Source organism: Streptomyces sp. Q6 (assembly GCF_036967205.1).
Taxonomy (GTDB): domain Bacteria; phylum Actinomycetota; class Actinomycetes; order Streptomycetales; family Streptomycetaceae; genus Streptomyces; species Streptomyces citrinus.
In genome coordinates this window covers 4,089,285-4,146,297 of sequence record NZ_CP146022.1, presented here as the reverse complement: position 1 = coordinate 4,146,297, position 57,013 = coordinate 4,089,285, and the positions used below count along the sequence as shown (strand labels likewise).

The 57,013-nt window shown below is 72.3% G+C and carries 47 protein-coding genes, 8 tRNA genes, 1 other RNA gene and 1 pseudogene (2 of these 57 only partly in view); 28 read left to right on the top strand and 29 right to left on the bottom strand.

Annotated elements, in window-relative coordinates; translation table 11 throughout:
- Positions 1-388 carry the 3' end of a helicase HerA-like domain-containing protein gene (locus tag V2W30_RS19375; RefSeq protein ID WP_338698207.1) on the top strand. 1,388 nt of this gene lie to the left of the window's left edge, so only the last 388 of its 1,776 coding nucleotides appear in the window; its start codon lies beyond the left edge, outside the window; its stop codon occupies positions 386-388.
- Between the two features lie 116 nt (positions 389-504).
- On the opposite strand, the gene V2W30_RS19370 is transcribed toward V2W30_RS19375, so the two are convergent.
- The 3 genes from V2W30_RS19370 to V2W30_RS19360 form a co-directional block, all read right to left on the bottom strand.
- Positions 505-642 carry a hypothetical protein gene (locus tag V2W30_RS19370; protein WP_338698206.1) on the bottom strand — a complete coding sequence of 46 codons (138 nt, stop codon included), beginning with the start codon at positions 640-642 and terminating at the stop codon, positions 505-507.
- A gap of 51 nt (positions 643-693) precedes the next feature.
- Positions 694-1,029, bottom strand: coding sequence for a hypothetical protein (locus V2W30_RS19365; RefSeq protein WP_338698205.1), 336 nt, complete (start codon positions 1,027-1,029; stop codon positions 694-696).
- A 155-nt stretch (positions 1,030-1,184) separates the two neighbouring features.
- Positions 1,185-1,802 (bottom strand): HhH-GPD-type base excision DNA repair protein, encoded by a 618-nt coding sequence (locus V2W30_RS19360; RefSeq protein WP_338698204.1) that lies wholly within the window; start codon positions 1,800-1,802, stop codon positions 1,185-1,187.
- A 105-nt stretch (positions 1,803-1,907) separates the two neighbouring features.
- On the opposite strand from V2W30_RS19360, the gene V2W30_RS19355 reads away from it, so the two are divergent.
- The gene (locus V2W30_RS19355; RefSeq protein ID WP_338698203.1) at positions 1,908-4,556 is read left to right on the top strand and encodes a GNAT family N-acetyltransferase; all 2,649 of its coding nucleotides are present in this window, start codon (positions 1,908-1,910) and stop codon (positions 4,554-4,556) included.
- Between the two features lie 6 nt (positions 4,557-4,562).
- Here the strand turns inward: V2W30_RS19355 and V2W30_RS19350 are convergent, their stop codons facing one another.
- Entirely contained in the window at positions 4,563-5,324 is a 762-nt protein-coding gene (locus tag V2W30_RS19350) for a sulfite exporter TauE/SafE family protein (protein ID WP_338698202.1), read from the bottom strand.
- A 163-nt stretch (positions 5,325-5,487) separates the two neighbouring features.
- Here V2W30_RS19350 and V2W30_RS19345 point away from each other — a divergent pair, with 163 nt between their 5' ends.
- On the top strand, positions 5,488-6,417 hold the full coding sequence (locus tag V2W30_RS19345) for a LysR family transcriptional regulator (RefSeq protein ID WP_338698201.1): 930 nt from the start codon (positions 5,488-5,490) through the stop codon (positions 6,415-6,417).
- A gap of 72 nt (positions 6,418-6,489) precedes the next feature.
- Here V2W30_RS19345 and V2W30_RS19340 read toward each other — a convergent pair whose 3' ends face one another.
- Complete coding sequence (locus V2W30_RS19340; protein WP_338703692.1) at positions 6,490-8,568, bottom strand: TerD family protein; 2,079 nt, start codon at positions 8,566-8,568, stop codon at positions 6,490-6,492.
- Positions 8,569-8,751: 183 nt separating this feature from the next.
- On the opposite strand from V2W30_RS19340, the gene V2W30_RS19335 reads away from it, so the two are divergent.
- Positions 8,752-10,641, top strand: a complete 1,890-nt coding sequence (locus tag V2W30_RS19335; protein WP_425244564.1) for a propionyl-CoA synthetase — start codon at positions 8,752-8,754, stop codon at positions 10,639-10,641.
- Between the two features lie 55 nt (positions 10,642-10,696).
- Here the strand turns inward: V2W30_RS19335 and V2W30_RS19330 are convergent.
- Positions 10,697-13,890 (bottom strand): annotated as a pseudogene (locus V2W30_RS19330) (BTAD domain-containing putative transcriptional regulator).
- A 464-nt stretch (positions 13,891-14,354) separates the two neighbouring features.
- Between V2W30_RS19330 and V2W30_RS19325 the strand changes: the two are divergent.
- From V2W30_RS19325 to V2W30_RS19315, 3 genes are read left to right on the top strand one after another with little or no spacing between them, the layout of a single operon-like run.
- On the top strand, positions 14,355-14,624 hold the full coding sequence (locus tag V2W30_RS19325) for a hypothetical protein (protein ID WP_338698199.1): 270 nt from the start codon (positions 14,355-14,357) through the stop codon (positions 14,622-14,624).
- Positions 14,617-15,825, top strand: a complete 1,209-nt coding sequence (locus tag V2W30_RS19320; protein WP_338698197.1) for an MFS transporter — start codon at positions 14,617-14,619, stop codon at positions 15,823-15,825. Before V2W30_RS19325 ends, V2W30_RS19320 begins: the two co-directional genes overlap by 8 nt.
- Positions 15,826-15,885: 60 nt before the next feature.
- Complete coding sequence (locus tag V2W30_RS19315) at positions 15,886-16,959, top strand: alkene reductase (RefSeq protein WP_338698195.1); 1,074 nt, start codon at positions 15,886-15,888, stop codon at positions 16,957-16,959.
- Between the two features lie 219 nt (positions 16,960-17,178).
- On the opposite strand, the gene V2W30_RS19310 is transcribed toward V2W30_RS19315, so the two are convergent.
- Both V2W30_RS19310 and V2W30_RS19305 read right to left on the bottom strand, forming a co-directional pair.
- Entirely contained in the window at positions 17,179-17,400 is a 222-nt protein-coding gene (locus V2W30_RS19310; RefSeq protein ID WP_338698193.1) for a hypothetical protein, read from the bottom strand.
- A 157-nt stretch (positions 17,401-17,557) separates the two neighbouring features.
- Positions 17,558-17,645 (bottom strand) — tRNA-Ser (locus V2W30_RS19305).
- Between the two features lie 72 nt (positions 17,646-17,717).
- Between V2W30_RS19305 and ffs the strand changes: the two genes are divergently transcribed.
- The 7 genes from ffs (at position 17,718) to V2W30_RS19270 (ending at position 26,271) form a co-directional block, all read left to right on the top strand.
- An RNA gene (ffs, locus tag V2W30_RS19300) (signal recognition particle sRNA small type) lies at positions 17,718-17,816 on the top strand.
- Between the two features lie 56 nt (positions 17,817-17,872).
- Complete coding sequence (locus V2W30_RS19295) at positions 17,873-19,618, top strand: DNA polymerase III subunit gamma and tau (protein ID WP_338698191.1); 1,746 nt, start codon at positions 17,873-17,875, stop codon at positions 19,616-19,618.
- Complete coding sequence (locus V2W30_RS19290; RefSeq protein WP_338698190.1) at positions 19,615-20,052, top strand: DNA polymerase III subunit gamma/tau; 438 nt, start codon at positions 19,615-19,617, stop codon at positions 20,050-20,052. The genes V2W30_RS19295 and V2W30_RS19290 overlap by 4 nt, the downstream gene beginning before the upstream one ends.
- Positions 20,053-20,165: 113 nt before the next feature.
- Positions 20,166-21,425, top strand: coding sequence for a phosphoribosylamine--glycine ligase (gene purD, locus V2W30_RS19285; protein ID WP_338698189.1), 1,260 nt, complete (start codon positions 20,166-20,168; stop codon positions 21,423-21,425).
- A gap of 342 nt (positions 21,426-21,767) precedes the next feature.
- Positions 21,768-23,558 carry a hypothetical protein gene (locus V2W30_RS19280; protein WP_338698187.1) on the top strand — a complete coding sequence of 597 codons (1,791 nt, stop codon included), beginning with the start codon at positions 21,768-21,770 and terminating at the stop codon, positions 23,556-23,558.
- A gap of 265 nt (positions 23,559-23,823) precedes the next feature.
- On the top strand, positions 23,824-25,269 hold the full coding sequence (locus V2W30_RS19275) for a N,N-dimethylformamidase beta subunit family domain-containing protein (protein WP_338703690.1): 1,446 nt from the start codon (positions 23,824-23,826) through the stop codon (positions 25,267-25,269).
- Between the two features lie 90 nt (positions 25,270-25,359).
- The gene (locus V2W30_RS19270; protein WP_338698185.1) at positions 25,360-26,271 is read left to right on the top strand and encodes a phosphoribosylaminoimidazolesuccinocarboxamide synthase; all 912 of its coding nucleotides are present in this window, start codon (positions 25,360-25,362) and stop codon (positions 26,269-26,271) included.
- A gap of 43 nt (positions 26,272-26,314) precedes the next feature.
- Here V2W30_RS19270 and V2W30_RS19265 read toward each other — a convergent pair.
- From V2W30_RS19265 to V2W30_RS19230, 8 genes are all read right to left on the bottom strand, one after another.
- A tRNA-Gly gene (locus tag V2W30_RS19265) sits at positions 26,315-26,390 on the bottom strand.
- 42 nt (positions 26,391-26,432) lie between these two features.
- On the bottom strand, positions 26,433-27,041 hold the full coding sequence (locus V2W30_RS19260) for a response regulator transcription factor (protein ID WP_338698183.1): 609 nt from the start codon (positions 27,039-27,041) through the stop codon (positions 26,433-26,435).
- A 94-nt stretch (positions 27,042-27,135) separates the two neighbouring features.
- Positions 27,136-28,290, bottom strand: a complete 1,155-nt coding sequence (locus tag V2W30_RS19255) for a sensor histidine kinase (RefSeq protein ID WP_338698182.1) — start codon at positions 28,288-28,290, stop codon at positions 27,136-27,138.
- 10 nt (positions 28,291-28,300) lie between these two features.
- Positions 28,301-29,068: an ABC transporter permease gene (locus V2W30_RS19250; RefSeq protein ID WP_338703688.1), complete on the bottom strand. Its 768-nt coding sequence runs from the start codon at positions 29,066-29,068 to the stop codon at positions 28,301-28,303.
- 17 nt (positions 29,069-29,085) lie between these two features.
- A complete protein-coding gene (locus V2W30_RS19245) occupies positions 29,086-30,066 on the bottom strand; it encodes an ABC transporter ATP-binding protein (RefSeq protein ID WP_338698180.1) in 981 nt (326 codons plus the stop codon).
- A gap of 128 nt (positions 30,067-30,194) precedes the next feature.
- Positions 30,195-30,270: transfer RNA gene (locus tag V2W30_RS19240), tRNA-Gly, on the bottom strand.
- A gap of 79 nt (positions 30,271-30,349) precedes the next feature.
- Positions 30,350-30,421 (bottom strand) — tRNA-Gly (locus V2W30_RS19235).
- 124 nt (positions 30,422-30,545) lie between these two features.
- A complete protein-coding gene (locus tag V2W30_RS19230; protein WP_338698178.1) occupies positions 30,546-30,866 on the bottom strand; it encodes an Lsr2 family protein in 321 nt (106 codons plus the stop codon).
- 340 nt (positions 30,867-31,206) lie between these two features.
- On the opposite strand from V2W30_RS19230, the gene purS reads away from it, so the two are divergent.
- From purS to purL, 3 genes are read left to right on the top strand one after another with little or no spacing between them, the layout of a single operon-like run.
- Entirely contained in the window at positions 31,207-31,473 is a 267-nt protein-coding gene (purS, locus tag V2W30_RS19225; RefSeq protein WP_338698176.1) for a phosphoribosylformylglycinamidine synthase subunit PurS, read from the top strand.
- Positions 31,470-32,153, top strand: a complete 684-nt coding sequence (purQ, locus tag V2W30_RS19220; protein WP_338698174.1) for a phosphoribosylformylglycinamidine synthase subunit PurQ — start codon at positions 31,470-31,472, stop codon at positions 32,151-32,153. The genes purS and purQ overlap by 4 nt, the downstream gene beginning before the upstream one ends.
- On the top strand, positions 32,150-34,411 hold the full coding sequence (gene purL, locus V2W30_RS19215; RefSeq protein WP_338698172.1) for a phosphoribosylformylglycinamidine synthase subunit PurL: 2,262 nt from the start codon (positions 32,150-32,152) through the stop codon (positions 34,409-34,411). Before purQ ends, purL begins: the two co-directional genes overlap by 4 nt.
- 11 nt (positions 34,412-34,422) lie before the next feature.
- On the opposite strand, the gene V2W30_RS19210 is transcribed toward purL, so the two are convergent.
- Complete coding sequence (locus V2W30_RS19210; protein ID WP_338698170.1) at positions 34,423-35,889, bottom strand: MFS transporter; 1,467 nt, start codon at positions 35,887-35,889, stop codon at positions 34,423-34,425.
- A 125-nt stretch (positions 35,890-36,014) separates the two neighbouring features.
- Between V2W30_RS19210 and V2W30_RS19205 the strand changes: the two genes are divergently transcribed.
- The 3 genes from V2W30_RS19205 (at position 36,015) to V2W30_RS19195 (ending at position 38,359) form a co-directional block, all read left to right on the top strand.
- Positions 36,015-36,662 (top strand): TetR/AcrR family transcriptional regulator, encoded by a 648-nt coding sequence (locus V2W30_RS19205; RefSeq protein WP_338698168.1) that lies wholly within the window; start codon positions 36,015-36,017, stop codon positions 36,660-36,662.
- Positions 36,663-36,672: 10 nt separating this feature from the next.
- Positions 36,673-37,479: a maleylpyruvate isomerase family mycothiol-dependent enzyme gene (locus V2W30_RS19200; RefSeq protein ID WP_338698166.1), complete on the top strand. Its 807-nt coding sequence runs from the start codon at positions 36,673-36,675 to the stop codon at positions 37,477-37,479.
- Between the two features lie 61 nt (positions 37,480-37,540).
- The gene (locus V2W30_RS19195; protein WP_338698165.1) at positions 37,541-38,359 is read left to right on the top strand and encodes an META domain-containing protein; all 819 of its coding nucleotides are present in this window, start codon (positions 37,541-37,543) and stop codon (positions 38,357-38,359) included.
- A gap of 22 nt (positions 38,360-38,381) precedes the next feature.
- On the opposite strand, the gene V2W30_RS19190 is transcribed toward V2W30_RS19195, so the two are convergent.
- Positions 38,382-39,797 carry a sulfatase family protein gene (locus tag V2W30_RS19190; RefSeq protein WP_338698163.1) on the bottom strand — a complete coding sequence of 472 codons (1,416 nt, stop codon included), beginning with the start codon at positions 39,795-39,797 and terminating at the stop codon, positions 38,382-38,384.
- Positions 39,798-40,007: 210 nt separating this feature from the next.
- Positions 40,008-40,100, bottom strand: a complete 93-nt coding sequence (locus V2W30_RS19185) for a putative leader peptide (protein WP_338698161.1) — start codon at positions 40,098-40,100, stop codon at positions 40,008-40,010.
- A 433-nt stretch (positions 40,101-40,533) separates the two neighbouring features.
- Between V2W30_RS19185 and purF the strand changes: the two genes are divergently transcribed.
- Together purF and purM are read left to right on the top strand one after the other, a co-directional pair.
- Complete coding sequence (gene purF, locus V2W30_RS19180; protein WP_338698160.1) at positions 40,534-42,060, top strand: amidophosphoribosyltransferase; 1,527 nt, start codon at positions 40,534-40,536, stop codon at positions 42,058-42,060.
- A 35-nt stretch (positions 42,061-42,095) separates the two neighbouring features.
- Positions 42,096-43,166, top strand: a complete 1,071-nt coding sequence (gene purM / locus V2W30_RS19175; protein WP_338698158.1) for a phosphoribosylformylglycinamidine cyclo-ligase — start codon at positions 42,096-42,098, stop codon at positions 43,164-43,166.
- Between the two features lie 117 nt (positions 43,167-43,283).
- Here purM and V2W30_RS19170 read toward each other — a convergent pair whose 3' ends face one another.
- Positions 43,284-43,550 (bottom strand): DUF3073 domain-containing protein, encoded by a 267-nt coding sequence (locus V2W30_RS19170; RefSeq protein WP_338698157.1) that lies wholly within the window; start codon positions 43,548-43,550, stop codon positions 43,284-43,286.
- Positions 43,551-43,813: 263 nt separating this feature from the next.
- Positions 43,814-44,917, bottom strand: coding sequence for a Leu/Phe/Val dehydrogenase (locus tag V2W30_RS19165; RefSeq protein WP_338698155.1), 1,104 nt, complete (start codon positions 44,915-44,917; stop codon positions 43,814-43,816).
- Between the two features lie 195 nt (positions 44,918-45,112).
- On the opposite strand from V2W30_RS19165, the gene V2W30_RS19160 reads away from it, so the two are divergent.
- Positions 45,113-45,955 (top strand): hypothetical protein, encoded by an 843-nt coding sequence (locus tag V2W30_RS19160; RefSeq protein ID WP_338698153.1) that lies wholly within the window; start codon positions 45,113-45,115, stop codon positions 45,953-45,955.
- A 507-nt stretch (positions 45,956-46,462) separates the two neighbouring features.
- Entirely contained in the window at positions 46,463-46,669 is a 207-nt protein-coding gene (gene bldC / locus V2W30_RS19155) for a developmental transcriptional regulator BldC (protein ID WP_003949541.1), read from the top strand.
- Positions 46,670-47,115: 446 nt separating this feature from the next.
- Here bldC and V2W30_RS19150 read toward each other — a convergent pair whose 3' ends face one another.
- The 3 genes from V2W30_RS19150 to hrpA all read right to left on the bottom strand — a co-directional run bounded on the left by V2W30_RS19150 (position 47,116) and on the right by hrpA (position 51,740).
- On the bottom strand, positions 47,116-47,328 hold the full coding sequence (locus tag V2W30_RS19150) for a DUF6274 family protein (RefSeq protein WP_338698151.1): 213 nt from the start codon (positions 47,326-47,328) through the stop codon (positions 47,116-47,118).
- Positions 47,329-47,567: 239 nt separating this feature from the next.
- Positions 47,568-47,642, bottom strand: a tRNA-Asp gene (locus V2W30_RS19145).
- A 93-nt stretch (positions 47,643-47,735) separates the two neighbouring features.
- Positions 47,736-51,740, bottom strand: a complete 4,005-nt coding sequence (gene hrpA / locus V2W30_RS19140) for an ATP-dependent RNA helicase HrpA (RefSeq protein ID WP_338698149.1) — start codon at positions 51,738-51,740, stop codon at positions 47,736-47,738.
- Between the two features lie 127 nt (positions 51,741-51,867).
- On the opposite strand from hrpA, the gene V2W30_RS19135 reads away from it, so the two are divergent.
- Positions 51,868-52,962: an ABC transporter permease gene (locus V2W30_RS19135; protein ID WP_338698147.1), complete on the top strand. Its 1,095-nt coding sequence runs from the start codon at positions 51,868-51,870 to the stop codon at positions 52,960-52,962.
- 6 nt (positions 52,963-52,968) lie between these two features.
- Here the strand turns inward: V2W30_RS19135 and V2W30_RS19130 are convergent, their stop codons facing one another.
- From V2W30_RS19130 to V2W30_RS19110, 5 genes are all read right to left on the bottom strand, one after another.
- Entirely contained in the window at positions 52,969-53,310 is a 342-nt protein-coding gene (locus V2W30_RS19130) for a hypothetical protein (protein WP_338698145.1), read from the bottom strand.
- Positions 53,311-53,424: 114 nt separating this feature from the next.
- Positions 53,425-53,498 (bottom strand) — tRNA-Phe (locus V2W30_RS19125).
- 23 nt (positions 53,499-53,521) lie between these two features.
- Positions 53,522-53,596 (bottom strand) — tRNA-Asp (locus V2W30_RS19120).
- Positions 53,597-53,634: 38 nt separating this feature from the next.
- A tRNA-Glu gene (locus tag V2W30_RS19115) sits at positions 53,635-53,707 on the bottom strand.
- Positions 53,708-53,787: 80 nt separating this feature from the next.
- Positions 53,788-55,377, bottom strand: coding sequence for a metallophosphoesterase (locus tag V2W30_RS19110; RefSeq protein ID WP_338698143.1), 1,590 nt, complete (start codon positions 55,375-55,377; stop codon positions 53,788-53,790).
- Between the two features lie 58 nt (positions 55,378-55,435).
- Here V2W30_RS19110 and V2W30_RS19105 point away from each other — a divergent pair, with 58 nt between their 5' ends.
- The 3 genes from V2W30_RS19105 to V2W30_RS19095 form a co-directional block, all read left to right on the top strand.
- On the top strand, positions 55,436-55,786 hold the full coding sequence (locus V2W30_RS19105) for a metallopeptidase family protein (protein WP_338698140.1): 351 nt from the start codon (positions 55,436-55,438) through the stop codon (positions 55,784-55,786).
- 98 nt (positions 55,787-55,884) lie between these two features.
- On the top strand, positions 55,885-56,409 hold the full coding sequence (locus tag V2W30_RS19100) for a hypothetical protein (RefSeq protein WP_338698138.1): 525 nt from the start codon (positions 55,885-55,887) through the stop codon (positions 56,407-56,409).
- Positions 56,410-56,659: 250 nt separating this feature from the next.
- On the top strand, positions 56,660-57,013 hold the start of the coding sequence (locus tag V2W30_RS19095; RefSeq protein WP_338698137.1) for a DEAD/DEAH box helicase. Its footprint extends 1,893 nt past the window's final position; the window shows 354 of its 2,247 coding nt (coding positions 1-354); the start codon lies at positions 56,660-56,662; its stop codon lies beyond the right edge, outside the window.

The following is a 57,013-nucleotide window of genomic DNA, read 5'->3' as shown; positions in this document are numbered from 1 at the left end:
GAGCGAGAAGGGCGCGCCGACGCCCGTGGCGGCGACGCGGCTGCGGGCGCCGGAGTCGCTGATGGGGCCGGTGGAGGCGGGGGCACTGGACGCGGCGGTGAAGGGATCGCTCCTGTACTCGCGGTACGCGGACGCCGTGGACCGGGAGTCGGCGTACGAGAAGCTCACGGCCCAGGAGGCGCAGACCGAGGCTCGCAAGCAGGCCGAGGCGGAGGCCATCGCCGCGGAGAAGGCGCGGAAGGCGGCGGGGCGGGGGCGTCCGGCGCAGGACGCGTCGGTCGTGGACCAGGTGGTGGGGAGCGGGATCTTCAAGTCCCTGGCGCGGTCCGTGGGGACGCAGCTGGGGCGGGAGATCTCCCGGTCGATCTTCGGTACGCGGCGCCGCTGAGCGGCGCAGGCCCCTGCGGCGACGGAGCAGCGGGGCCCGGGTCCGAGCCCCGCGGCCCGAGCGCGATCGGGCCCGAGCCGGCCGGCACCCCGCACGGGCTGCCGGCCGGCCGCACATCAGCGCGCGTCCTTCTCCGGCGGAGCCGTCGGCGTGCGGTCGTCGCGGAGCGGCCGCGGGCGCTGCTGGGTGCGGGCGTCGCGGGCCGCCTCCGCGCGCAGGAGGGCGCGGAGCAGGGCGTACGGGTCCTTGGGCATGGGGAGCGTCCTTTCGGTGCTTGAGGGGTGGTCCGGTCGGTGCCGGGGGCCTCAGCAGCGCAGGACGACGGTGCGCAGGACGCGGTGGGAGGGGCGGACGAGGTGGTCGGTGGTGGCCGGGACGAGCGGGGCCGGGGTCGGACCCGGCGCGACGCGCGGGGTCGTGGGCAGCCGGGTGGGGTGGCCGGTGGGCAGTCGCAGGGCGGCCTCGGCGGTGTCCTGGTGGAGCTCGCCGGGTTCGCAGGAGGCCGTGGCCGGCGGCGGGGCGCTCGCGTCGGCCGGGGCCGCGGCGAGCGGGGCCAGGAGCAGCACGGCGACCGTCAGGAGCGCACGCGCCCACGCCAGGGCGCGGCGGCCCGGGGCGGCGGTGGACGTGACGGCGCTCATGCACGTCATGTGTCCCCCGGCCGGGCCCCTGACGTGCTCCGCGCCGCCAGATCCGCCCTCTTGGGCTACGCGGACGGCGCTGCGCTGACGCGGGGGCCCGGGGCCGCGGCCACCGGAGGGCCCAGGACGCCCTCTCGTGACGCCCTCTCGTGACGCTAGGAGGTCGTGCCGGCGGCCTTCGCCGCCTTCGCCGCGGCCTTCATCTCCTGCTTGTGCGCGCGGACCTTCGCGAGGGACTCCGGGCCGGTGATGTCCGCGACCGAGCGGAACGCCTTCGCCTCGCCGTACGCGCCCGCCGCCTCGCGCCAGCCCTGGGGGCGCACCCCGAGCTGCTTGCCGAGCAGGGCGAGGAAGATCTGGGCCTTCTGCTTGCCGAAGCCGGGCAGGTCGTTGAGGCGCCGCAGGAGTTCGTCGCCGGTGCCGACGCCGTCCCACACGGCGGCCGCGTCGCCGTCGTAGTGCTCGACCAGGTACTGGCACAGCTGCTGGACGCGCTTGGCCATCGAGCCGGGGTAGCGGTGCACGGCCGGCTTCGCGGAGAGCAGCGCGGCGAAGGTCTCGGGGTCCTGGGCGGCGATCTCGTGGGCGTCGAGGTCGTCGGCGTCCAGGCGCGTGGCGATCGTGCGCGGCCCCGCGAACGCCCACTCCATGGGCACCTGCTGGTCGAGCAGCATCCCGACGAGTGCGGCGAGCGGACTGCGGCCGAGGAGCTCGTCGGCGGCGGGGTCCTGGGCGAGGTGGAGGGTGCGGTGGGGAGTCTTCGCGCTGCTCATACGTCGATGATCGCGCCGCCGCCCGGAGGGCGCTACCGCCCGGAGGACGCGATGCGGCTTAGGTTAGGCTCCCCTAAGAAATTGTGGATGTGAGGTGGGGGAACCGTGACCGTCGGTGGTGCACCGGACTTCGAGCTGTTCCGTGACGCGTGGGGGATCCCGCACCTGCGCGCGGGGGACGCGGCGGCGCTCGCGTACGCCCAGGGGCACGTGACCGCCCTCGACCGGGCCTGGCAGCTGGAGGTGGAGCGGCACCGGATGCTCGGCACCAGTGCCGCGTTCCTCGGCGACGAGGCGGCCGGCTGGGACCGGTTCGCCCGGCAGGCACGGCTCGCCGACACCGCGCGCCGGTGCTACGCGGCGCTGGACGAGCCCACGCGGGCCTGGGTGGCCGCCTACGTCGACGGAGTCAACGGCGGGCTCGCCCACGGCGCCGCCCGCGCACCGGAGTTCGGGCGGACCGGCCTCGCGCCCGGCCGGTGGGAGGCGTGGACGCCGCTCGGGGTGTGGCTGTCGACGCACGTGCTGTTCGCCGGGTTCCCGGGGAAGCTGTGGCGCGACGAGGTCGTGCGGCGGCTCGGGCCCGACGCCGTGGAGCTGTTCGCCACCGACGGGCCCGGCACCTCGGGCAGCAACGGCTGGCTGGTCGACGGGGCGCGCGGCGCCGGCGGCGCCGCGCTGATCGCCGGGGACCCGCACCGGTTCATCGAGGACCCGGGCGTGTACCAGCAACTGCGCCTGTCCTGCCCGGAGTTCGACGTCGCCGGACTCGCCGTGCCGGGAGTGCCCGGCATCGGTCACTTCGGGCACGCGGGCGGGGTCGCCTGGGCCATCACCAACGCCATGGCCGACTACCAGGACCTGTACCGGGAGCGGCTGCGGCGTACCGGCGACGGCGGCGTCGAGGCGTTCGGACCCGGCGGGTGGTACGCCGCGCAGGTGCATGACGACGACGGCGTCGAGGTCGTCGAGACCGAGCGGGGCGTCGTCGTCATCGGCGGCCCCGACGACGAGGAGGCCGTCAGCCTGCGGCAGCCCGCCCGTGTCTACGAGAACCTGGGGTTCGCGGCGATGCGCGCGCTCCTGCACGCCAGGACCGTCGCCGACGTCGACCGCGCCTTCGACGGCTGGGCCGAGCCGGTCAACGTGGTCCTCGCCGCCGACACCGAGGGCGGCCTGCTGCACCGGGTCGCCGGCACCGTCCCCGTGCGCGACCCCGAGAACAGAGTGCGGGTGGTCCCCGCGTGGGAGGAGCGGTACGCGTGGCGGGGGCGGTACGAGCCGCTGCCGCGCGCCGACGTCGCGGGCGGGGTCGCCGTCATGGCCAACGAACGCTCACTGGCGGCGCCGCTGGGCGCCGAGTTCGCGCCCCCGCACCGGGCCCGGCGCATCGCCGCGCTGCTCGGCGAGCGCGCGACCTGGGACGCCGACACCATGGCGGACATCCACACGGACACCGAACTCGCCTCCGCAACGCCCTTGTTGGAGCTGGTCGAGCGGCTCGACGGGCTGTCCGCCGAGGCGGCCGAGCTGCGCGCGTCGCTCCTCCACTGGGACCGGCGGATGGCCGCGGGCAGCGTGCGCGCCGCCACGTACGCGCGGGTCAGGTCCGCCGTCGTGCGGCGCCTCGCCGCCCACCCCGCGCTGGCGCCGCTGACCGGGCTCATGCCCGCGTACCCGGAGATCTTCCGGCCCTGGCTCGCGCTGGTGCCGAGGGTCGCGTACGGCCTGGAGAATCTCCTGATGGCCCATCACATCCCGTACGCGGACCGCCTGTCGGCCGTGCGGGAAGCGGTCGAGGAGACCGCGGAGGCCACGGCCGGCGAGCCCGGGACGACCTGGGGCGAGCTGCACCGGCTCGCGCCCTGGCAGGCGCTGCACGATCCGGACGCCGACTGGCCCGCGCTCGACGGCGACCACGACTGCGTGCTGTCCACGTCGAGCGTGCCCGGCCTCAGCGACCGGGCCGCGCGCGGCCCCGCCGCCCGCTACGTCTGGGACCTGGCGCGCCGGGAGAACAGCCGCTGGATCGTGCCGTTCGGCGCGTCCGGGGTGCCGGGGTCCGCGCACCACCGCGACCAGCTGCCGCTGTGGCTGCGCGGCGAACTCGTCCCGCTCGTCACCGACTTCGCCCACCTGACCGAGGAGACCCCCATGACCGACGCCACGCCCGCACCCGATCTGACCGACGTGTACGAGAAGCGGGTCGACGGCTTCGGCACCTTCCGTCTCACGCCCGTCGACCCGGCCGGCGCCGACATCGACGTCCTGTACGCGTGGGTGCGCGAGGAGCGGGCCGCGTTCTGGGGCATGACGGAGATCGGGTGCGACGACGTACGCGACATCTACGCGCACATGGCCACGCTCGACACGCACCACGCCTACCTCGTCCGCCTCGACGGCCGCCCGGTCGCGCTCTTCCAGACGTACGAGCCCGAGGCCGACCGGGTCAGCGAGTGCTACGAGGTGCGGGACGGCGACGTCGGCGTCCACCTGCTCGTGGGTCCGGCCGAGGAGAGCGGCGGGGTGCGCGGGTTCACCGGCGCGCTGGTCGACGTACTGACCGGATACGCGCTCGACGAGCTCGGCCGTCAGCGGCTGGTGGCGGAGCCGGACGCGCGCAACGCGAAGGCGATCGCGCTGTTCGCCCGGACCGGGTTCGAGTCGGCCGGGGAGATCGTGCTGCCGGAGGTGAACCTGCCGGAGGTCCACCTCCCGGCGAAGCGAGCGCAACTGGCCTTCTACACACGCTAGGTAGCCTCACGTACGGGCGATCAGAAGCGCGGAAGCCGTCACGCCGACCGTCACGATGACGCCTCGCATCGCGACCGGCGACAGCTTGCGGCCGAGGCGCGCGCCGATCAGGCCGCCCGCCGTGGAGCCGGCCGCGATGAGCGCGGCGACCGCCCAGTCGACGTCGGCGACGGCGATGAAGACGACCGCGGCGACGCCGTTGACCAGGGACGCGAGGACGTTCTTGGCGGCGTTCAGGCGCTGGAGGTCGTCGCGGAGCACCGCACCGAACATGCCCATGAGCAGCACGCCCTGGGCCGCCCCGAAGTAGCCGCCGTAGACGCCGGTGCCGAGGACGCCGAGCCACATCGGCACGCCGCCGTCGGTACGGGAGCCCGCGCCGGACCGCGACTTCATCCAGCGGTTCAGGCGCGGCTGGAGCAGCACGAGCACGCACGCGGTGAGGATCAGGACCGGCACGACCGCCCGGAACGCGGAGTCCGGCAGGTTGAGCAGGAGCAGCGCCCCGGCCAGGCCGCCGAGCAGCGAGGCCGCGCCGAACCGGATCAACCGCCGCCGCTGGCCCTTGAGTTCGCGGCGGTAGCCGTACGTGGCGCTGAGCACGCCCGGCACCAGGCCGATGTTGTTGGAGGCGTTGGCGAGGACCGGCGGGTACCCGAAGGCGAGCAGCGTCGGGAACGTGATCAGGGTGCCGGATCCGACGACCGCGTTGATCCCGCCCGCGGCGACTCCGGCGGCACCGATCGCCACCGCTTCGACTGCGTCCACAAGTGCGCTCCGCTCACGTCAACGGGTCGGCACCCGCGCGGAGTTCGCGACCTCCGCGGCGGGTTGCCGCCCTGGGCCGTCCCGTCAGAGATCGTGCGCCGGGTGTTCCACCCAAGTCAATCCTAGGGTTTTCTTGCAGATACCCAAGCTGTAGCTTGGGCCGGTGACTCTCGACGACCTCCGCGTCTTCGTCGCCGTCTGCCGTGCGGGCAGTCTCAGCGCCGTCGCCCGGGACCTCTCCCGCACGCAGTCCGCGGTGAGCCAGCACGTCAAGCGGCTGGAGAAGGAGGTCGGCATCGGCCTCCTGGAACGGCATGCGCGGGGCGTCGTCCCCACCCCCGCGGGACGGGTCCTGCGCGCCGCCGCGGCCGACGGCATCGGCGCCATCGACCAGGCGCTGCGCCGCCTCGGCGATCTGGCGCGCGGCGAGGGCGGCTCGGTGCGGGTGACGACCGGCGCGACGTCCGTACGGCACTTCATGGCGGAGGCCATCGTCACGTTCCGGCGCACGCACCCGCAGGTCAGCCTGGAGTTCCAGACGGTCAGCTCCAGCCGGGCCTGCTTCGAGGCGCTGGCCGCGCACGACCTCGACCTGGCCTGGATCACGATGGGCCCGCCCGAGCGCGGCATAGAGCTGCACCCCGTCCTCGAACTGCCGTGGGTCCTGGCCGTCCCCGCGTCCGACCCGGAGCTCGCCGCCAAACCCCACGTCGAACCCGCCGACCTGGCGGCCTCGGCCCAGTTGATCCTGCCGCCGGAACACTCCACGTCCCGCGCCCACCTCGACGAGCGCTTCACCGAGCTGGGCATCGCGGACGCCCTGGCCGCCGGCACCGGCATCGCCGACTGGGACACGGCCGTGCACCTGGCCGAACTGGGCCTCGGCCACGCCGTCGTCCCCGACCTGCCGGGTCTGCGCGGCCCCGGCCACCGCGACCTCACCCTCGTCCCGGTCCCCTGCCTCCCCCCGCTCCAGGTCGGCTGGGCGGTCCGCCGCTGGTCGGCCCTGTCCCCGGTGGCCCGAGCCTTCGCGGACACGGTGGCCCGCTCCGGGGACGTCACCGCGCACGGCGGCGGCGCGGACCGTTCTTAGGTCAGGCGGGGACGGGGGACTCGGCCCGCTCTTGGGTCAGGCGGGGACAGGGGGGCTCGGCCCGCTCTTGGGTCAGGCGGGGACGGGGGACTCGGCCCGCCGGGAGCGCGGCACGGACGGCCGTTCGAGCCCCACGAGGTGCGTCACCACCGTCGTGTGGAAGCGGTCGACGGCGTCGTCGACACTCCGGATGAACCCGGACTCGGCATTGCCCCGCGCGCCGCCCATCCCCTTGAACAGGGACAGCCGGAAGCCGGTGATGGCGGCGCCGTCCTTCGGCAGCAGGTCGGCGGGTTCCGGGCGGAGCCGCTCCAGGGTGCTGCGCGGGCCGCCCCCGCCATCGACCAGCGTCTCCACGTGCAGGTCGGCCGGTGCGTGCGTCAGCACCCGCAGCAGCCGCTTCGCACAGATCAGCGGGGAGCCGCCCGCGGGGGAGGCCACCTCGATGGACGTGCGCAGCTTGCCCGTGCGCAGGTCCGCGGTGATCGCGAGGACGCCGGGCGATCCGTCGACGCGCAGTTCCGCCGTGAGCCGCCCGTCCTCGCACAGCGCGTCCGCGAGGGCCGCCCGCCGGGCGCCGGGATCGCTGCCGCGTCGGGCGCGCTGCACGGGCAGGGCCTTCTGCCCCAGCTCCCCGCCGAGCCGCAGGCACACCTGCCGGATCAGCCGCTCCCAGCTCTCCACGACCTCGACGGCCCGGGGGTCGCCCTGGCACAGGGTCTCCGAGTCGACCGCGCCGCGCACCGGCACCCAGGCCGGGCCCATGTTCTGGAAACCGTGGCAGCCGGAGTTCTCGTGCTGGAGGTAGTGCAGCAGCTCCTGGAGCAGCCAGGCGTGCGCCTCGTTGCTCACCCCCTCGTGCCGGATCAGCATCTGGGCCTGGTGGGCGACCTCCGCCCACGACAGATGCCAGAGGGACACCTTGTGCTTGCGCCGGGCGTCCCGCTTGACGTCGACCAGCGGCCTGCCCTCCAGGGCGACGTCGTTGGACAACGTGATGACCGCCTCGTAAGCGCGGCGTGCGGCGATGTCGACGTAGTTCTGGACCTGTTCGGCCTTGAGCGGGTTGCCGTTGGTCTTGGTTTCGAGGAGCGCGGTCCACAGCTTGCCCGCGCGCTCGACGCGGATCACGCCGTCCGGCCGCTTGGGGGTGTCGCCGTGCGGCAGCGAGACCTCGGTGAAGGCCTGCATCCGGCCGGCCGGGGCACCGAAGCCCGCCGTGAGCCGACGCCCGAACTCGGGTACCTCGGTCATCGCGGCGAGCAGCACCGAAGTCGCCCGCATCTCCCGCTCCTTGTCGCTGCGGAAGGAGGGAACGGGGAAGAGCCGGGCGGGCCGCCAGGTGTCGTTCTCGGCCAGGGACTTCTTCTCCGCCTTCGGCAGGGTGACCTTCTTCTTGGCGGTGCGGGCCGTGCGCTTGCGGGCGGGTGCCGCCGGCGCGGCCTCGATGGGCGGTACGGGCACGGGGGCCGCCTCGACCGGACGCGCGGGCGCCTCCCCGGTGGCGGCCGCCGCGGCGACGGGACCGGCCGGGGCCGTCGACGACGCGGCCGCGGCGACGTCCGCCCCGTCACCCGCCCCCGCCCCTGTCTCTGTCTCTGTCTCCGCGTCCGTGTCGTCGACGATGTCGATGCCGAAGTCCGTGGCGAGACCGGCGAGTCCGCTCTCGTAGCCCTGGCCGACGGCCCGGAACTTCCAGGCGTCCTCGCGCCGGTACAGCTCCCCGAACACGAAGGCCGTCTCGATGCTCGCGTCGCCGATGGAGAACCCGAGCAGTGGTTCGCCCGACCGGTCCGAGACCGTCAGGCGCAGCCCGTCGAGATCACCGAAGGTCGCGGTGCCGTACTGACTGGCGGCGACGACGACCCGGGAGACCTCCGCGGGCATCGCGGCCAGGTCGACGCCGATCCGGTCCTCGCTGCCGTCGTCCGTGGGGGACTTGCCCAGCAGGTGCACCGTCCCGTCGGCCGCCGACGGATGGTTGTAGAAGTAGAAGTCCTCGTCGCCGCGGACCTTGCCGTCCGGCCCGAGCAGCAGCACCGAGACATCCGCGTCCCCGTCGCCCGCCGTGCTGCTCCAGCTCAGACTCACGGTGACCGAGCCGGTGTCCTCCCCTAAGGACGTCAGACCGACATTGGCCCCTTTGGACATCTCGTACACGTACTCCCCCTCACGCACCGCCGCGTCACTGACCCGACGCGTCTGCGCACCGTAGCGCCCGCGAACGCTTCGTGAGGAGGTGTTGTGAAGGTCCTGGCGAGGTATTGACCGGAGGGTGATCGCTGAGAGTCTCGTCCGTGGGCCGACGGGTGCCGACGACAGGAGAGGGCGCAGATGGAGCCGTTCGGGATGTCGTACGAGGAAGCCTTCCGGGCGAGCGTCGAGGACCCCGAGGGGTTCTGGCTCGCGGCCGCCCGGGGCATCGACTGGGACGTGGAGCCCGCCCGGGGGCTCGACAGGCGACGGGCGCCGTTCTACCGGTGGTTCCCCGACGGGGAGTTGAACGTCTGCCGCAACGCCCTCGACCGGCATGTCGACGCGGGGCGCGGGGAGCAGGCCGCGCTCGTGTACGACTCACCGGTGACGGGGACCCGGCAGACCTTCACCTACGAGGAACTGCGCGACCAGGTCGCCGTGTTCGCGGGGGTGCTGGCCGGGCTCGGGGTGGGGCGCGGTGATCGCGTCGTCGTCTACATGCCGATGGTGCCGGAGGCCGTCGTCGCGATGCTGGCCTGCGCGCGGATCGGGGCCGTGCACTCGGTGGTGTTCGGCGGGTTCGCCGCGAACGAGCTGGCCGTGCGGATCGACGACGCCGAGCCGAAGGTCGTCGTGGCCGCGTCCTGCGGGATCGAGGGATCCCGCGTCGTCCCGTACAAGCCGCTGCTCGACCGGGCCGTGGAGCTCGCCACGCACCGGCCCGAGGCGTGTGTCGTGCTGCAACGCCCGCAGTGGGAGGCCACGCTGGGGCCGCGTGACGTGGACTGGGCGCAGGCCGTGCGGACGGCCCGGCCCGCCGCGTGCGTGTCCGTCGCCGCCACCGACCCGCTGTACATCCTCTACACGTCGGGAACCACCGGCAGGCCCAAGGGAGTCGTGCGCGACAGCGGCGGGTACGCGGTCGCGCTGCGCTGGTCCATGGAAGCCGTGTACGACGTCGGACCCGGCGAGGTCATGTTCACCGCCTCCGACGTCGGATGGGTCGTCGGACACTCGTACATCGTCTACGGGCCCCTGCTCGCCGGCGCGACGACCGTGCTGTACGAGGGCAAGCCGGTGGGGACGCCGGACGCGGGGCAGTTCTGGCGGGTGGTCCAGGAGCACGGCGTGAAGACCCTGTTCACCGCGCCCACCGCCTTCCGGGCGATCAAGAAGGTCGACCCGAAGGGGGAGCTGGCGCGCCGGTACGACCTGAGCGGGCTGCGGTACCTGTTCCTCGCGGGGGAGCGGCTCGACCCGGAGACGTACCACTGGGCCGGTGAGCTGCTCGGCATCCCCGTCGTCGACCACTGGTGGCAGACCGAGACGGGATGGCCGATCGTCGCCAACCCGGTGGGGATCGAGGCCGCGCCCATGAAGGCCGGGTCGCCCACGCTGCCGCTGCCCGGGTGGGACGTGCGCGTCCTGGACGCCGCCGGTGCACCGGTCCCCGCGGGTGTGGACGGGGCGATCGTGGTGAAGCTGCCGATGCCGCCCGGCGCGCTGCCGACGCTGTGGAACGACGACGAGCGGTTCCTCTCCTCGTACCTGTCGACGTACGAGGGGTTCTACCTCACCGGCGACGGCGGGCACCTCGACGAGGACGGCTATGTGTTCGTGATGGGGCGCACGGACGACGTCATCAACGTGGCCGGGCACCGTCTCTCCACCGGCGGCATGGAGGAGGTCCTCGCCTCCCATCCCGATGTCGCCGAGTGCGCCGTGATCGGCGTCGCCGACTCCCTCAAGGGTCAGGTGCCGCGCGGCTTCGTCGTGCTGAAGGCGGGAACCGCGGCGGACCCGGCCGTGGTCGAGGCCGAGCTCGTGCAGCTCGTACGGGACCGGATCGGCGCCGTCGCCTCGCTCAAGGACGTCGCCGTGGTGGCCGCCCTGCCCAAGACGCGGTCGGGGAAGATCCTGCGCCGGACCATGCGCGGGATCGCCGACGGCCTCGACGAGCCGGTGCCGTCGACCGTGGAGGACGCGTCGGTGGTGGAGGCGCTGCGGCCTGTGCTGCGCAGGGAGTGATCCGGGGCGCGCTCCGATGACGGGTCCCGGCGCGTCCCGCGGGGTCCGCTGGTCCTCAGAGGGTCGTCTCCGCAGGATCCAGCGTCTCCAGCGCCTCCCGCGGTCGCAGCGTCGCGCCCTTCGCCACCTGCTCCGCGAACCGGTCAGCGCCGAGCGCGCCTTCGATCCGGCGCGTCACCCGGTCCACGTCGTCCCGCTCGGCCGCGGGCAGCGGAGCCCCCACCGACCGTCGTGCCGCGTCCGCCGCGCCCAGCAGCAGCGCGGCCCCCGCCGCGTCGCCGCCGAGGGACAGCGCGCCCGCGAGTCCCTCCAGGGTGAGGGCGTACGCCCGGGGTTCGTCCAGGACGCGGGCGGCGGCGAGGCCCCGCAGATGGTGGGCGCGGGCCGCGTCCGGATCGCCGCGCAGCTCCGCGAGGAACCCGAACTCGGCGGCGAGCAGATGGTCCCCGGCCGGGGACGACAGGTCGCCGTGCTGGTCGCGCAGCCGGATCAAGTGCCTTTCCGCCACGTCGAGTTCGCCGGACCGGCGGGCGCCGAGCGCGAGCCCCATCTCGGCGTGGATCTCCCCGTACTTGTACCCCTGGGCGACGGCCCGGTCGCGGGCCTGCTCGTGCAGGGCGCGCGCCCGTTCCCCGTCACGGCGCAGCAGCGCGACGCGGCCGAGGCCGGAGAGGCGGGCGGCGACCTCGGCGGCGAGCCCCAGATCCTCGGCGAGCCGCAGCCCCGCGAGGCCGAGCCGCTCGGCCTCCTCGTACGCGCCCCTGATCTCGGCGAGCGCGGCCAATGGCTGGATGGTCTGCAACTCGCCCCAGCCGTCGCCGAGTTCACGCAGCAGCGCGGCCGCGCGCAGCCCGTCCCGTTCGAGAGCGGGCAGGTCGCCGCGGATCAGGGCGTGCAGGGCGCGCAGGGCGCGGGTCGCGGCGGTCGCCCAGGTGTCGTCCGGGGGCGGTGGGAACGCGTCGAGATGGCGCCCGCAGGCGTCGGGGTCGCCGCCGTTGAACAGGGCGTAGGCGTACAGCCAGTGGACGGGGGCGGGCAGGTCGCCGCCGGGCGGGCGCGGTCCGGGGACGACACCCGTCAGCAACCCGAACGAGCCGCGCAGCACGGCCAGTTCACGGCCCGCCCGCGTGGCCGTGGTCGGTGCCCCGGCCACCCCCGATATCGAGCGGAGCGCGCGGTACGCCTCCGACCAGCGGCCGCGCAGCAGCCACCACCACGTCAGCGCCGCACCGAGCCGCGCCGCCGCCGCGGGATCGCCGCGCAGCGCCTCGTCGAACGCGGCCCGCAGATTGCCGGAGTCGGCGTCGAGCCGTACGAGCCATTCCCGCTGGTCACCGGTGCGCAGCAGGGGCGCGGCCCGCTCGGCGAGCGCGAGGTAGTGGTCGAGATGGCGGCGGCGTACGGCCTCCTCGTCGCCCATCTCCGCGAGCCGCTCCAGGGCGTACGCGCCGACGGACTCCAGGAGCCGGTAGCGCGGCCGCGCCCCGGGCACCGCGACGACCAGGGAACGGTCGACGAGCCGCGTCACCAGGTCGAGGACGTCCTCGCGGGCCACGCCCTCCCCCGCGCACACGGTCTCCGCCGCGTCCAGGGTGCAGCCGTCGCGGTGCACGGCGAGGCGGCGCAGCACGATCCGTTCGGGCGCGCCGAGCAGCTCCCAGCTCCAGTCGATCATCGCCCGCAGGGTCCGCTGCCGCGCGGGCGCACCCCGCTGACCGACCCCGAGCAGCCGGAACCGGTCGTCGATCCGCGCCGCCAACTCCCGTACGCCCAGCGCCCGTACGCGCGTCGCGGCCAGCTCGATGGCGAGCGGGATCCCGTCGAGCCTGCGGCAGATCTCGGCGACCGCGTCCGGCGCCTCGGCCGGGTCGTGGCCGGGCGCGGACGCGGCGGCCCGCTCCGCGAACAGGGCCATCGCGTCGGCCTCGCGGAGCGGCTCGACCGGGTGCACGACCTCGCCGGACGAGGCCAGGCCCAGCGGCTCCTGGCCGGTGGCGAGGACGCGCAGGCCGGGCACGGCCCGCAGCAGGGTGTACGTCAGTTCCGCGGCGGCGTCGACGACGTGCTCGCAGTTGTCCAGGACCAGCAGCACCCGCCGCGCGCGCAACGCCTCGGCCAGCTGCCGCAGGGGCCCGCCGGGGTGGGGCGCGCTGCGGGGCGCGTCGTCGCGCAGGCCGAAGGCGGTGGCGACGGCCTGCGCGAGATCGTCCGCGTCGCCGCGCAGGGCGGCGAGTTCGACGATCCGCACCTCACCGGGCCGCGCGTCCCACGGGTCCGGGGACGGGTCCGACGCCCGCGCCCGTGCCGCTTCGACGGCGAGCCGCGTCTTGCCGACACCGCCGGGCCCGGTGAGCGTCACCAGGCGGTGCGCGTCGAGCAGGGCGGCCAGGGCGCGGAGATCGCCGGCGCGACCGACGAGAGGGTGGTGGGGCCGGGCAGACCGGATTCCGGCGCGGCCGCGGGCGCGGGTCCGGACTCGGGCGCGGCACCGTACGGCCGCCGCGCGATCGCCGGGCGCTCGGAACGTTCGTGGCGCAGGATCGACGTGTGCAGCTCGGCGAGTTCGGGGGACGGATCGACGCCCAACTCGTCCGCGAGGAGGCCGCGCACCTCCTCGTACGAGGTCAGCGCCTCGCTCTGCCGTCCCGCCAGGTACAGCGCCCGCATCTGGAGGGCGCGCAGCCGCTCCCGCAACGGGTGCTCGGCCACCAGAGCGCCCAACTCACCGGCGACGACGCCGTGCTCACCGGCGGCGATGCGGGCAGCGGCCCGTTCCTCCAGCGCGACGAGCCGCAGTTCCTCCCACCGCCGCGCTGACGCCCGTACGGAATCGGCGTCGACGCAGTCCATGAAGGCGGGCCCGCGCCACAACTCCAGCGCCCGGTCGAGGAGATGGACCCGCTCGCGTACTCCCGTCAGCGTCCGGGCCCGTGCCACGAGCCCGTGGAACGTGACGGCGTCCACCTCGGCGTCGTCCAGTACGAGGCGGTAGCCCGACCCCTGCCGCACCACCCGCTCCCGTCCGACGGCCCGGCGCAGCTGGGACACCTTGGCCTGGAGCGAGTTCGCGGGGTGGCCCGGCGGCCGCGTCCCCCACACGTCCTCGACGAGCCGGTCCACGGAGACCACCCGCCCCTCGTGCGCGAGCAGCACGGCGAGCACGGCCCGCACCTTGACCTCGGCGACGGCGACCACCGGCCCACCCGGCGCCTCCCGGACGACCAGTCCCCCCAAGACCCCGAACCACATGCGGGAACGGTAACCGACCCGCCGCCCCCGCCCATCGCGCAGACCGTCAGCCGACCGTCAGCGACTCCTCAGCGGACCCGAAGCCCGCCCGGCCATGGTCAGCACGTCCCCCGGAACCACCCGGCACGCTCGAGCGGAGGAGTCCCTCATGACCAAGTACGCAGGCCGCACCGCGGTGGTCGCCGACGCCGCCCACGGCGTGGGTCTCGCCGTCGCCAAGCGCCTGGTCGAGGGCGGCGCCACCGTCCTGGCGGCCGTGGCCCCGGCCGACGCCGCCCGCATCCGCCGCGAACTGGCCGCGGCGCCCACGTGTCGACGGGCCGGCCCCCGACCCGGCCGAGGTCGCGGCCCGTCTCGGCCGCGTCGACCACCTCTTCCTCCACGCGGGCACCGCCGACAGCGTCACCGCGCACACCCGCGCCACGCTCGACGCCCTGCTCCCGCTCCTCGCCGCCGACGGCTCCGTGGTCCTCAGCGGCTGCCCTGCCACCCAGCCCGCCCTGCGCGCCTGTGCCGCCGAGGCGGCGGACCGCTGCGGCGCCGGCGTCCGCGTGAACACCGTCGCGGCCGGTCACGACGACGCGCGGATGCTGCGCCGCGGCTCCGCCGACGAGGCGGCCCGCGCCGCGCTGTTCCTCGCGCTGGACGCCCCGTTCACGACCGGTACCGAACTCCCCGTGGACGTCCCCGCCCCGACACCCCGCACCGACGGAGGAGCCCCCGACCATGACTGACACGACGACGACCGGGACCCCGTCCCTCGACACCCCCGAGCGCACCCCCCGGCTCCCGCTCTCCGCCCTCCCCGCTCTCCTCGCCCTGGCCACCGCCGTCTTCGTGACGAGCCTCACCGAGACCCTCCCCGCGGGCCTGCTCCCGGCGATGAGCGGCTCCCTCGGCGCGACCGAGGCGGCGACGGGCCAGACCGTCACCGTCTACGCCGCAGGGACCTTCCTCACCGCGATCCCGCTCACCGCGGCGACCGCCGCCTGGAACCGCAGGCGCCTGCTGCTCACCGCCATGGCCGGATTCGCCGTCGCCAACACGGTCACGGCGCTCTCCTCCTCGTACGCCCTGACGATGACGGCCCGTTTCGTCGCCGGGGTCGCGGCCGGTGTGGCCTGGGCCCTCCTCGCGGGCTACGCGCGCCGTCTCGCCCCGCCGAACCTGGAGGGCAAGGCCCTCGCCGTCGCCATGGCGGGCATCCCCGTGGCGCTCTCGCTCGGCGTCCCCGCGGGCACGTTCCTCGGGTCGGCGCTCGGCTGGCGCACCGCGTTCCTGGCGATGACGGCGCTGACCGTGGTGCTCCTCGGCTGGATCCGCCTGGCCGTCCCCGACCACCCCGGCCAGGAACGCGCGGCCCGCACCCCGATGCGCCACGCCCTGCGCGTCCCGGGCGTCACCGCCGTCCTCACGGTCACCCTCGTCTTCGTCCTGGCGCACACGATCCTCTACGCGTACATCGCCACGTTCCTCGACGACCTGGGCCTGAGCGGCTCCACCGACGTGATCCTCCTGGTCTTCGGCGCGGCCTCACTGCTCTCCATCTGGCTGGTCGGCGCGCTCGTCCACCGCAGGCTGCGCGCCCTGACCCTGGCGGGCACGGTCCTGGTCGCCGCGGCCGCCGCACTCCTGGCCCTGACCGCGCAGAGCACCCCGCTCGTGTACGTCGCCGCCGCGCTGTGGGGCCTCGGCTGGGGCGGCGTCCCGACGCTGTTGCAGACCGCCGCGGGCCGGGCGGGCGGCGACCACGCCGACGCCGCCCAGGCGATGCTCGTGACCTTGTGGAACGTGGCCATGGCCGGCGGCGGCGTGGCCGGCGGACTCCTCCTCGACCGGGCGGGACCGGGCGCGCTCCCGTGGGCGGTCCCGCTGCTCCTGGCCCCGGTCCTCGCCCTGCTCCTGACGTCCCGCAGAGGCTTCGCCCCGTCCTGACGCCGAGCCTCACCCCTGATCCCGCCACCCAACTCGCCCCGCCCTCAAGGGAGTACGGCCATGACGACCGCCACCGCCCCCGCGACCGCCACCACGCTCTTCGCCCGGACCCGCCTCGCCGGTCTCCCCCTCGCGAACCGCCTGGTGATGGCCCCCATGACCCGCAACCGCGCCCTCGCGGACGGCACCCCCACGCCCCTCATGGCCACGTACTACGCCCAGCGCGCCACCGCGGGCCTGATCGTCGCCGAGGCGTCGACACCGAACGCGGCCGGCCGCACCTACCCGAACATCACCGCCCTCTACGACGACGCCCACGAGGCCGGCTGGCGCACGGTCACCGACGCGGTGCGCGCGGCGGGCGGCACGATGTTCCTCCAGCTCCAGCACGGCGGCCGCGTGGGTCACCCGGCGACCAGCGGAACGACCCCGCTGGCCCCGTCCCCGATCCCGCTCCCGGACGGCATCCACACCGCCGAAGGGCATCAACCGGCACCGGTACCACGTGAGGTGACGACCGATGGGATCGACGCGACCGTCGCCGACTTCGCCGCGGCCGCCCGCCGCGCGATCGACGCGGGCTTCGCGGGCGTGGAGGTCCACTCGGCCAACGGCTATCTCCTGCATCAGTTCCTCGCAGGCAACACCAACCAGCGCACCGACGCGTACGGAGGACCCGTCGCGCATCGCATCCGGTTCACGGTGGAGGTCGTCCGCGCGGTCGCCGCCGCGATCGGCCCGCAGCGTGTGGGCGTACGCCTCTCGCCGGGCCTGACGGTCAACGGCATCGAGGAGGCGGACACCGAGGCGATCTACCCGCCCCTGGTGGAGGAACTCAAGGCCGTCGGACCGCTCGCCTACCTGCACGTCGTGTACGCGGACCCGGCCGACCCGGTGTTCCGCGGCATCCGCGCCGCCTGGCCGGGCACACTCGTCGCCAACCCGATCCTCTCCGGCGAACTCACCACCGAGACGGTCGGCGCCGCCGCGCGCGAACTCCTCGCCGCGGGCGCGGACCTGATCGCCCTGGGCCGCCCGTTCCTCGCCAACCCCGACCTGGTGGACCGCCTGCGCACGGGCGCGCCACTGAACCCCGTACGGGACGCGTTCCTCATGTACGTGGGCGGCGCGTAGGGCTACACGGACTACCCGAAGTACGGGAAGAGCCCGCACGACCCGGAGTCCCCCGACACCCCGGCCGCGTGACGGTGACGACCGAGCCGGGATCCGCGCACCGCGCGAGCACCGAGGGCCGGGTCCCGTAGCCGTCGTCCAGGCGGGAGCGGGCGTGGCCCTGGTCCCCCGCCCGAACCGCCCCCTGACGCTCCTCGCGCCCTGACTCCTGCGGCAGTCCTAGAGCTTGGTCATCTTGGCGTAGGGGCTGAGGATCCGCAGCTGAGCGGAGCCGAAGTCCACGAGCGCCGCGATCCCGTCCTCGACCCCGATCACCTGGCCGAGTCCGTGCACGTCATGCGTGACCTGGTCCCCCGGGGCGAAGTGCTTGGGAGCCGGTGCGACCGGGGCTTTGAAGGGACTGGTGGGCAAGTGACGCTTGGGTGCCGCAGGTTTTGTCATGACTCAGTATGGGCCTACGGGAGGGGCCCAGCACCAACGTCGGAGGCCACAGTTGCGGCACGGTTGACGGCCGGGACGGCGTCCACAGGGGTGGCGCACACGTCGAAGGGCCCCACCTCGCGGTGGGGCCCTTCGACGTTAGTGCCCGGTGAGGCACTGGCGGAGGATACGAGATTCGAACTCGTGAGGGGTTGCCCCCAACACGCTTTCCAAGCGTGCGCCCTAGGCCACTAGGCGAATCCTCCGCGGCAAACAATACAAGACGTTGAGGAGTGCTCGCGAACTCGTTCCCACCCGCCCGGAGCATGTACTCTTGGCGCAGCCCCTCACGTGGCGCTATCTGACTGAACTCCCCCAGGGCCGGAAGGCAGCAAGGGTAGGTTGGCTCTGGCGGGTGCGTGGGGGGCGTTCGCGTTCCCGGGCGTCCGTGGGCGGGACCGGTTTGTCAGTGGGCGCCTATAACCTCGTACACGTGTCGTCTCTCGCGCTGTACCGCCGTTATCGCCCGGAGTCGTTCGCCGAGGTCATCGGGCAGGAGCATGTAACCGACCCGTTGCAGCAGGCGCTGCGGAACAACCGGGTCAATCACGCGTACCTGTTCAGTGGTCCGCGCGGCTGCGGCAAGACGACCAGCGCCCGCATCCTGGCCCGCTGCCTCAACTGCGAGCAGGGTCCGACGCCGACACCGTGCGGCGCGTGCCAGTCCTGCCAGGACCTCGCGAGGAACGGACCGGGCTCGATCGACGTCATCGAGATCGACGCCGCGTCCCACGGCGGTGTGGACGACGCCCGTGACCTGCGCGAGAAGGCATTCTTCGGGCCGGCCTCCAGCCGTTACAAGATCTACATCATCGACGAGGCCCACATGGTCACCTCGGCGGGGTTCAACGCCCTGCTGAAGGTCGTCGAGGAGCCGCCGGAGCACCTCAAATTCATCTTCGCGACCACCGAGCCCGAGAAGGTCATCGGGACGATCCGGTCGCGTACGCACCACTACCCGTTCCGGCTCGTGCCGCCCGGGACCCTGCGCGACTACCTGGGCGAGGTATGCGGCAAGGAGGACATCCCCGTCGCGGACGGAGTCCTTCCGCTCGTCGTGCGCGCGGGCGGCGGATCCGTCCGTGACTCGATGTCCGTGATGGACCAGCTCCTCGCCGGCGCCGCCGAGGACGGTGTGACGTACGCCATGGCGACGGGCCTGCTCGGCTACACGGACGGTTCGCTGCTCGACTCCGTCGTCGAGGCCTTCGCGACCGGTGACGGCGCCGCGGCCTTCGACGTCGTGGACCACGTCATCGAGGGGGGCAACGACCCGCGTCGCTTCGTCACCGACCTCCTGGAGCGGCTGCGCGACCTGGTGATCCTGGCGGCGGTGCCGGACGCGGCGGAGAAGGGGCTCATCGACGCCCCGGCCGATGTCGTGGAGCGGATGCAGGCGCAGGCGAGCACCTTCGGCGCCGCCGAGCTCAGCCGCGCCGCCGACCTCGTCAGCGAGGGCCTGGCCGAGATGCGCGGCGCGAACTCGCCGCGGCTCCAGCTCGAACTGATCTGCGCGCGCGTGCTGCTCCCCGCCGCGTACGGCGACGAGCGCTCCCTCATGGCCCGCCTCGACCGGCTGGAGCGCGGCGGACACTTCACCCCGGGCGGCCAGGGCCCCGGCCCTGCCATGGCGTACGTTCCCGGACCCGACGCGCACGCCCCGGCCCAGGCGGCCCCGGTCGCACCCGTCGCTCCGGTCGCACCCGGCAGCGGCCCGGCGGCGGCCCGTGCGGCGGTACGAGGCGGTGCCCCGGCTCCGGCCCACGCTCCGGCCCCGGCTCCGGTGCAGGCCGCACCCGCCCCGGCTCCGGCCCCCGCACCTGCTCCGGAAGCCCAGCCTCCGGCGCCGCAGGCCCCCAGACTCCGCAGGCCCCGCCCGCCGCTGCCGCCCCCGGAGCCTGGCCCACCGCCGCCCCGGCAGGCGGCGCCCGCAAGCCCGGCGGCTGGCCCACGGCCACCGCCGCCGGTGCGGGCCGGCCGCAGCCTCCGGCCGCTCCGGCGGCGGCCCCCGCAGCCGCGCCCGCCGCGCCTCAGCAGCAGCCCGCGCCCGCCGCTCCGGCCCCCGCACCCGCTCCGGTCGGCGGCCCGGACCCCCGCACCCTCTGGCCGAACATCCTGGAGGCGGTCAAGAACAAGCGCCGCTTCACCTGGATCCTGCTCAGCCAGAACGCGCAGGTGACGGGCTTCGACGGCACCACGCTCCAGCTCGGCTTCGTGAACGCGGGCGCGCGGGACAACTTCGCGAGCAGCGGCAGCGAGGACGTGCTCAAGGCGGCGCTGACCGAGCAGTTCGGCGTGCACTGGAAGATCGACTCGGTGGTCGACGCGTCGGGCGCCGGGGCCCCGGCCCCGCCCGCCCCCGGCTACGGAGGCGGCTACACCCCGCCCCCGGCCCCCGCTCCCGCACCGGCTCCGCAGGCCCCGACCGCCCCGGCCCCGTCGGCGCCCGCCCCGGCTCAGGCCCCGGCGCCCCCGCCCCGCCGGACGGTCTCGGTGGAGGACGACGTCCCCGAGGACGACGACCCGGACCTCGACGAGAACGCCCTGTCGGGCCACGAACTCATCGTCCGTGAACTGGGCGCGACCGTGGTCGAGGAGTTCACCAACGAGTAGGGCCCGCCGCCCTTCTCCACGCCCCCTGTCCTGGAGAAACCCACAAACGCCGACCGGCCCTCCGTTGGGAAGCCCGTACAAGAGCACCCCACCCCGACGGATAGGCTGACCGCGTGAAGGTCCTCGTCATCGGCAGCGGCGCCCGCGAACACGCCCTGTGCCGCTCAATGTCCCTCGACCCCGACGTCACCGCCCTGTACTGCGCCCCGGGCAACGCAGGCATCGCCGAGGTCGCCGAGCTGCACCCGGTCGACGCCCTCGACGGCGCGGCGGTCACCGCTCTCGCCCAGGAGCTGGCCGCCGACCTCGTCGTGGTCGGTCCCGAAGCACCCCTGGTCGCCGGGGTCGCCGACGCCGTGCGCGCCGTCGGGATCCCCGTCTTCGGCCCCTCCGGCGAGGCCGCGCAGCTGGAAGGCTCCAAGGCGTTCGCCAAGGACGTCATGGCCGGCGCCGGCGTACCCACCGCCCGGTCCTACGTCTGCACGACGCCCGCCGAGGTCGACGAGGCGCTGGACGCCTTCGGGGCCCCGTACGTCGTGAAGGACGACGGTCTCGCCGCGGGCAAGGGTGTCGTCGTCACGGACGACATCGAGAAGGCCCGCGCCCACGGATACGCCTGCGACCGCGTCGTCATCGAGGAGTTCCTCGACGGCCCGGAGGTCTCGCTCTTCGCGATCACCGACGGCGAGACGGTGGTGCCGCTCCAGCCCGCCCAGGACTTCAAGCGCGCGCTCGACGGCGACGAGGGCCCCAACACCGGTGGCATGGGCGCCTATTCGCCCCTGCCGTGGGCGGACCCGAAGCTGGTGCAGGAGGTCCTCGACACCGTCCTGCAACCGACGGTCGACGAGATGCGCAAGCGCGGCACGACGTTCTCCGGGCTCCTCTACGCCGGTCTGGCCATCACCAGCCGCGGCGTCCGCGTCATCGAGTTCAACGCCCGCTTCGGCGACCCCGAGACCCAGGTCGTCCTCGCCCGCCTGCGGACCCCGCTCGCCGGAGTCCTGCTCGCGGCGGCGAACGGCACGCTCGCCGACCTGGAGCCCCTGCGCTGGAGCGGCGACGCGGCCGTCACCGTCGTCATCGCCTCGCACAACTACCCGGACACCCCGCGCACCGGCGACCCGATCACCGGGCTCGACGAGGTGGCCGCGCAGGACGCCCCGAACGCGTACGTGCTGCACGCGGGGACGAAGCGGGACGGGGCGGACGGGCCCGTCGTCAGCGCGGGCGGCCGGGTCCTGTCCGTCACGGCGACCGGCGCCGACCTCACCCAGGCCCGCGAGCGCGCGTACACCGCGGTCTCCCGCATCGGTCTCGACGGCTCCCAGCACCGTACGGACATCGCCGCGAAGGCGGCCGCCGAAAGCTGAACCGCGAGGAAGCGCGAGCGAGCGGCCCACGGTAACCGCGAGTAACCGTGATCATGTGCCGGGTGGGAGCCACCTTCTCCCGCCCGGCACCCGCATGTCAGCCACCTTTGCCCAAAGCCATTCCATCGAGTGACCGCTGGCCCATCCGGCTGACGACGCCACGCAGCCCAACTATGGTGCGGCGCACGGGGTTGGGCACCGGACGGACCACCGGCATTGCGATGTCAGTGGCGGGTGCCACAGTGGGGGAGTGAGCAACGCCACCAGTGCTCCGCCGCGGGCTTCGGCCCCCGGTCGGGCAGCAGGCACAGGCAGCAGGGGGTGACATCGGTCGTGTCCGGTATGGGTGCGGAAGTGGGTGCGCAGGCAGCGCGCTCCCGGGCCCTCGCCGTGCTGCGCATCCGCGGCAGGGCGACGGCTCTCGCCCTGCTGCCCGCGGCCGCGTCCGTGATCCTCCTCGTGGGCGGTGCCACCGGGCATCTGACGGGCGGCGGCTGGGACATCGCGCGCGCCGTCGTCACCGTGCTCGCGGTGGTCGTGCTGCTCGCCGGGACCGCCGTCGCGCTGGTCGTGGCGCGGGCCAGGCCCGCCGTCAGCCCGACCGTCCCGATCGCGGAGGGCACGGCGCCCGATCTGTACCGCCTGGTGCGCGACCTGGCCGACCGGCTCGACGTCCCGGCGCCGTCGGCGATAGCGCTCACCCCGGACTGCGACAGCTGGCTGGAGGACCGGACCCATCCGGCCCACGGCCCGCCGCGCGAGCCGAGGACGCCCGCCGCCCCCGTCGCTCCCGTCCTGGTCATCGGATCCCCGTTCCTGTGGTGGATGCGGGTGGGCGAGCTGCGTGCCGTCCTCGCCCCGGTCGTCGCCGGTACGGGACCGTCGGCGCACCCCGACATAGCCGCGGCCCGGCGCTTCGTGCGCGGCCTGGACGCCGCGGTGGCGGTCGCCGCCGCGCCAGGGCGCGGGCCCCTGGTCCGCACGGTGCTCGGCGGGATCGGCTGGGTCGCCCGCCTCATGCTGAACGGCTGCCGGGTGCACGCCGCCGAGATGGAGCGCGGTGTCGCCGCGGCGGCCGCCGAGCGCGCACAGGCTGTGGACTACGGCCTCAGGATCGTCGCGCAGGAGCAGGTCGGGCTCGCGTACGCGGGCTGGGACCGGCTGCTCACCCGGGTCGCGCTGCCTGCCTGGCGGATGGGCCGCTGGCCGTCCCGCCTGGACGCGGGCGTGGCCGCGGCGCTGACCGAGCTGTCCCGCCGCGACCGCCTCGCCGCGCAGAACGGGGCGTTCGCGTCCCGGCTCGGCGAGCGCCCCGCCTGCGACCTCCTGGAAGAGCCCGGCACCATCGACGAGGCGACGTCCCTGCTCGCCGCCCGCCTCTTCCACGGCGGCCCCGCCGAGACCGGCCCCGACTGGGCCCCGGTCGACTGGCAGGAGTACCCGGACGAGGTCGTGGACCGCACCTGGCGCTCGGACGCGGCCCGCCTGCACCGGGTCCTGGACACCCTGGGCGTGCACAGTTCCCGGGCGACGGAGAAGGCCCCCGAGGGCCCGACCCTGGCCCGCGTCCTCGACCACCTCACGACGCCCTGGCCGCAGGAGTCCGCCGCCACGGACCCGGCCCCCGCCCGGATCCCGGCCGCCCCCGACGCCGAAGACCTCCAGAGCGACCTCGACCTCGACCTCGCCCTCGATCTCGACGACGACGACCTCGACGCGGCCCCCACCCCCCGCCCCGAGGTCGACACCCTCTCCGCCGGGCTCAGCGCCGAGCTGGCCCGGGAGGAGAGCGCGCGGCCCGCCCCGGCCCCCGTGGCCATCGGGCAGGGCCCGGACAGCGCGCTGTGGGACGAGGGCGCCCTGCCCCTGTTCCCGCTGCAACCACCGCGCAGCGGCCGGGAGTTGCTGGCCGACCACGTCACGGCGATGGTGTGCTGCGCCGCGGTGGACACGGCCGGCGCGGCCCCGGGCCTCGACTGGCTGGACGGACCCGCGCTGCTGATCGGCGGCGAGCGCGCCGCGGACCTCGCTCCGCGCGTGCTGAGCCTCGTCGAGGACGGCGACCCCGAGCCCCTCAAGGGCTGGCTCGCCCGCCTCGGAATCCGTCCCGAGAAGCCCGTACGCCTCGTGTGACCCGGAGACCCGGGCGCGTGCCGGAAAGCCCGAACACCTGGAGGGATACGTTCCGTTCACGTCAATTCGCGACGAACGGTGACGGAGTGCGTGCGTAATGTGATGTGCTGGGACCGGTCGCGGACACATCATTCGCGGCCAGGGCTCGGGGGAGCGAGGGAGGGGAGCAGTCATGGGGCCGGACAGGGCGGGGCACCCGGAGGACGCGGCACGGCGGGACGCCGGACCGCCCCGTTCCCGCACCCGCCGCTGGGAGTCCGGCGCGATGGCGCACGCGGTCGACGACCCGTTCGGCCAGGGCCCGCTGCCCTGGCTGCGCGGCAGCGAGCACTACTTCGACGACACGGGCCAGGTCGTCCCCTGGTACGTGGACCACGTCCCGCAGCCCGGCGCCACCGGCTCGATCCCGGCGCCCCGCACCAGCGGCCCGCGCACCGCGGACGACGTCCACCGCCAGATCAAGGGCTTCACGTCGACCGGCGCGGCCGCGCCCGGCGAGTCCATCGACTTCCACATCACGGTCGACCCGCCCCAGCAGTTCACCGTGGACGTCTACCGCATCGGCCACTACGCGGGCGACGGCGCCAGCAAGATCACCACGAGCCCGCGCCTGTCCGGCATCGTCCAGCCGCCCCCGCTCACCGCCGACCGCACGGTCTCCTGCCACCACTGGTGGCTGTCCTGGCGGCTCCAGATCCCGTCGTTCTGGAACGTGGGGGCGTACGTCGCCGTCCTCACCACCGTCGACGGCTACCGCTCGCACGTCCCGTTCACGGTCCGCGACTCCCAGCCCGCCGACCTCCTCCTCCTGCTCCCGGACGTCACCTGGCAGGCGTACAACCTCTACCCGGAGGACGGCCGCACCGGCGCCAGCCTCTACCACGCGTGGGACGAGGAGGGCCGGCTGCTCGGCGAGAGCGAGGCCGCGACGACGGTCTCCTTCGACCGCCCGTACGCGGGCGCCGGCCTGCCCCTGCACGTCGGCCACGCCTACGACTTCATCCGCTGGGCCGAGCGCTACGGATACGACCTGGCGTACGCCGACACCCGCGATCTGCACGCGGGCCGTGTCGACCCGACCCGCTACCGGGGCCTGGTCTTCCCCGGCCACGACGAGTACTGGTCGGCGAACATGCGGCGGACGACGGAGCTGGCCCGCGAGTCCGGCACCTCCCTCGTCTTCCTCTCCGCCAACACCATGTACTGGCAGGTGGATCTTGGCCCGTCCCCGTCCGGCGTCCCGGACCGCCTGCTGACCTGCCGCAAACGCAGAGGCCCCGGAAAACCGGCGCTGTGGCGGGAGATCGACAAGCCGGAGCAGCAGCTCCTGGGCATCCAGTACGCGGGCCGCGTCCCCGAGCCCCACCCCCTCATCGTGCGCAACGCGGACCACTGGCTGTGGGAGGCGACCGGCGCGCACGACGGGGACGAGATCGAGGGACTGGTCGCCGGCGAGGCCGACCGCTACTTCCCGCGGACGGCTCTGCCCGACCACCAGGACCGCATCCTGCTCGCCCACTCCCCGTACCGGGACAGCGACCAGGCCCGCCGCCACCAGGAGACGTCGCTGTACCGGGCGCCGTCCGGCGCGCTGGTCTTCGCGTCCGGGACGTTCGCATGGTCCCCGGCCCTCGATCGCCCCGGGCACGTCGACCCCCGTATCCAGCGGGCGACGGCCAATCTCCTCGACCGCATCTGCAAACGGGACTGACGCACGGCGTCCCGCGGGACCCCTGGCCACAACCTGTCGCCCCGTACGGGAGAATCAGAAGCGACTTGTACAGACCCACGGGGAGGCACCGTGTCCGGATTCGTCGAAAAGCCCGAGCCAGTCCAGGTTCCGGGCCTGGTCCATCTCCACACCGGCAAGGTGCGGGAGCTGTACCGGAACGAGGCGGGCGACCTCGTCATGGTCGCCAGCGACCGCTTGTCGGCGTACGACTGGGTCCTGCCCACGCCCATCCCCGACAAGGGCAAGGTCCTCACCCAGCTCTCCCTGTGGTGGTTCGACCAGCTCAAGGACCTGATCCCGAACCACGTCATCTCCACGGAGCTGCCGGCCGGCGCCCCCGCCGACTGGGCGGGCCGCACCACGATCTGCAAGCGGCTCGACATGGTCCCCGTCGAGGCGGTGGCCCGCGGCTACCTGACCGGCTCCGGCCTCGCCGAGTACGACGTGTCGCGCACGGTCTGCGGCCTCGCCCTCCCCGAGGGCCTGTCGGACGGCTCCGAGCTCCCCGCGCCGATCTTCACGCCCGCCACGAAGGCCGAGGTCGGCGAGCACGACGAGAACGTGAGCTACGAGGAGGTGGCCCGTCAGGTCGGCGCGGACACCGCCGCACAGCTGCGCCAGTCGACGCTCGCCGTGTACAGCCGCGCCCGGGACATCGCGCGCGAGCGCGGCATCATCCTCGCGGACACCAAGTTCGAGTTCGGTTTCGACACGTCCGTGGAGGGCGAGCCCGTGCTGGTCCTCGCCGACGAGGTGCTCACCCCGGACTCATCCCGCTTCTGGCCGGCCGACCAGTGGCAGCCGGGCCGCGCCCAGCCCAGCTACGACAAGCAGTTCGTACGGGACTGGCTGACGGGTTCCTCCGGCTGGGACCGCACGAGCGAGGAGCCGCCGCCGGGCCTGCCGGACGACGTCGTCGAGGCGACCCGCGCCAAGTACATCGAGGCGTACGAGCTGCTGACCGGCACCCCCTGGTCGTAGAACGCCGAAAGCCCCGGTCCGAGAGGACCGGGGCTTTCGTACGTGGAGCGAACGACGAGGTTCGAACTCGCGACCTCAACCTTGGCAAGGTTGCGCTCTACCAACTGAGCTACGTTCGCAGGCTTGCTCTCCCGGCCTTTCGGCCCGAAGCGCGACGCCAACTATACCCAACCTCGCTCCCGTGCGAGACGCACCGCCGTGTGCCGGTTCTCGGCCCCCAGCTTCGAGGCGGCCGACGAGAGATAGTTCCGTACGGTCCCCTGCGACAGCGCGGCACGCTCGGCGATCTCCGCGACGGGCGCCCCGTCGGCGGCGAATTCGAGCACCTCCGCCTCGCGCGCGGTCAGCGGCGAGTCCCCCGCGGAGATCGCGTCGGCCGCCAACTCCGGGTCCACATAACGGTTTCCGGCGTGCACGGTCCGGATGATCTCGGCGAGCCGCTGCGCGCTCACCGTCTTCGGCACGAAGCCGCGCACCCCGGCGGCGAGGGCCCGCTTCAGATGTCCCGGCCGCCCGTGGCTGGTCACGATCATGGTGCGGCAGTCGGGCAGTTCCTCGCGCAGCGTTGTGGCCACCCTCACACCGTCGGCGCCCGGCATCTGCAGATCGAGCACGGCGACGTCCGGCCGGTGCGCCCGCGCCATGGCCAGCGCCTCGGGCCCGCTCGCGGCCTCGGCCACCACGACCAGGTCGTCCTCCAGACCGAGCAGCGCGGCGAGCGCGCCCCGGATCAGGTGCTCGTCGTCGGCGAGCAGAATCCGCAGGCCCATCACACGCTCCCCCGCCCCGCGGCCACCAAGGGCGCCCCGGTCGTCGCGGCCGTCACCGGCACGGCGGCCGCCACCCGGAACATGTCGTCCGCTGTCACGCCCGCCTCCAATGTGCCGCCCACCGCGGCCAGTCGTTCCCGCAGGCCCGCGAGGCCCGACCCCGGGCGTCGCCCGCGCCCGCCCCGCCCGCGCCGTCGTTCTCGACGGTCAGGGTGACCCCGTCCGCGCCGTTGGTGAGCTCCACCCGGCAGGACGTGGCGTCTCCGTGCCGCAGCACGTTCGTCGTCGCCTCACGGACCACCCAGCCGAGCGCCGACTGCACCTCGCCGGGCAGCCCGGCCGCCGAACCCGTCACCGCGCACTCGATCCCGGCCGCGCCCAACACGCCCTGCGCTCCCGCGAGTTCCGCCCCGAGATCGGCCTCGCGATAGCCCCGTACGACGGCCCGTACCTCTTTCTGCGACTCCTGCGCGATGCGCTGCACCTCGGTCATCTGCGCCACCGCGTCCTCGGTCCGCCCGCGCCGGGCGAGCTGCACCGCGAGTTCGCTCTTGAGCGCGACGACGGCCAGATTGCGGCCCATGACGTCGTGCAGGTCCCGGCCGAACCGCAGCCGCTCCTCGGCGACGGCGAGCCGCGCCTCGACCTCGCGGGCGCGCTCGGACTCCCACATGACGGAGAGGTTCCAGGCGCTGCACCGGAAGCAGACCAGTGCGAGCCCGGCGCAGAGCGCGAGCAGCATGCCCACGACCACGAGCCCGGCGACCGAGGGCCGCACCACCGCGGTGGCGGCGACGCCGACCACGACCCCGACGCCCGCCTGCCGCACGAAGGCGCGGACCGGCACGGTCAGCGCGTACGCGCAGGCGAACGGCATCGGGGCGAACAGCAGCGGCATGGTGATCAGCCCGTCCCGCACGCTGTCGGTGACGGCGAGCGCGGCGATCAGACCGAGCGCGGCGACCCCGAGCGCCCCGGCCGTGACCGTCACGGCGACGGGCACCCGGCCCCGCCCCAGGTACTGGTCGAGCGCGTTCCGCGCGTGCCGGTCGCCGACCAGGCACTGCGCCACGTTCACGACACCGAGGGCGATGCCGAGCGCGTACGCGGTCGAGTCGTGCCGCAGCGTCCCGGCCAGGCCGCTGCCCGACCAGGCGAGGAAGAACAGCCAGTTGACCACGCGCAGCATGAACCGGCTCTGCCACTCCACGCGCTCGACCTTGCTCCGGTCCCGCCAGCGAATCCGCACGTCAGCCCCCTCAGCGCCGTGGCTCCCAGCGGAACCACCGTCGTACAGCAAACACCGCGACGACGAGCCAGGCCACCGCCGTGACGGCGGCGCCGAGCGTCTCGCCGCCGCTCAGGCCGCCGCTCCAGCCGCCCCGGATCAGCGTGAGCGCCGACGTCAGCGGAAGCAGCTCGCACACCGACGCGAGCTTGTCGGGCATGACCTCCAGCGGCACGAACGCGCCGGAGCCGAACATCGTGACCAGGAGCATCGGCATCGCCGCGACCTGCGCGCTCTCCACACTGCGGCTGAACACGGTCGTCAGCGCCGCGAGCGCCACGCACAGGGGGATGCCCAACACGAGCCCCAGCAGGGTGAGATGAGGCGCCTCGGGTGCTCCCGCGTCGAGCACGGCCGCGCAGGCCGCCGCCAGGGCGACGCACTGGAGCAGCCCGATGGCGACGGACGGCAGCGCGGCCCCGGTGAGGATCTCCGCGTCCCGCAGCTCCCCGGTCCGCAGCCGCTTCAGCACGAGCTCCTCGCGGCGTGCCGCGTACACGCTCACCAGCGCCCCGTACACGGCGAACAGGAGCGAGAAGCCCATCGCCGAGGACAGGACGACGGTGCCCACGTCGAGCCCGGCCCCCTTCAGCCGCTCCTCGTCCAGCGAGGCGCTCAGGCTGAACGGCATCACCAGCGGCACGAACAGGGCGCTGAACAGCACGCCCTTGCTCCGCCCCAGCAGGGTCAGCTCGGCCCGCGCGAGCGCCCGCAGCCGCCCCGCGGGGGTCGTGGTCATCGTCGCCGCACTCACGCTCACGCCGCCATCTCCTTCGTCCGCGCGCCGGACTCGGCGCCCGCGCCCTTCGCGTCCTGCGCGATCCGCAGGAACGCCTCCTCCAGCGACGCTCCGCGCACGTCGAGCCGCCGCAGTTCGACGCCCTCGTCCCGCGCCCACACGAGCAGTCCCGTCGCGGCCCGTTGCAGCGCGTCGGTGCGCAGCCGCACGAGCCGTCCCTCGACGTCGTGCGCGGTGACGCCGAGCGAGTCGAGCGGCGGCAGATCGCCCACGAAGTACCCGTCGGGCAGTTCGAAGGAGACGTGCGAGGGCTGGGCGGCGACGACCTCGTCGACGCGCCCCTCGGCGGCGATCCGCCCCTCGTGCAGGATCGCGAGCCGGTCGGCGAGCTCCTCGGCCTCTTCGAGGTAGTGCGTGGTGAGCAGCACGGTGGTGCCCTCGGCACGCAGCCGGCGCACCAACTCCCAGGTGTCGCGCCGCCCTTCGGCGTCGAGCCCGGTGGTCGGCTCGTCGAGGAAGAGCACCTCGGGCCGCCCCAGCAGGGCGAGCGCGAGGTCGAGCCGCCGCTTCTCGCCGCCGGACAGCTGCTTGACCCGCACCTTCCGGCGCCGGCTGAGCCCCACCGTCTCCAGGGCCTCGTCGACCTGCCGTGCCCCGCTGGTGCACCCGGCCCACATCCGTACGGTCTCGGCGACGGTCAGCTCGCCGGGGAATCCGCCGTCCTGGAGCATCACGCCGATCCGCGGCCGCACCCGGTCCCGCTCGGCGCGCGGGTCGTGCCCGAGCACCCGCACCCGTCCGCCGGCCGGGGCCGCGAGTCCTTCGATGAGTTCGAGGGTGGAGGTCTTTCCCGCGCCGTTCGTACCGAGGAGGGCGAAGAGTTCGCCGCGGCCCACGGAGAAGGTCACTCCGCGCACCGCCTCGAACGAAGCCCGTGTGCCGTCCCCGTACACCCGGCGCAGATCGGTGACGTCGATCACGCGCTCGTTGCTGGTCATGTCCCCAGCGTCCCGCCCGCCCGCGGCGGTCGGCAGTGCGCGCTGTCACCGGCCCGCATGACAAATGTCAGAAGGCACCGGGGTACGCGAAAAGCCCCGGATCCTGGTGGATCCGGGGCTTCCCGAACTGGAGCGAACGACGAGGTTCGAACTCGCGACCTCAACCTTGGCAAGGTTGCGCTCTACCAACTGAGCTACGTTCGCACTGCATCCGATCAGCTCTCACCGACCGGCGCGAGCACCAGCCTACCGCACCCATCAGGGTGACCGGTACGCGATGCGGAGCGGGTGACAGGAATTGCACACTGCGCCTTCCCCCTGGAAGGGGGATGTTCTACTACTGAACTACACCCGCATGTACCCCGTGAGGTTCGGCCCTGCGGCCTCGCCCCTCGGCGTGCTCCAGACTTTAGCCGACCGGCGGGGGTGCAATGCAAGTCGGTTGTCCCGAGGGGCTCCTGACGTCCGGCGCCGGCCCCTCAGTTGGCCTCGGCGAACGCCTCGTAGACCCGCTTCGGGATCCGGCCGCGCGGCGGCACGTCTAGCCGGTGCGAGCGGGCCCAGGCGCGCACGGCCGCCGGGTCGGGGCTCACGTCGGTGTGCGTGAACGCCCTGCCGGTCCTGCTGGACCGCTTCCGGCCCGCCTCCAGGTACGGGGCCAGGGCGGTGCGGAGTTTCTTGGCATTGGCCTGATTGAGGTCGATCTCGTACGACCTGCCGTCGAGACCGAAGACGACCGTTTCCGCCGCTTCTCCGCCGTCGATGTCGTCAAAGAGAGTGACCACGACACGCTGCGCCACGAATATCGGTCCCTTCGTCCGGCATCCCCCGCTTTGACGTGCGGTGATGTCGACAGTCCAGCAGTTGCCCAGCGGTTTGTCCTGCAGATTGACCCGCAGTTCGTAATTCCTTTTTACCCTGCCCGGCATTGCGCTGGGAAGACCAGTCAATAACGTCCGCGTGTCTGCCGTCCTGGTTATCCCGGCATCCCGCTCCGGTTTTCCCTTAATTTTCCGTACGGATCTGATGTCGTTGCCGTAACGTGATCCGGCTCTCGTAGCTTCCTACTGTCTACGCGAGTAGAAGATTTGGGCAGGTACGCTGAACGGACCTGCTCAGCACCACACACCGGGAGTGCCAGTGGCACGCGTCGTAGTCGACGTCATGCTCAAGCCGGAGATCCTCGACCCCCAGGGCCAGGCGGTGCAGCGTGCGCTGCCGCGTCTCGGTTTCGACGGCATCTCCGACGTACGTCAGGGAAAGCGTTTCGAGCTCGAAGTGGACGGCCCCGTGGATGACGCCGCCCTCGCTCGTATCCACGAGCTCGCGGAAAGCTTCCTCGCCAACACCGTGATCGAGAACTTCACCGTGAAGATCGAAGAGCCTGCGGTGGGAGCCGAAAAGTGACCGCTCGTATTGGCGTCGTCACCTTTCCCGGTTCCCTCGACGACCGGGACACGCAGCGCGCGATCCGTCTCGCGGGTGCGGAGCCTGTCGCTCTCTGGCACAAGGACAAGGATCTGAAGCAGGTCGACGCGGTCGTCCTGCCGGGTGGATTCTCCTACGGCGATTACCTTCGCGCGGGCGCCATTTCGCGCTTCTCGCCGGTGATGGAGACGCTCATCGACCAGGCGAAGGCGGGCCTGCCCGTCCTCGGCATCTGCAACGGGTTCCAGGTCCTCACCGAGGCCCACCTGCTCCCCGGCGCGATGCTCGGCAACGACCACCGGCACTTCATCTGCCGGGACCAGAAGCTGCGGGTCGAGAACGCCACGACCGCCTGGTCGTCCGAGTACGAGGCGGGCCAGGAGATCCACATCCCGCTGAAGAACATGGACGGACGCTACGTCGCCGACGAGCGCACGCTCGACGAGCTGGAGGCGGAGGGCCGGGTCGTCTTCCGGTACCTCGACTTCAACCCGAACGGCTCGCTCCGTGACATCGCCGGCATCACCAACGCGGCGGGCAACGTCGTGGGTCTGATGCCGCACCCGGAGCACGCCGTGGAGCCCCTCGTCGGGACCGGCCGCACCGACGGCCTCCCCTTCTTCACCTCGATCCTCAAGAAGCTGGTCGCCGCCTCATGAGCCTCGACACCGTAGAGAACGCAAGCAAGACCCCCGACGTCGAGCTCCCCTGGGCCGAACTCGGCCTGAAGAAGGACGAGTACGAGCGGGTCGTGGAGATCCTCGGCCGCCGCCCGACCGGCGCCGAGCTCGCCATGTACTCCGTCATGTGGTCCGAGCACTGCTCGTACAAGTCGTCCAAGGTGCACCTGCGCCAGTTCGGCGAGAAGGCCCCGCAGTCCGACGCCATGCTCGTCGGCATCGGTGAGAACGCCGGTGTCGTGGACGTCGGCCAGGGCTACGCGGTGACCTTCAAGGTCGAGTCGCACAACCACCCGTCGTACGTCGAGCCCTACCAGGGCGCGGCCACCGGCGTCGGCGGCATCGTGCGCGACATCATCGCGATGGGCGCCCGCCCGGTCGCGGTCGTGGACCCGCTGCGCTTCGGCGCCGCCGACCACCCCGACACCAAGCGCGTGCTGCCCGGCGTCGTCGCCGGAATCGGCGGCTACGGCAACTGCCTGGGCCTGCCGAACATCGGCGGCGAGGTCGTCTTCGACGCCTGCTACCAGGGCAACCCGCTGGTCAACGCCGGTGCCATCGGCGTCATGCGGCACGAGGACATCCACCTCGCGAAGGCGTCCGGCGCGGGCAACAAGGTCATCATGTACGGCGCCCGCACGGGCGGCGACGGCATCGGTGGCGCCTCGATCCTGGCCTCCGAGACCTTCGACGACGCGAAGCCGTCGAAGCGTCCGGCCGTCCAGGTCGGCGACCCCTTCCAGGAGAAGCTGCTCATCGAGTGCACCCTGGAGGCGTTCGCCGAGAAGCTCGTCGTCGGCATCCAGGACCTGGGCGCCGCCGGTATCTCCTGCGCCACCTCCGAGCTGGCGTCGAACGGCTCGGGCGGTATGCGCGTCGAGCTGGACGACGTACCGCTGCGCGACTCGACGCTCTCTCCTGAGGAGATCCTCATGAGCGAGTCGCAGGAGCGCATGTGCGCCGTCGTGGAGCCAGAGAAGGTCGACCGCTTCCTGGAGATCTGCGCGAAGTGGGACGTCATCGCCACCGTCATCGGTGAGGTGACCGACGGCGACCGCCTGGAGATCTTCTGGCACGGCGAGAAGATCGTCGACGTCGACCCGCGCACGGTCGCGCACGACGGTCCGGTCTACGAGCGCCCCTACGCCCGCCCCGAGTGGCAGGACGCGCTCCAGGCCGACGACGCGGGCAAGCTGCCCCGGCCGACGACGGGTGACGAGCTGAAGGCCCAGGTCCTCGCGCTCGTCTCCTCGCCGAACCAGGCGTCGAAGAAGTGGATCACCTCGCAGTACGACCACTTCGTGCAGGGCAACACCGTCCTCGCGCAGCCCGAGGACTCGGGCATGATCCGTATCGACGAGGAGACCGGGCTCGGCGTCGCCATCGCGACCGACGGCAACGGCCGCTTCGCGAAGCTCGACCCGTACACCGGCGCGCAGCTCGCCCTGGCGGAGGCGTACCGCAACGTCGCCACCACCGGTGCGAAGCCGCTCGCGGTCTCCGACTGCCTGAACTTCGGCTCGCCCGAGGACCCGGCCGTCATGTGGCAGTTCGCCGAGGCCATCCGCGGTCTCGCCGACGGCTGCCTCCAGCTGGGCACCCCGGTGACCGGCGGCAACGTCTCGCTCTACAACCAGACGGGCGAGGCGGCGATCCACCCGACGCCGGTCGTCGCGGTCCTCGGCGTCATCGACGACGTGGCCCGGCGCACCCCGGTCGCCTTCCGGGAAGAGGGCCAGCTCCTCTACCTGCTCGGCGACACCCACGAGGAGTTCGGCGGTTCGGCCTGGTCGCAGGTGGTCCACGACCACCTCGGCGGTCTGCCCCCGAAGGTCGACCTGGAGCGCGAGCGGCTGCTCGGCGAGATCCTCATCTCGGCCTCCCGCGACGGCATGATCGACGCCGCGCACGACCTGTCCGACGGCGGTCTGATCCAGGCCGTGGTCGAGTCGGCGCTGCTCGGCGACAAGGGCGCCCGCCTGGTCGTCCCGGACGGTCTGGACGCGTTCACGTTCCTCTTCTCGGAGTCGGCCGGCCGCGCGGTCGTCGCCGTACCGCGCAGCGAGGAGCTCCGCTTCAACGACATGTGCGGGGCGCGCGGGCTGCCCGTCACCCGCATCGGTGTCGTGGACGGCTCCGGTGACGGTGCCTCGGTGGACGTCCAGGGCGAGTTCGCGCTCTCCCTGGCCGAGCTGCGCGAGGCGCACGAGAACACGATCCCGGCGCTGCTCGCCTGAGGGTTCACGCCCTAGGCCCGTGCCGTTCGCACAGACGAAGCCTCCGCCCGCCGACCCGCGGGCGGGGGCTTCGGCAGTCGTGTCGCGAGTGCCGCCCCGAGCAGCATGACCGCGGCCCCGCACCAGAACACGACGTCCGTGGCGTGCACGAAGTCCCGTACGGCGACGGCGTGTCGCGTGCCGTGCAGGGTGGGGACGGCGTTGACGTCACCGTCGAAGAGGCGGAACAGGATGGTGCCGAAGAGGGCCGCGCCCAGGGCCGTGCCGAGCGTCTGGAAGAAGCGGATGCTCGTCGTGGCCACGCCGAGGAGCGGTCGCGGGGCCGCTTCCTGCACCAACTGGATGAGCTGCCCGATGAGTTGGCCGAAGCCGGCCCCGGCGAGGAGGAGTTCGGCGCGGATCAGCCAGAGGTTCGTGTCCGGGGTGACCGTCGCCGCGAGGAGGACGAACGTGGCCGTCATCGTGAGCGTGCCGGTGATCGTGAAGGTGCGGGCCGACGCGCGCAGCCGTCCCGCGACGACGCCGACGACCGTCATGCCGACCGCCATGGGGAGCAGGTACAGGCCCGCCGCCGAACTGGACAGGCCCCGGGCGACCTGGAGATAGACCAGGACGTAGTAGATCGCGCACATCATCGCGGCGCCGGTGATGCCCTGCACCACGAAGCCCCAGCGCAGTTCGGGGACGCGGAACAGGGAGAGCGGCAGGACCGGTTCGGCGGCGCGCTTCTGGCGCCGTACGAACAGGGCGACGCCGAGCGCCGCCGCGCACAGCAGGCCGATGATCTGCGGTGACGTCCAGGCGTACGTCTTGCCGCCCCAGTCCGTGGCCAGGAGCAGGGCCGTGGAGAAGGCTGCGGCGAGGCCCGCGCCCGCCCAGTCGAGCGGCCGGCGCACCGGGCGGTCGGGGAGCTTGAGGACGAGCGCGCCGGCGCCGAGGACCGCGAGGCCGAGCGGCAGGTTCACGTAGAAGATCCAGCGCCAGCTCGCGTGGTCGGTGAGGACGCCGCCGAGCCAGGGGCCGAGTGCCATGCCGCCGCCGGCGACGATCCCGCCCAGGCCGCCGCCACCGCCGCCCTTCTTGGTGTCCTCCGGGTCCTTGAGGTGGGCGATCACCACCATCGTGACGCTCATCAGGCCGCCACCGCCCAGGCCCTGGACGGCGCGGGCCGCGATCAGCTGGTCCATCGACCGGGCCAGCCCGCACAGTGCCGAGCCCAGCAGGAACGTGGCCACCGCGCCGAGGAAGACGCGCTTGGCTCCGAGGGTGTCGCAGAGCTTGCCGTACAGCGGCAGCATCGCGGCCGAGCTGAGGGCGAACGCGCTGACCAGCCAGGGGAATCGGTCGATGCCGTGGACGGGGTCGAGGTCGCGGACGATCGGCACGGTCGCCGCCGAGACGATCTGCAGGTCGAGCACGGCCAGGACGACCGTGCAGAGGCAGACGAACATCCCGATCGTGCGCTGTGTCTTGGTCATGCTCACGCTCCCGCTCATGGGTTCCGGCATGCGGCACAGCCTGCACAAGAAAATGTACTCAGTCAATCTTTCGTCTCGGATTAACTTTCATCCCGGCTCAAACTTCGCCTTGGTACAGTGCCGTCATGGCTGACGACGGGACCGCACTCGGGCTGCGCGAGCGCAAGAAGAAGCAGACGGCGATCAAGGTCTGGCGCACGGCCGTCGACCTGTTCCTGGAGCACGGCTACGAGCAGGTGTCCGTCGCGCAGATCGCGGAGGCCGCCGAGGTCTCGAAGATGACGGTCTTCAACTACTTCAAGACCAAGGAAGACCTCCTCATGGGGCCCATGGAGGAGCACGTCGAGGACCTCGCGCGGGCCGTCGAGCAGCGCACCCCCGGCGCGTCCGCGGTCGACGCGGTCCGCGCGATGGTCCTGCGCAAGATCGCCGAGCGGGACCCGTCGATCGGCCTCAGCGAGAGCGGCAACGAACTGGCGCTGATCCAACTCATCCACCGCACCCCGGCGTTGGCCCGCCGCGCCCTGCTCTGGTCGGTGCGCGGCGAGCGGCGCGCCGCCGAGGCGCTCGCCGCGGAGACCGGCGACCCGCTGCTCGCCGCCGTCGCCGCGGCCCAGCTGGCCGGCGTGGTGAGCGCCCTGATGAGCGAGAACCACCGGCGGATCCTCGCGGGGGAGACCCCCGACGCCGTCGCGGCGCACGCCGAGGAGCGCGCCGTGCGGGCGTTCGCCCTGGTCGAAAAGGGTCTGAGCGACTTCGCGGTGCGGGCGTAGGGTCGCGGTCATGGCCTCGCCCAACAGACCCAAGAAGCGCCCGCGTTCCTACGACGCGGAGAAGCTGCGGACCGCCGTCCTCGCCCAGTTCGCCGCCGTCCGCGCCGCCGTCGAGGGCCTCACGCCCGAGCAGCTGGCCGCCCCGACCCGCCTCGGCGACTGGACCGTACGGGACCTCGCCGCGCACGTCACCATGGCCGTCGGCATGCTGCCCCGGGGCCTCGCCCAGCCCGCCCCGCCCCGGGCCGACCTGCCGCTCCTGGACTATCCGGCCCTGGTCGCGCCCGCCGCCCCCGCCGTGGCCGTCGCCGTGCACGAGCTGGCGGACAGCGCGCCGCTGAGCGAGCTGTACGCGGAGGTCGCGGCCGGACTCGACACGTATCTGCCCGCCGGGGTCGACGGCGAGCGGCCCGTCGCCCACCGGGTCGGGGTGATGACCCTCACCGGCGTCCTGGTCACACGAGCCGTCGAACTCGTCGCCCACACCGACGACTTGAACGACGCCGTGCCCGGACTCGACCTGCCCGTCGAGCGGCAGCTCCTCGCCGCGGCGACCCGGTTCCTCGCCGACGCGCTCGCCGCCAAGGCGCCGGGCGCGTCCACCGAGGTGAGGATCCCGCCCTTCGCCGTCGTCCAGTGCGTCGAGGGCCCCCGGCACACCCGCGGCACCCCGCCGAACGTCGTGGAGACCGACCCGATGACCTGGATCCGCCTGGCGACAGGACGTACGGGCTGGACGTCGGCGCTCGACGACGCGCTGGTCAGCGCCAGCGGTGAACGGGCCGACCTGGAAGCCCTGTTGCCGATCATGGCGTGAAGCGGGCGGCGGGGCGCGGCCCGGAGGGAACCGATCGAGGGGGGCGCCCCGTCCCATCCGCATGTTCACGCAACGCAGCACCCGCGCCCTGTTCGCCACCGCCCTGCCCCTGGCCGCCCTCGTCACGGTCACGGCCTGCGGGAACGAGAAGGCCCCCGGTTCGGTGAAGGTCGGCGGAGCGCCGGTCACCGGGGTCCACTGGACGGTGGAGAGCGTGACGGTGAACGGGACGACGACCAAGGCCCCGGGCGGCGCGTACGTGGAGTTCGTCTCCGACGAGCGCGTGCGGGGCAACTACGGCTGCAACCACTTCGACGCCGAGGCCCGGGTCACCGCCGACAGCGTCGACCTGGGCCGCTCCGACCGGACCCTGATGCTCTGCGAGGACAAGGGCCGACGGGCCTTCGAGAAGACCCTCGCCCGCGCCCTCGCCGACAAGAACACCGTGCAGACCGAGGGCACCAAGGGCGACCGCCTGCTGCTCACCCGCTCGAACGGCGACACCGTCACCCTCGCCGAGCGGCGCGACGCCCGGCTCGTCGGCACGACCTGGACCGTCACCGGCCTGAACTCCGACGGCGTCGCCCAGTCCCTGCCGAAGGCCGCCCGGGGCAGGGCCCGGCTCGTCTTCGAGAAGGACGGCCGGGTCAGCGCCCGCCTCGGCTGCAACAGCGGCGGCGCCAAGGCCACCGTCGAGGACGGGCACCTCACCTTCGGCCCGCTCGTCACCACCAAGATGGGCTGCTTCGGCGCCGCCGCCGACATCGAGAAGACGATGCGCAAGGTCCTTGAGGGCACGGCACGTTACGACATCCAGGGCGACGCCCTCACGCTGACGGGCGCGGACGGAACGGGCATCTCCCTGTCCGCCGAGAAGTGACGGACCATCAGCCGACAAACCGTCAGGACGGGTACGGCAGCAGCGACTTGTCGGTCTTCTTCCACACAGCCTTCAGCTCGGCCAGCAGCTGCGGCTCGTCGCCCGCCCGGTCGGCCTGCTCCCGCCGGTCCGCCGCGAGGTTGAACAACTGGTCCGCGCCGCCCTTGCCCCGGTAGTACTTCCAGTCGCCGCGCCGCACGGCCCGCTCACCGCGCACCCGCCAGAACAGGTCCCGCTCCGCGAGCCGCTCACCGCGCAGCAGATACCCGGCGAGACTGGTCCCGTCGAGCGGATACGCCTTGGCCGGCCGGGCCCCGCCGATCTCCAGCAGGGTCGCCGTCCAGTCCGGGGTGAAGACCGGCTCGGCGCTGACCTGACCGCCGTCGATCCGCGCGGGCCAGCGCACGATCGTCGGGACCCGGATGCCGCCCTCCTGGAGCGAGGACTTGTTGCCGGACAGCGGCCAGTTGTACGAGAACCGCTCGCCGCCGTTGTCCGAGGCGAAGAAGACGAGCGTGTCCTTCTCCTGGCCGGACTCCTTCAGCGCGGCGAGCACCTTCCCGATCGACCGGTCCAGGTCCTCGACCATCTGCGCGTACTTCTCCACGGACCCGCCGTCGTTGTGGAACAGCGCCCGGCCGTCGCCCGCCTTGATCCTCCGTACGACCTCGGCGCTCTCCTCCTCGTCCCCGTCGGCGATCCACGGCCAGTGCGGGGTCGTGAAGTTGAGGTTGAGCAGCCACGGCTGGTCCCCGTGGTCCCGCCGCACGTACTCGCTCGCGCGCTCGGTCAGGATCCGCGTGTAGTACCGCAGGTCCTTGTACTCGGCGTCGCCCTCCTTCACATCGCCCGCGAACAGGTCGTACTCACCGCCGAGCCCCAGCTTCGAGTAGTACTCCAGGGCCCCGCCGAAGTTCCCGAAGAACTCGTCCCAGCCGGACTTGGTGGGCGAGTAGTCCGGCAGGTAGCCGCAGTGCCACTTGCCGATCAGCGCGGTCGCGTAGCCGGCGCCGCGCAGCAGCGAGGCGAGCGTGGGGTGGTTCGGGTCGAGCCCGACGGACCGGTCGGCGATCGGCTCGGCGAGTCCGCCCTTCGTACGGCCCGGATAGCGGCCCGTGTAGAGGCTGAAGCGGGTCGGCGAGCAGGTCGCGGAGCCGCTGTACGCGTCCGTGAACCGCACCCCCTGCCGGGCGAGCCGGTCCAGGTTCGGGGTCTTGATGTGCGGCGCCCCGTACGAGGACAGATCGGCCCAGCCCAGGTCGTCACCCAGGATGAACAGGATGTTGGGCCGCCGGGAGCCACGGCCGGCGGCGGCGCGGAAGGGCGTCTCGCGGGGCGCGGCCTGGGCGGCGACGGCGGGCGTCGCCACGGTGGCGCCGACCGCGACGGCGGCCGTGCCGAAGGCGCGACGGGACAGCTTCGAGGCATGCGAAGGCATGGGAACTCCGAGGCAGGAGGAAGAAGCGCCCCGTCAGGGGCGCGGGGAACGGCCGCGAGCGACCGGAGCCCGCCCGCGGCCCGCGCAGAGCACGCGGACGCGAAGAGCGCGAAGAGCGCGAAGAGACGGAACCGGCCGGGCGGCGATCAGCCCGGGAACGCCCTCAGCAGGACATGACGGCCGAGGGGGCCCACCACGGGCGGGGGAAACTCAGACGCAGCGACAGATCGCGCTCGCGACACGGACCAGGTCGACGTGGCGGCGCTCCACGAGGGTGACCGTCCGGTCACGGCGAGGCTGCATGATCCAGGACCTTGCCGACGCGGCCACCCCGTTGTCAACGCCCGTCCCGCACTGCGGACGCGTCCGGCACCGCGGCGACCGACCGCACGCCCTCGTCGGCCCCGCCGCGGCAGCGAGTTGCGTCACACTCGCCGCGCACGCCGCTCCGGACGCCGCGACGACCACGGGAATCACCGCCCGAGGAGCGCCAAGCGCACACCTGGCCGCTCGCCCTCCACCACCGGTCGCCGCTGGTCAGCGACGTGCGCCGGGACCCGGCACCCGGCCAGGACAGCACCACGAAGACCCGCGCGAGCCCCGCCCAGGACACCGCCCCGAGCGGCCCGTCCGACCGGAAACCGCCCCGGACGCTACGCGCGTCCACGTCGTGTCAACCGACGAGGCGGGCATCCCCAATTCGGACCAGTGGTCGATCACGTCTACACTCGGAGCCGTGCCACGTGGTGACGGTCGACTCAATCACGATCTGCTCCCCGGCGAGAAAGGCCCCCAGGACGCTTGTGGCGTCTTCGGTGTCTGGGCTCCGGGCGAAGAGGTCGCAAAGCTCACGTACTTCGGGCTCTACGCCCTCCAGCATCGGGGTCAGGAATCCGCGGGAATCGCGGTCAGCAACGGCTCCCAGATCCTCGTCTTCAAGGACATGGGCCTCGTGTCCCAGGTCTTCGACGAGACTTCCCTCAGTTCTCTCCAAGGTCATATCGCGGTCGGTCACGCCCGCTACTCGACCACCGGGGCCTCCGTGTGGGAGAACGCCCAGCCGACGTTCCGTGCCACCGCGCACGGCTCCATCGCGCTCGGTCACAACGGCAACCTGGTCAACACGGCGCAGCTCGCCGAGATGGTCGCCGACCTCCCCAAGGAGAACGGCCGCGCCACTCAGGTGGCGGCGACGAACGACACCGACCTGGTCACGGCGCTCCTCGCCGGTCAGGTCGATGACGACGGCAAGCCGCTGACCATAGAAGAGGCGGCCGCCAAGGTGCTGCCTCAGGTCCAGGGCGCCTTCTCCCTCGTCTTCATGGACGAGCACACGCTGTACGCCGCCCGCGACCCCCAGGGCATCCGCCCGCTGGTCCTCGGCCGCCTGGAGCGTGGCTGGGTCGTCGCCTCGGAGTCCGCCGCCCTCGACATCTGCGGTGCGTCCTACGTCCGCGAGATCGAGCCGGGCGAGTTCATCGCCATCGACGAGAACGGCCTGCGAACGTCCCGCTTCGCCGAAGCAAAGCCCAAGGGCTGTGTCTTCGAGTACGTCTACCTGGCGCGTCCCGACACCGACATCGCCGGCCGGAACGTGTACCTCTCCCGTGTGGAGATGGGCCGCCGCCTCGCGAAGGAGGCACCGGCCGACGCCGACCTCGTCATAGCGACACCGGAATCCGGCACCCCCGCCGCGATCGGTTACGCGGAGGCGTCCGGCATCCCGTTCGGTGCCGGTCTGGTGAAGAACGCGTACGTCGGTCGTACGTTCATCCAGCCCTCCCAGACGATCCGCCAGCTCGGCATCCGTCTGAAGCTGAACCCGCTCAAGGAAGTCATCAAGGGCAAGAAGCTCGTGGTCGTCGACGACTCGATCGTCCGCGGCAACACGCAGCGCGCCCTGGTCCGCATGCTCCGCGAAGCCGGCGCCGCCGAGGTCCACATCCGGATCTCGTCCCCGCCCGTGAAGTGGCCCTGCTTCTTCGGTATCGACTTCGCGACCCGCGCGGAGCTCATCGCGAACGGCATGACGGTCGAGGAGATCGGCACGTCGCTGGGCGCCGACTCCCTCTCGTACATCTCCATCGACGGCATGATCGAGGCGACCACCATCGCCAAGCCGAACCTCTGCCGCGCCTGCTTCGACGGCGAGTACCCGATGGACCTCCCCGACCCGGAGCTCCTCGGCAAGCAGCTCCTGGAGACGGAACTGGCCGCAGGTCCTGCGTCCACGGCTGCGTCCGACGCGATCCGTCGCCCGTAGTACCCGCAATTCACCAACCCGAAAGATCCCAGGCAATGTCTGAGACCACCCATGGTGCTTCCTACGCGTCCGCAGGCGTCGACATCGAAGCAGGCGACCGCGCCGTAGAGCTGATGAAGGAGTGGGTGAAGAAGACGCAGCGCCCCGAGGTTCTCGGCGGCCTCGGCGGCTTCGCCGGCCTCTTCGACGCCTCCGCCCTGAAGAAGTACGAGCGTCCGCTCCTGGCCTCCGCGACCGACGGTGTCGGCACGAAGGTCGACATCGCGCGCCGGCTGGGCGTCTACGACACGATCGGCCACGACCTGGTCGCGATGGTCATGGACGACATCGTGGTGTGCGGCGCCGAGCCGCTCTTCATGACCGACTACATCTGCGTGGGCAAGGTCCACCCGGAGCGGGTCGCCGCCATCGTGAAGGGCATCGCCGAGGGCTGTGTCCTCGCGGGCTGCGCCCTCGTCGGCGGCGAGACGGCCGAGCACCCGGGCCTCCTCGGCCCGGACGACTTCGACGTCGCCGGTGCCGGCACGGGTGTCGTGGAGTACGAGAACCTGCTCGGCCCGGATCGCATTCGTTCGGGTGACGCGGTGATCGCCATGGCGTCCTCCGGTCTTCACTCGAACGGGTACTCGCTGGTCCGCCACGTCCTGCTCGACCGCGCCGGCATGGCTCTCGACCAGCAGGTCGACGAGCTGGGCCGCACGCTCGGCGAGGAGCTCCTGGAGCCGACGAAGATCTACTCCCTGGACTGCCTGTCCCTCACCAGCACCACCCGCGTGCACGCCTACAGCCACATCACGGGCGGCGGCCTGGCGGCGAACCTGGCCCGGGTCATCCCGGACGGCCTGCACGCCACCGTGGACCGCTCCACCTGGGCCCCTGGCGCGATCTTCGACCTGGTCGGCAAGGCCGGCTCGGTCGAGCGCCTGGAGCTGGAGAAGACGCTGAACATGGGCGTCGGCATGATGGCGATCGTCCCGCAGGAATCCGTGGACGTGGCCCTCGCGACCCTCGCCGACCGCGGCGTGGAGTCCTGGGTGGCCGGTGAGATCACCGACCGCGGCGACCACACGACGGGCGCCGAGCTCACGGGCTCCTACGCGAAGTAAGAAGCAGCGGGGCAGCACAAAACCCGGTCCGGCGTGGAGACCACCCCGGACCGGGTGAAGTGTGCAGCTGTTACGCACTGCCGACGTGCTCGCAGTGCTGGAAGAAGCAGTACGAAGTCAAGCGCCGCGGCGCTGGGACGACGGACCGGACTCGTCGGAGTCCTCGTCTTCCTCGTCGTCGTACAGATCCGCATAGCGGGCGTACGGGTCGTCTTCCTCGTCGTCGTCCTCGAAAGGCTCGCCGTTCGGCGGCTGATTCGAGACCGGACTCGGAGTAGATGCGCCCAGCTCGTTGGCCAGACGCGACAGGTCAGTCCCGCCGCTGCTGTACTTCAGCTGGCGGGCGACCTTCGTCTGCTTGGCCTTTGCCCGGCCGCGCCCCATGGCTCGACCCCCTCGGTGATGGGGCTTCACGGCCCCAGAGTCTTGACACGCGTTCATGATCTAGAACGGGCTCCCCGCAGGGAGACCGGTCCGTAGGGCTTCCACGGTACCTGAGCCCACGCCCATACGGTACGTCGCCCGCAGCACGCGCCTGGACGCAGGACCAGCCAGGAGCCCCGTCCTCGCTGGTCAGCTGCGATTTTAACCTCTTCTGGGAGGGCGACCCGCCGGGAGGGGTGACTCTCGTTACGTCGCCCCGGCGATCAGGCCCGTCCGCGCGCCTCCGCCATTCGCTGCTCGGCGATCCTGTCGGCCGCCGCGGCCGGCGGGATGCCGTCAGCCTTTGCGCGAGCGAAGATTCCGAGCGTGGTGTCGAAGATCTTCGCGGCCTTCGCCTTGCACCGGTCGAAGTCGAAGCCGTGCAGCTCGTCGGCGACCTGGATGACACCGCCCGCGTTCACCACGTAGTCGGGGGCGTAGAGGATCCCGCGGTCGGCGAGGTCCTTCTCGACGCCCGGGTGCGCGAGCTGGTTGTTCGCCGCGCCGCACACCACCTTCGCGGTCAGCACGGGCACGGAGTCGTCGTTCAGGGCGCCGCCCAGGGCGCACGGCGCGTAGATGTCCAGGCCCTCGACCCGGATGAGCGCCTCGGTGTCGGCGACGACGGCGACCCGCGGGTGCCGGTCGGTGATCCGCCGTACGGACTCCTCGCGGACGTCGGTCACCACGACCTCGGCGCCGTCCTCCAGGAGGTGCTCCACGAGGTGGTGGCCGACCTTGCCGACGCCCGCGACGCCGACCGTGCGGCCGCGCAGTGTCGGGTCGCCCCACAGGTGCTGGGCGGAGGCCCGCATGCCCTGGAAGACGCCGTAGGCGGTGAGCACGGAGGAGTCGCCCGCGCCGCCGTTCTCCGGCGAGCGCCCGGTGGTCCACCGGCACTCGCGCGCGACCACGTCCATGTCCGCGACGTACGTGCCCACGTCGCACGCCGTCACGTAGCGCCCGCCCAGCGAGGCCACGAACCGGCCGTACGCGAGCAGCAGTTGCTCGCTCTTGACCGTGTCGGGGTCGCCGATGATCACGGCCTTGCCGCCGCCGTGGTCGAGCCCGGCCATGGCGTTCTTGTACGACATGCCGCGCGCGAGGTTCAGGGCGTCGGCGACGGCCTCCTCCTCGGAGGCGTACGGGTAGAAGCGCGTGCCGCCGAGGGCGGGGCCCAGGGCGGTGCTGTGGAGGGCGATGACGGCCTTGAGGCCGCTCGCGCGGTCCTGGCAGAGCACGACCTGCTCGTGGCCGCCCTGATCCGAGTGGAAGAGGGTGTGCAGCACGTCGGTGGTGCGGACAGAATCGCCGGTCACATCGGTCACTGTGGTGACTCCCAAGTACATAGCGGCGGTGGGGCGGATCCCGTGCGGGTGGCGGGTCGCCGTCGTGTTCGTGGGCAAGAGATTAGAGCGTGTACGTGCCCGCCACGGCCGCAGTGCCGAGGATCACTCTCTCGCGTCGGGTGACGGCGGAAGTACGGTGGGTTCTCCAGCCGGTGGGCGGGGGAGGGAGCACCAGTGCCCAAGGTGTCGTCGGTGACCGTCCCGTACGCGGCCTATCTGCGTGTGTACGAGCCCCTGGGGGCTTTTCCGCAGCCCGAGCGCGGCCATTGGGAGCGCTACGCCAAGCGCGAGCGCCACCCCTCCTACCAGGACGAACTGCGCCGCTCGCTCGCCGATCTGCTGCCCACGCCGCCGATCCCGGTGCCGGTGCACGAGAGCGACGACGCGTTCGTGCTGGAGGTCGACGGGGTGCTGTGCGTCTGCCCGTGGCGCACGCGGCTGCGTGGCTGGCAGGCCCTGGACGGGATGGCGGACCAGTGGCCGGCCCCGGTCCTCGACGCGGTGCTGCCCCCGGTCGTGCGCCGGCAGGCGGCCGAGGACTACGAGCGCTGGCTGGAGCGGAACCCCGACGCCCGCCCGTGGATCCGCACGGCGATATGGCAGGTGCCGCTGAACTGGTTCGTGCTCGTCGCCGACGAGGAGCGCGTGTACGAGAAGAAAGGGGAGGGCGGCGTTCCGTTCCTGCGGTACCGCACGCCGATGGTGCAGGCCCGGCGGCGGGTCGCGCGCGGCCTGCGCGCCCTGAAGGACGCGGTCGACGAGGGGCCGCTGATCGACGGCCTGGTAGATGTGGGGCGCTGGCTCGAGGAGTTCCACCCCCGCTCGTACGTCGAACTCGACTACGGCGGCCTCGTGCACACCCTGTCGTCCGACTTCCTCGACGAGGACCACTCGGCGGCGGATGTCGCCGAGGGCATCGAGGCGCTGCGCTCCGGGGACGGGGACGTCGCCGGCGAGGCGTACGCGCGGCTCGTGGAACGCTGGCGGACGGCACGGGCACGACAGTTCGCCAACTGACGGGTCCACCCACGGACGAGTGCCCCAACTGACGGGCCCTGTCCGGCCCTTAGGACCTACGTCCCGATCCGGGCTTTTGCCTCAAGCGTGATGGACCGCACTTACTGCGCCCTTGCGCCCAAGGCCCCTCCTCGTGCCAAAATAGGACAAGGAGTCCGGGGAGGGCTCCATCCGTCCAACTGAGTCCAACCATGGACGGATAACTCAGCATTGCACTGCCTCTGGGGGGTCTGATGACTCCTGATCGCTCTGTGACTGATCGTCACTGTGGCGTGACTGTCCGCTATGGCATGGTCCATCGGCTTCCGTCGCTGATGAACACCTGGGAGGGCAATTCCATCGGTTTGGCCGACGCGGCTGGACGGATGGTGTAGTTGTAGTGCCGAGGACAAGCCGTTCGTCCTATAACCGACTCGACCCGTGTCCGCCATATCGGGCAACGCGGGTCAAGGTGCAGAATTTAAAGGAAAGAACCGAGAAGGTTCGGTTCTCCCGAGGAGGCCGCTCATGACCGCTCGCACCCCTGATGCCGAGCCGCTGCTGACCCCGGCTGAGGTCGCCACGATGTTCCGCGTCGACCCCAAGACGGTCACGCGCTGGGCGAAGGCTGGCAAGCTCACGTCGATCCGCACGCTCGGCGGACACCGCCGTTACCGCGAGGCCGAGGTCCGCGCACTGCTCGCGGGTATCCCGCAGCAGCGCAGCGAGGCCTGAGGCTTCGTAAAACACAGCAAGACCGGGCGTTTCGGGTCCCCCAACCCGTACCGCGCCCACCCCTAGCTCCACATGACGCCGTCCTGCCCCAACAGGGCTCCCTGCGTCATCGATCGCGCTGGACTCCGCCGGGTCCAGCGCGATCTTTTTTGTGCGCGCGGGACCGGGTTCCCCGGGTTCGGTGGGCGCCCTTGTCGGACCTTGATCGGTCACGGGCAGGGCGCTGTGAGGGTGGTGCAATTGCACATATTAAATTGAGGAGTTGTAGGAGGGGTGTAAGAAACGGTGTTTCCAAAACTCGTTCGGTGACACCCGTCACACGCACGGGAGCTTGTTGCAGGTGACGCCCTTGCGCTAGAGGAGGTCGGCGCGGGCGGGCGTCGTCCGAAGAGGCTCCGACTCTCCCCAGGCTCCCATCAGTTGGGGGCCGCGTGGGTCGGCTTTGGTCATGCCTTCGGGGGACTTTCGTCCTCGTCGTACTCCCAGGCGTCCTCAGGGCCCTCCAGGGGCTCTGTGGGCGGGTCGGAGGCCGGATCCATGGCGAGCCGCAGCAGCCGGTGGCAGATCGGGCAGTGCCGGGTGAGATGGCGGTAGCCGGACGCGGCGGCGAGGTGGGCGCGCAGCAGGGCCCGTGTCTCATGTCGTGCCGCTGCCGCCATGTGCCACCTCCCGCGCCGTGCCTGGCTTCCGGAGTACCGGGAGGGCGGGGCGCCGTCAAGGGCCCCCTGGGCGCCATGGCGGGCCCACGACACCCGGCGGGGCCGGCCCGGTGGACGGAAGAAGCCCGCACCGTGCGGGTGCGGGCTCCCCGTACGCGCCCCGGGCCCCGCAGACGGGTACCGGGTTCCACGCACACGAAGAAGGACCCGCACCGTGAGGTGCGGGTCCTTCTGTACTGCGGTCCTGACGGGATTTGAACCCGCGGCCTCCACCTTGACAGGGTGGCGAGCACTCCAAACTGCTCCACAGGACCTTGTTTCGCTGCGCTGTTACCGCGTTGCGCTGCGAGCAGGACTCTACAGCAGTGCAGGCCCGGCGGTCGAACTCACCCTGTGTGCCCGGGTGATCACGGCGCCGCCGCGTCGATCGCCTTCACGATCCGCTTGTCCGAGACGGGGTACGCCGTGCCCAGCGCGTGCGCGAAGTAGCTGACACGCAGCTCCTCGATCATCCAGCGGATGTCCAGGACCTCCTGCGGCACGGGGCGCCCCTGCGGCAGCTGTTCGAGCAGCCAGGCGTACTCGTCCTGCATCTCGTGGACCTTCTCCATGCGGCTGATGTCGCGCTGGACGCTTGTCGGCATCTGCTGGAGGCGCCGGTCCGCCGCGACGAGGTAGCGCATCAGGTCGCCGAGCCGGCGCAGCCCCGTCTCCGTGACGAAGCCCGGGTGCACCAGGGCCGTCAACTGGGCGCGCACGTCCTGGAGATTGGGCAGCAGCGTCGGGCTCTTCGTGGACTTCAGACGGCGCTCGCAGGCCTGCCACGCCGCGAGGACCTGCTGCACCTGGCCGACCGTCCGCACCGTGGTGTCGACGATCTCGGCGCGCACCTTGTCGTAGAGCTTCCGGTACGACTCCTCGTCCCACGCCGGGCCGCCGAAGTCCGCGATGAGCTTGTCCGCCGCCGCCATCGCGCAGTCGTCGAAGAGCGCCTGGACGGAGCCGTGCGGGTTGGCGGACAGGGCCAGCTTCTGGGCGTTGGTGAGCTTGTCCGACGCGAACTTGCCCGGGTTGACCGGGATGTTGCGCAGGATGAGCCGGCGCGTGCCCTTCCACATGGCCTGCGCCTGCTCGGCCTCGGTGTCGAAGAGGCGTACGGAGACCGTGTCGCCGTCGTCGACGAGGGCCGGGTACGCCTTCACCGGCTGGCCCGCGCGCCGCGTCTCGAAGACCCGGGACAGCGTGCCGATCGTCCAGTCCGTGAGCCCGGAGCGCTCGACCGAGGGGCCGCCCGCGCGCTCGGCGGTCGCCGCGGCCGCCTGGGAGATCGCCTGGCGGGCCTTCGGCCGCAGCTTGAGCTTCAGCGCCTCCAGGTCCTTGTCCTCGGCGACGTTGCGCCGCCGCTCGTCGACGATCCGGAAGGTGATCTTCAGGTGGTCCGGTACGCGGCTCAGGTCGAAGTCGTCGGGCGTGACCGGGACGCCGACCATGCGCTGCAACTCGCGCGCGAGCGTCGTCGGCAGCGGCTCCTGAAGGGGCACCGCCCGCTCCAGGAACGCCTTCGCGAAGTTCGGCGCGGGCACGTAGTTGCGCCGGATCGGCTTCGGCAGCGAGCGGATCAGCTCGACGACCACGTCCTCGCGCAGGCCCGGGATCTGCCAGTCGAAGCCCTCGTCCGTGACCTGGTTGAGCACCTGGAGCGGGATGTGGACGGTCACGCCGTCCGCGTCCGCGCCCGGCTCGAACTGGTACGTCACCCGGAACTTCAGGTTCCGCTGGCGCCACGCGTCCGGGTAGTCGTCCTTGGTGACCGCTTCCGCCGACTCGCGGATGAGCATGGAGCGCTCGAAGTCGAGCAGCTCCGGCTCCTCCTTGTGCTTGCGCTTCCACCAGGAGTCGAAGTGCGCGCCCGAGACGACGTGCTCCGGCACCCGCTGGTCGTAGAAGTCGTAGAGGGTGTCGTCGTCGACCACGATGTCGCGGCGGCGCGCCCGGTGCTCCAGCTCCTCGACCTCGGTGAGGAGCCGGCGGTTGTCGGCGAAGAACTTGTGGTGCGTACGCCAGTCGCCCTCCACCAGCGCGTTGCGGATGAACAGCTCGCGGCTGACCTCGGGGTCGATCCGGCCGTAGTTGATCTTCCGCTGGGCGACGAGCGGAACGCCGTACAGCGTCACCTTCTCGTACGCCATCACGGCGGCCTGGTCCTTCTCCCAGTGCGGCTCGCTGTACGTGCGCTTGAGGAGGTGCTCGGCGAGCGGCTCGACCCACTCGGGCTCGATCCGCGCGTTCACCCGCGCCCACAGGCGCGAGGTCTCCACCAGCTCCGCCGACATCACGAAGCGCGGCGGCTTCTTGAAGAGGGCCGAGCCGGGGAAGATCGCGAACTTGGCGTTACGGGCCCCGATGTACTCGTTGCGACCGCGATCACGGCCCGCCTGCTTCGGGTCCTTCTGGGCCGACTCCTTGGACTCCTTCACATCCTTCATCCCGATGTGGGAGAGGAGGCCGGCCAGGAGGGAGACGTGGATCGAGTCGCCGGGGGCGTCCTCCTCGTTGAGGTGGATGCCCATCTGCTTGGCGACCGTACGCAGCTGCGTGTAGATGTCCTGCCATTCGCGAATGCGCAGGAAGTTCAGGAACTCGCGCTTGCACATCCGGCGGAAGGCGGAGGAGCCGAGCTCCTTCTGCTGCTCGCGGACGTACCGCCACATGTTCAGGAACGCCAGGAAGTCGCTGGTCTCGTCCTTGAAGCGGGCGTGCTGCTGGTCGGCCTGCTGCTGCTTGTCCGAGGGGCGCTCACGCGGGTCCTGGATGGAGAGCGCGGCCGCGATCACCATGACCTCGCGCACGCAGCCGTTCTTGTCGGCTTCGAGGACCATGCGGGCCAGCCGCGGGTCGACCGGCAGCTGGGCGAGCTTGCGGCCCTGCGGGGTGAGCCGCTTGCGTACGTCCTTCTCGTTCGCGTCCAGCGCGCCCAGCTCCTGGAGGAGCTGGACACCGTCGCGGATGTTGCGGTGGTCCGGCGGGTCGATGAAGGGGAACTTCTCGATGTCGCCGAGGCCGGCCGCCGTCATCTGGAGGATGACCGAGGCCAGGTTCGTACGGAGGATCTCCGCGTCCGTGAACTCCGGGCGGGCGAGGAAGTCGTCCTCGGAGTAGAGCCGGACGCAGATGCCGTCGGACGTACGGCCGCAGCGGCCCTTGCGCTGGTTGGCGCTGGCCTGGCTGACGGGCTCGATGGGCAGTCGCTGCACCTTCGTACGGTGGCTGTAGCGGGAGATACGGGCCGTGCCCGGGTCGATGACGTACTTGATGCCCGGGACGGTCAGCGACGTCTCGGCGACGTTCGTCGCGAGGACGATCCGGCGACCCGTGTGCTGCTGGAAGACGCGGTGCTGTTCGGCGTGCGACAGGCGCGCGTACAGCGGCAGCACTTCGGTGAATCGGTACTTCTTCTTCTCCAGCGCGTCCGCGGTGTCGCGGATCTCGCGCTCGCCGGAGAGGAACACGAGGATGTCGCCGTCGCCCTCGCGCATCAGCTCCTCGCACGCGTCCGTGATCGCGGTGATCTGGTCGCGGTCGGAGTCGTCGCTCTCCTCCTCGAGGAGCGGGCGGTAGCGGACCTCCACCGGGTACGTACGGCCGCTGACCTCGACGATCGGTGCGTCCCCGAAATGCCGGGAGAAGCGCTCGGGGTCGATGGTCGCCGAGGTGATGACGACCTTCAGGTCCGGGCGTCTGGGCAGCAGCTGGGCCAGATAGCCCAGCAGGAAGTCGATGTTGAGGGACCGCTCGTGGGCCTCGTCGATGATGATCGTGTCGTACGCGCGCAGCTCGCGGTCCGTCTGGATCTCGGCCAGCAGGATGCCGTCCGTCATCAGCTTGACGAAGGTGCCGTCCTGGTCGACCTGGTCGGTGAACCGGACCTTCCAGCCGACCGCCTCGCCCAGCGGCGTGTGCAGCTCGTCGGCGACGCGCTCGGCGACCGTACGGGCCGCGATCCGGCGGGGCTGGGTGTGCCCGATCATGCCGCGCACGCCGCGGCCGAGGTCGAGACAGATCTTCGGGATCTGCGTCGTCTTGCCGGAGCCGGTCTCACCGGCCACGATCACGACCTGGTGGTCCCGGATCGCGTCGGCGATCTCGTCCTTCTTCTGGCTGACCGGAAGTTGCTCGGGGTACGTGACGTCGAGCGCCTCGCGGCGGGAGCGGCGGGTGTCCGTGCGGACGGCGGCCTTGTCGGCCTCCGCCTCGATCTCGGCGAGCACGGCGGCACGGGCCTCCGGCTTGCGGATCTTGCGGGCACCTTCGAGCCTGCGGCCCAGCCGGTGCTCGTCGCGCAGGGACAGCTCGGACAGGCGCCGCGCTACGGCGGCGAACTGATCGGCGGCGGGGGCAGGCTGCGTAGACATACGTCCTCCAGGATCTCACCTCGGGGAAATGTGTGGCGAACGGTTTTGCCCCGGGCCCCGGCAGTGGCGGCCCGCCCGGACCGTCCGCCGGGATGTATGTGCCTTATGTCTGTCTTAACGTGCAGGTATGTCGCCTTCGCCTGATGAGGAACAGCCGCGTCCGCACCCGCCCCACGGGGACCACGGCCGGCCACCGACCCGGGCCGACCACTGGTCGAACTTCAAGAAGTCGCCGTTTCTTCCGGCCACCGTGCTCGTCCTCATCCTGTCCGCGGCGGCGGCACTGTTCGCGGCCTCCTACACGTACTCCATGGCGAACCCGACCCCGCACCACATCCCGACCGCCGTCACCGGCGAGTACGAGCAGGCGCGCGGCAAACAGTTCCTCGCCGCGATGGAGAAGGCGCTCGACGCCCAGCTCGACCTGAAGCCGTACGCCTCCCGCGAAGCGGCCCGCACGGCCATCGACGAGCAGCGGGTCTACGCGGTCCTCGACGTGCGCGACGGCGGGGCGCGGGTCGACCTGGACGTCTCCGGGGCCTCCGGCTTCTCCGTGGCGCAGGTCTTCACGGAGGCCGGGCCCGCCGTGAGCCGGGCGACCGGCATCCCGGTGGCGGTCAAGGACGTGCGCCCGTTGCAGAGCGGGGACCCGCGCGGCCTGACGATCTTCTACATCTCGCTCGCCGCCGTGATCATCGGCTTCGTCGGCGCGATCCAGCTCAGCGTGCACGCGCGGGGCCTGAACCCGGCCGAGCGGATCGCCTTCACCGTCGCGTACGCGCTGCTCGGCGGGTTCGCGGTGGCGGCGGTCGCGGACTGGCTGCTCGGCGCGGTCGACCTGCCGTTCGTGGAGTCCTGGCTGATCCTCGCGCTGACGATGTTCACCTGCGGCATGGTCTTCACGATGTTCAACACGTTCTTCCACCGCTGGGCGATGATCCCGACGTGGGGCCTGCTGGTGCTGCTCGGCAACCCGGCGTCCGGCGGCGCGGTGGCGCCGCCGCTCCTGCCCACCGTCATCGGCCGCATCGGCCAGTGGCTCCCGCCCGGCGCCTCGGTCAACGCCCAGCACACGGCGGTGTACTTCCAGGGCGACCAGCACGCGTTCCCGTTCCTGGTCCTCGCCGGCTGGTCGCTGCTCTCGTGCGGCCTGTTCTGGTTCTGGCGGCATCGGCACCCGGGCGGCCGGGGCACACGGCCGCTGCACGCGGCGGCGGTGTGAACGCGGTCAGTTCGCGTACAGGTCCAGGTCGGTGCGGGCGGCCGCGCGCTCCAGCGCGGTGAAGCACCGGGAGTCCCGCTCGACCAGATGCGCCCGGGTGAGCAGCGGCGTCAGCCAGGCGTTCTCGTCCTGCCCCGAGTCGCCCCTCTTCGCGTCCGAAGCGGCCTGGAGACGGGCGGCCGAGTCCTGGAGCTTCGCGCAGTCCTCGGTGCCGACACCGGCACTCCGCTGCCGGGGTTCGGCACCGGCCCGGCCGACGAGGAACCCGCCGACCGACAGGGCGACGGCGATCAGAAGCAGTGCGGCGACCGTCCAGAGCCGGCGCCCGCGCCCCGCGATGTGTTCCATGGTCCCCCTCCACGGTCCGAAGATCAGGAGCGTAACGGCTGCGGACCGGCGGGGAGACGGGAAGCGGAAGAGGACAGAAAAAAGCCCCTCCTGACGAATCAGGAGGGGCCGCTGTGGCTGGGGCCGGGGTCGAACCGGCGACCTATCGCTTTTCAGGCGATCGCTCGTACCAACTGAGCTACCCAGCCACGAAGTTCACGAGGAACTTCAGCGGTCCTGACGGGATTTGAACCCGCGGCCTCCACCTTGACAGGGTGGCGAGCACTCCAAACTGCTCCACAGGACCAAGCTGTTGCGTGCAACAGTGTCGCACACGGACTTGCGTGCCCCCAACGGGATTCGAACCCGTGCTACCGCCTTGAAAGGGCGGCGTCCTAGGCCGCTAGACGATGAGGGCTATCGGCCCGCCTGCGCGCTTTGCAGCGCGTCGGGGACGTGAGAAGCATATGGGATGCGGGGAGCTATCGCCAAAACGGTTTACGGGGTCCCCTCCGGCGCGCTCGGGGACGGGGTCGCGCCGGGCTGGTTCTCCTTCGGCAGATGGCGGCTGACCTCGGCCTTCGTCAGACCCAGACCACCGAGCCTGATCTCGTCCCAGGCCTGGAGGCGCTTGGTGACGCGGTCCAGGTAGAGGACGGACGCCTCGACCGGGTCGGGGTCGCTGTCGTCGTTGTCGACCGCGCGCAGCCCGCTGCCGCCCGTCGATCCCTCGATGCGCAGCCGGGTGCCCAGCGGGAGGATCTCCATCTCCTGGTGGTGCACGTGCCCGGCCAGGACGAGCGGGACCGTGCCGTCCACCTCCTTCGCCGCGACCGGCTCGTGCGCGAGGGCGATGTCGACGGGGGTGCCCGCCGCCTTCTGGTCCCGCAGGGCCGAGGCGAGACGCAGGCCCGCCATGCGCTCGGCGGGGTCGCCCTGGGCCTTCGTCGAGCGGTCCGGGGTGTACTGCGGGTCGCCCGTGCCGGCGAAGCGCAGGCCGGCGACCGTGACCGCCCGTCCGTCGTCGAGGACGTGCACGTTCTTGAAGCGCCCCCGGTCGGAGAGGTACTTCTGCGTCTCCGCCTTCGAGTCGTGGTTGCCGCGGATCCACACGTAGGGCGCGTCCAGGTCCTTGATGGGGTCCAGGAACGCGTTCTCGGCCGCCGAACCGTGGTCCATCGTGTCGCCCGTGTCGACGATCACGGAGATCCTGTACTGGTCCACGAGCGACGCGATGATCTTCCAGGACGCCGGGTTGAGATGGATGTCCGAGACGTGCAGCACGCGGATCGTGGACGGGTCCGGCTGGTACGTGGGCAGCGTGGACGTCACGTCGTAGAGCTTGGTGACGTTCGTGACCAGCCGCGCCAACTCCTTCTGGTAGACGTCGAACTCGGTGACGATCGAGCGCGCGTTGCCGACCACCGACGGGGCCGAGGAGAGGAGCCCGGAGAACTTCGGCTCCAGGACCGACTTGGGGTTCCAGGTCGCGTACGCCGTCACTCCCGACGCCGTCAGGAGCGCGAGCGCGAGGCCGCCGGCCGCCAGGGCGCGGCGCGGACGGCGGTAGGCCACGAGCCCCAGCGTCGTCGCGCCGGCCACCACCGCCACGCAGGAGCGCACGGCCAGGTCGAGCGTGCCGTGCTCGACGTCGCGGGCCACCTCGTCCTGGAGCCCGGACAGCCGCTCGGGATGGTCGACGAGCGCCTGGGCGCGGACCGGGTCGAGCTGGTCGACATCGACGTCGAGACGGATCGGCGCCGTGTGGGAGCGCAGTTCCAGGGCGCCCAGCGGAGACACATTGATCTTCGTGCCGCCGGAGAGCGAGGGGCGCAGCGTCATCCGCGTGTCCATCGGACCCACCGGCGCCCGGACCCCACCGACGATCAGCAGCCCGAGCCAGGCGCCGAGCAGCACCACCGCCACCAGACCGAGGGCGCGTACGTACGGATGGGGCGGATGGACGAGCTCCACCACCGGACGCGGATGCCGTGCGCGGTAGTGCCGCAGGAGGGCCGACGGGGCGGTGCGGACACCCCGTAGCCGGTGGAGGGCTCGGCGTATGGCGACAGCGGGAGGGCGGGCCATTGCTCCCGTATGCCCAAGTGGGCGGGTCGATATGCGGGTTGTACCGGACAATGGCCGTGTGCTGGAGATGACGCGTGAGGAGTTCGAGGAACTGGTCGCCGAGGCGCTCGACCGGATTCCGCCCGAGTTGACGCGACTGATGGACAACGTCGCGGTGTTCGTGGAGGACGAGCCGCCTGCCGACGATCCCGAACTGCTCGGGCTCTACGAAGGCACTCCGCTGACCGACCGGGGCGAGTGGTACGCCGGTGTGCTGCCGGACCGGATCACGATCTACCGGGGGCCGACGCTGCGGATGTGCGCGACGCGCGAGGAGGTCGTCGCGGAGACCGAGATCACCGTGGTCCACGAGATCGCCCACCACTTCGGGATCGACGACGCCCGGCTGCACGCCCTCGGATACGGCTGACCGTCGCTGTTTGTGCGGGCTTTGTGTGGCGCGTGTCCTCCTGTGGCGCACGGGAGTTGGGAACGATGACCCTGTCACGTGCCCGGAGGTGCTCGCCCGTGCGCCAGCTGTCCGTATCGCCCCCGTCCCGCGTTCTGCGCCTCGGCCGCCTCGCGGTGACCACCATGGCGGTCGCCGCGGCCGCCGGGTGCATGAGCGTGGCCGACGACGGGCGTCCCGCCACGCCCTCGCACTCCGCACCGGAGCGCGGCGGGGACGCCGCGCCCGACGGCGCAGCGGTGGTGCGCGGCGGCGGCGCGGGCGGGCCCGGAGCGCGGGCCGAGGGCGCGTCGGCCGACCCGAGCGGGTCCGCCTCCGCCGCGGCCTCGGCGTCCGCGTCGGCGGCCGCCTCGCGCAGCGCCGCGCCCTCGAAAGCGGCGACGCCCGTCCGGGGCACCCCGTCCACGCGGCCGAGCACGCCGCGCGACACGCCCTCCTCGCCGCCGCCGACGAAGGCACCGCCCACGCCGACGCCGCCCGAGCCGTCTCCGACGACCGCCGAGCCCTCGTCCTCCGCGCACGAGCAGCAGACCGCCCCGCAGCTGGCCGCCGAGCCGGAGCCACAGGCCGGACAGCCGGTCTGAGGAGCCCTCCGCAGGGCCGAAGGGGGCTGATGTGAGGCGCGTCTCAGGGGGGCGGTTTGCCTTGGGGGGTGTCGGGTGCGTATGGTGGTAGATCGTTTGATCCCATTTGCCCGGCGCCGTTAAGAGAGCGCCGCGTGGCGCGTACTCTCCCTTGCCGTGGCTGGACCGCATTGAGGCGGTCGATTTGCAGGATTGCGAATACACGGAGTTGCGGGCGCGTGCCGAAACTCCGGAAGGTTTCGCATTTCGCATGTCTATTTCCAGCTCTGACCAGGCCGTCATGCCCGAGAACGACCAGGACGCCGTCGACGCCGTACAGGCCGTCGCCGTCGACGAGACGACCGACACCGTGGCCGTCGGCGAGGCCGCCGAGCCCACCCTCACCTTCGAGGACCTCGGCCTGCCCGAGGCCGTCGTGCGCAAGCTCGCGCAGAACGGCGTGACGACCCCGTTCCCCATCCAGGCCGCGACCATCCCGGACGCCCTGGCCGGCAAGGACATCCTCGGCCGTGGCCGCACCGGCTCCGGCAAGACCCTCTCGTTCGGTCTGCCCGTGCTGTCCCGCCTGTCCGGCGGCCGCAGCGAGAAGCACAAGCCGCGCGCC

Excerpts from the sequence above, each read along its gene's own strand:
- V2W30_RS19370 (WP_338698206.1), bottom strand. The coding sequence starts at position 642 with ATGCCCAAGGACCCGTACGCCCTGCTCCGCGCCCTCCTGCGCGCGGAG.
- V2W30_RS19365 (WP_338698205.1), bottom strand. The coding sequence starts at position 1,029 with ATGAGCGCCGTCACGTCCACCGCCGCCCCGGGCCGCCGCGCCCTGGCG.
- V2W30_RS19360 (WP_338698204.1), bottom strand. The coding sequence starts at position 1,802 with ATGAGCAGCGCGAAGACTCCCCACCGCACCCTCCACCTCGCCCAGGAC.
- V2W30_RS19340 (WP_338703692.1), bottom strand. The coding sequence starts at position 8,568 with ATGTCCAAAGGGGCCAATGTCGGTCTGACGTCCTTAGGGGAGGACACC.
- V2W30_RS19335 (WP_425244564.1), top strand. The coding sequence starts at position 8,752 with ATGGAGCCGTTCGGGATGTCGTACGAGGAAGCCTTCCGGGCGAGCGTC.
- V2W30_RS19320 (WP_338698197.1), top strand. The coding sequence starts at position 14,617 with ATGACTGACACGACGACGACCGGGACCCCGTCCCTCGACACCCCCGAG.
- V2W30_RS19315 (WP_338698195.1), top strand. The coding sequence starts at position 15,886 with ATGACGACCGCCACCGCCCCCGCGACCGCCACCACGCTCTTCGCCCGG.
- V2W30_RS19310 (WP_338698193.1), bottom strand. The coding sequence starts at position 17,400 with ATGACAAAACCTGCGGCACCCAAGCGTCACTTGCCCACCAGTCCCTTC.
- V2W30_RS19280 (WP_338698187.1), top strand. The coding sequence starts at position 21,768 with ATGGGTGCGGAAGTGGGTGCGCAGGCAGCGCGCTCCCGGGCCCTCGCC.
- V2W30_RS19275 (WP_338703690.1), top strand. The coding sequence starts at position 23,824 with ATGGCGCACGCGGTCGACGACCCGTTCGGCCAGGGCCCGCTGCCCTGG.
- V2W30_RS19260 (WP_338698183.1), bottom strand. The coding sequence starts at position 27,041 with ATGGGCCTGCGGATTCTGCTCGCCGACGACGAGCACCTGATCCGGGGC.
- V2W30_RS19250 (WP_338703688.1), bottom strand. The coding sequence starts at position 29,068 with ATGACCACGACCCCCGCGGGGCGGCTGCGGGCGCTCGCGCGGGCCGAG.
- V2W30_RS19245 (WP_338698180.1), bottom strand. The coding sequence starts at position 30,066 with ATGACCAGCAACGAGCGCGTGATCGACGTCACCGATCTGCGCCGGGTG.
- purL (WP_338698172.1), top strand. The coding sequence starts at position 32,150 with ATGAGCCTCGACACCGTAGAGAACGCAAGCAAGACCCCCGACGTCGAG.
- V2W30_RS19210 (WP_338698170.1), bottom strand. The coding sequence starts at position 35,889 with ATGACCAAGACACAGCGCACGATCGGGATGTTCGTCTGCCTCTGCACG.
- V2W30_RS19205 (WP_338698168.1), top strand. The coding sequence starts at position 36,015 with ATGGCTGACGACGGGACCGCACTCGGGCTGCGCGAGCGCAAGAAGAAG.
- V2W30_RS19200 (WP_338698166.1), top strand. The coding sequence starts at position 36,673 with ATGGCCTCGCCCAACAGACCCAAGAAGCGCCCGCGTTCCTACGACGCG.
- V2W30_RS19195 (WP_338698165.1), top strand. The coding sequence starts at position 37,541 with ATGTTCACGCAACGCAGCACCCGCGCCCTGTTCGCCACCGCCCTGCCC.
- V2W30_RS19190 (WP_338698163.1), bottom strand. The coding sequence starts at position 39,797 with ATGCCTTCGCATGCCTCGAAGCTGTCCCGTCGCGCCTTCGGCACGGCC.
- V2W30_RS19185 (WP_338698161.1), bottom strand. The coding sequence starts at position 40,100 with ATGCAGCCTCGCCGTGACCGGACGGTCACCCTCGTGGAGCGCCGCCAC.
- purM (WP_338698158.1), top strand. The coding sequence starts at position 42,096 with ATGTCTGAGACCACCCATGGTGCTTCCTACGCGTCCGCAGGCGTCGAC.
- V2W30_RS19170 (WP_338698157.1), bottom strand. The coding sequence starts at position 43,550 with ATGGGGCGCGGCCGGGCAAAGGCCAAGCAGACGAAGGTCGCCCGCCAG.
- bldC (WP_003949541.1), top strand. The coding sequence starts at position 46,463 with ATGACCGCTCGCACCCCTGATGCCGAGCCGCTGCTGACCCCGGCTGAG.
- V2W30_RS19150 (WP_338698151.1), bottom strand. The coding sequence starts at position 47,328 with ATGGCGGCAGCGGCACGACATGAGACACGGGCCCTGCTGCGCGCCCAC.
- hrpA (WP_338698149.1), bottom strand. The coding sequence starts at position 51,740 with ATGTCTACGCAGCCTGCCCCCGCCGCCGATCAGTTCGCCGCCGTAGCG.
- V2W30_RS19135 (WP_338698147.1), top strand. The coding sequence starts at position 51,868 with ATGTCGCCTTCGCCTGATGAGGAACAGCCGCGTCCGCACCCGCCCCAC.
- V2W30_RS19130 (WP_338698145.1), bottom strand. The coding sequence starts at position 53,310 with ATGGAACACATCGCGGGGCGCGGGCGCCGGCTCTGGACGGTCGCCGCA.
- V2W30_RS19110 (WP_338698143.1), bottom strand. The coding sequence starts at position 55,377 with ATGGCCCGCCCTCCCGCTGTCGCCATACGCCGAGCCCTCCACCGGCTA.